General features: G+C 71.8%; 58 protein-coding genes, 1 tRNA gene, 1 pseudogene and 1 riboswitch (2 of these 61 cut by a window edge). Of the genes and pseudogenes, 16 read left to right on the forward strand and 44 right to left on the reverse strand.

The genetic code is table 11. From position 1 onward, the window contains the following. On the reverse strand, positions 1–193 hold the 5' portion of the coding sequence (locus LADH09A_RS21315; RefSeq protein WP_238647243.1) for a TetR/AcrR family transcriptional regulator. Its footprint begins 383 nt before the window's first position; the window shows 193 of its 576 coding nt (coding positions 1–193); its start codon is at positions 191–193; the stop codon falls past the left edge of the window. A 54-nt stretch (positions 194–247) separates the two neighbouring features. Further along, a complete protein-coding gene (locus LADH09A_RS21320; protein WP_238647244.1) occupies positions 248–1021 on the reverse strand; it encodes a lysophospholipid acyltransferase family protein in 774 nt (257 codons plus the stop codon). 151 nt (positions 1022–1172) lie between these two features. Between LADH09A_RS21320 and LADH09A_RS21325 the strand changes: the two genes are divergently transcribed. From LADH09A_RS21325 to LADH09A_RS21345, 5 genes are all read left to right on the forward strand, one after another. Further along, positions 1173–2588: a cytochrome ubiquinol oxidase subunit I gene (locus tag LADH09A_RS21325; RefSeq protein WP_238647245.1), complete on the forward strand. Its 1416-nt coding sequence runs from the start codon at positions 1173–1175 to the stop codon at positions 2586–2588. A gap of 14 nt (positions 2589–2602) precedes the next feature. Beyond that, complete coding sequence (gene cydB / locus LADH09A_RS21330) at positions 2603–3601, forward strand: cytochrome d ubiquinol oxidase subunit II (RefSeq protein ID WP_238647246.1); 999 nt, start codon at positions 2603–2605, stop codon at positions 3599–3601. 106 nt (positions 3602–3707) lie between these two features. After that, complete coding sequence (locus LADH09A_RS21335; RefSeq protein WP_238647247.1) at positions 3708–4901, forward strand: GNAT family N-acetyltransferase; 1194 nt, start codon at positions 3708–3710, stop codon at positions 4899–4901. A 56-nt stretch (positions 4902–4957) separates the two neighbouring features. Beyond that, positions 4958–5542 (forward strand): RNA polymerase sigma factor, encoded by a 585-nt coding sequence (locus LADH09A_RS21340; RefSeq protein WP_238647248.1) that lies wholly within the window; start codon positions 4958–4960, stop codon positions 5540–5542. Next, the gene (locus LADH09A_RS21345) at positions 5539–6471 is read left to right on the forward strand and encodes a CU044_5270 family protein (RefSeq protein WP_238647249.1); all 933 of its coding nucleotides are present in this window, start codon (positions 5539–5541) and stop codon (positions 6469–6471) included. Before LADH09A_RS21340 ends, LADH09A_RS21345 begins: the two co-directional genes overlap by 4 nt. A gap of 245 nt (positions 6472–6716) precedes the next feature. On the opposite strand, the gene LADH09A_RS21350 is transcribed toward LADH09A_RS21345, so the two are convergent. Next, entirely contained in the window at positions 6717–7178 is a 462-nt protein-coding gene (locus LADH09A_RS21350) for a MarR family winged helix-turn-helix transcriptional regulator (RefSeq protein ID WP_238647250.1), read from the reverse strand. A 96-nt stretch (positions 7179–7274) separates the two neighbouring features. On the opposite strand from LADH09A_RS21350, the gene LADH09A_RS21355 reads away from it, so the two are divergent. After that, positions 7275–7727, forward strand: a complete 453-nt coding sequence (locus tag LADH09A_RS21355) for a MarR family winged helix-turn-helix transcriptional regulator (RefSeq protein ID WP_238647251.1) — start codon at positions 7275–7277, stop codon at positions 7725–7727. A gap of 6 nt (positions 7728–7733) precedes the next feature. On the opposite strand, the gene LADH09A_RS21360 is transcribed toward LADH09A_RS21355, so the two are convergent. From LADH09A_RS21360 to LADH09A_RS21370, 3 genes are all read right to left on the reverse strand, one after another. Further along, positions 7734–8420, reverse strand: a complete 687-nt coding sequence (locus LADH09A_RS21360) for a hypothetical protein (protein WP_238647252.1) — start codon at positions 8418–8420, stop codon at positions 7734–7736. Between the two features lie 83 nt (positions 8421–8503). Further along, positions 8504–8965: a peroxiredoxin gene (locus LADH09A_RS21365; protein ID WP_308194648.1), complete on the reverse strand. Its 462-nt coding sequence runs from the start codon at positions 8963–8965 to the stop codon at positions 8504–8506. A 45-nt stretch (positions 8966–9010) separates the two neighbouring features. Then, on the reverse strand, positions 9011–9844 hold the full coding sequence (locus tag LADH09A_RS21370; protein WP_238647253.1) for a patatin-like phospholipase family protein: 834 nt from the start codon (positions 9842–9844) through the stop codon (positions 9011–9013). 87 nt (positions 9845–9931) lie between these two features. On the opposite strand from LADH09A_RS21370, the gene LADH09A_RS21375 reads away from it, so the two are divergent. Then, the gene (locus tag LADH09A_RS21375) at positions 9932–10660 is read left to right on the forward strand and encodes an SDR family NAD(P)-dependent oxidoreductase (protein ID WP_238647254.1); all 729 of its coding nucleotides are present in this window, start codon (positions 9932–9934) and stop codon (positions 10658–10660) included. 37 nt (positions 10661–10697) lie between these two features. On the opposite strand, the gene LADH09A_RS31760 is transcribed toward LADH09A_RS21375, so the two are convergent. The 4 genes from LADH09A_RS31760 to LADH09A_RS21390 form a co-directional block, all read right to left on the reverse strand. Further along, positions 10698–10823, reverse strand: coding sequence for an MFS transporter small subunit (locus tag LADH09A_RS31760; protein WP_274529894.1), 126 nt, complete (start codon positions 10821–10823; stop codon positions 10698–10700). Continuing rightward, complete coding sequence (locus LADH09A_RS21380) at positions 10820–12232, reverse strand: OFA family MFS transporter (protein WP_238647255.1); 1413 nt, start codon at positions 12230–12232, stop codon at positions 10820–10822. Before LADH09A_RS21380 ends, LADH09A_RS31760 begins: the two co-directional genes overlap by 4 nt. A gap of 132 nt (positions 12233–12364) precedes the next feature. Continuing rightward, the gene (gene zwf, locus LADH09A_RS21385; protein ID WP_238647256.1) at positions 12365–13744 is read right to left on the reverse strand and encodes a glucose-6-phosphate dehydrogenase; all 1380 of its coding nucleotides are present in this window, start codon (positions 13742–13744) and stop codon (positions 12365–12367) included. Between the two features lie 538 nt (positions 13745–14282). Then, complete coding sequence (locus LADH09A_RS21390; protein ID WP_238647257.1) at positions 14283–15038, reverse strand: hypothetical protein; 756 nt, start codon at positions 15036–15038, stop codon at positions 14283–14285. A gap of 283 nt (positions 15039–15321) precedes the next feature. Between LADH09A_RS21390 and LADH09A_RS21395 the strand changes: the two genes are divergently transcribed. Then, complete coding sequence (locus LADH09A_RS21395) at positions 15322–16323, forward strand: tyrosine-type recombinase/integrase (RefSeq protein ID WP_238647258.1); 1002 nt, start codon at positions 15322–15324, stop codon at positions 16321–16323. A gap of 6 nt (positions 16324–16329) precedes the next feature. On the opposite strand, the gene LADH09A_RS21400 is transcribed toward LADH09A_RS21395, so the two are convergent. The 3 genes from LADH09A_RS21400 to LADH09A_RS21410 all read right to left on the reverse strand — a co-directional run bounded on the left by LADH09A_RS21400 (position 16330) and on the right by LADH09A_RS21410 (position 20227). After that, the gene (locus LADH09A_RS21400) at positions 16330–16986 is read right to left on the reverse strand and encodes a fasciclin domain-containing protein (protein ID WP_238647259.1); all 657 of its coding nucleotides are present in this window, start codon (positions 16984–16986) and stop codon (positions 16330–16332) included. Between the two features lie 97 nt (positions 16987–17083). Continuing rightward, positions 17084–19192, reverse strand: coding sequence for a M14 family zinc carboxypeptidase (locus tag LADH09A_RS21405; protein WP_238647260.1), 2109 nt, complete (start codon positions 19190–19192; stop codon positions 17084–17086). A gap of 255 nt (positions 19193–19447) precedes the next feature. Then, a complete protein-coding gene (locus LADH09A_RS21410; protein WP_238647261.1) occupies positions 19448–20227 on the reverse strand; it encodes an endonuclease/exonuclease/phosphatase family protein in 780 nt (259 codons plus the stop codon). Positions 20228–20410: 183 nt separating this feature from the next. On the opposite strand from LADH09A_RS21410, the gene LADH09A_RS21415 reads away from it, so the two are divergent. Then, the gene (locus LADH09A_RS21415; protein WP_308194650.1) at positions 20411–21184 is read left to right on the forward strand and encodes a sulfite exporter TauE/SafE family protein; all 774 of its coding nucleotides are present in this window, start codon (positions 20411–20413) and stop codon (positions 21182–21184) included. A 52-nt stretch (positions 21185–21236) separates the two neighbouring features. Here LADH09A_RS21415 and LADH09A_RS21420 read toward each other — a convergent pair whose 3' ends face one another. Both LADH09A_RS21420 and LADH09A_RS21425 read right to left on the reverse strand, forming a co-directional pair. Then, positions 21237–21746: a peptide deformylase gene (locus LADH09A_RS21420; RefSeq protein WP_238647262.1), complete on the reverse strand. Its 510-nt coding sequence runs from the start codon at positions 21744–21746 to the stop codon at positions 21237–21239. A gap of 31 nt (positions 21747–21777) precedes the next feature. Then, the gene (locus LADH09A_RS21425) at positions 21778–23055 is read right to left on the reverse strand and encodes a chorismate-binding protein (protein WP_238647263.1); all 1278 of its coding nucleotides are present in this window, start codon (positions 23053–23055) and stop codon (positions 21778–21780) included. Between the two features lie 123 nt (positions 23056–23178). Here LADH09A_RS21425 and LADH09A_RS21430 point away from each other — a divergent pair, with 123 nt between their 5' ends. Beyond that, the gene (locus LADH09A_RS21430; RefSeq protein WP_007460326.1) at positions 23179–23379 is read left to right on the forward strand and encodes a DUF5999 family protein; all 201 of its coding nucleotides are present in this window, start codon (positions 23179–23181) and stop codon (positions 23377–23379) included. A gap of 176 nt (positions 23380–23555) precedes the next feature. Here LADH09A_RS21430 and gcvP read toward each other — a convergent pair whose 3' ends face one another. The 3 genes from gcvP to LADH09A_RS21445 all read right to left on the reverse strand — a co-directional run bounded on the left by gcvP (position 23556) and on the right by LADH09A_RS21445 (position 28617). Beyond that, positions 23556–26378: an aminomethyl-transferring glycine dehydrogenase gene (gene gcvP / locus LADH09A_RS21435; protein ID WP_238647264.1), complete on the reverse strand. Its 2823-nt coding sequence runs from the start codon at positions 26376–26378 to the stop codon at positions 23556–23558. Between the two features lie 73 nt (positions 26379–26451). Beyond that, positions 26452–26550: riboswitch (glycine riboswitch) on the reverse strand. 71 nt (positions 26551–26621) lie between these two features. After that, a complete protein-coding gene (locus tag LADH09A_RS21440) occupies positions 26622–27470 on the reverse strand; it encodes an NAD-dependent protein deacetylase (RefSeq protein ID WP_238647265.1) in 849 nt (282 codons plus the stop codon). 76 nt (positions 27471–27546) lie between these two features. Then, positions 27547–28617 (reverse strand): MerR family transcriptional regulator, encoded by a 1071-nt coding sequence (locus LADH09A_RS21445; protein ID WP_238647266.1) that lies wholly within the window; start codon positions 28615–28617, stop codon positions 27547–27549. A gap of 159 nt (positions 28618–28776) precedes the next feature. Here LADH09A_RS21445 and LADH09A_RS21450 point away from each other — a divergent pair, with 159 nt between their 5' ends. Beyond that, entirely contained in the window at positions 28777–29430 is a 654-nt protein-coding gene (locus tag LADH09A_RS21450) for an NAD(P)H-binding protein (protein WP_238647267.1), read from the forward strand. Between the two features lie 24 nt (positions 29431–29454). After that, positions 29455–29733, forward strand: a complete 279-nt coding sequence (locus LADH09A_RS21455) for a DUF1905 domain-containing protein (protein WP_238647268.1) — start codon at positions 29455–29457, stop codon at positions 29731–29733. Between the two features lie 47 nt (positions 29734–29780). Here LADH09A_RS21455 and LADH09A_RS31765 read toward each other — a convergent pair whose 3' ends face one another. The 15 genes from LADH09A_RS31765 to LADH09A_RS21535 all read right to left on the reverse strand — a co-directional run bounded on the left by LADH09A_RS31765 (position 29781) and on the right by LADH09A_RS21535 (position 41405). Then, positions 29781–30473: a DivIVA domain-containing protein gene (locus LADH09A_RS31765; protein WP_308194651.1), complete on the reverse strand. Its 693-nt coding sequence runs from the start codon at positions 30471–30473 to the stop codon at positions 29781–29783. A gap of 52 nt (positions 30474–30525) precedes the next feature. Further along, positions 30526–31707, reverse strand: a complete 1182-nt coding sequence (locus tag LADH09A_RS31770; protein ID WP_308194652.1) for a globin domain-containing protein — start codon at positions 31705–31707, stop codon at positions 30526–30528. A 2-nt stretch (positions 31708–31709) separates the two neighbouring features. Beyond that, positions 31710–32108: a group I truncated hemoglobin gene (locus LADH09A_RS21475; RefSeq protein ID WP_238647269.1), complete on the reverse strand. Its 399-nt coding sequence runs from the start codon at positions 32106–32108 to the stop codon at positions 31710–31712. A 269-nt stretch (positions 32109–32377) separates the two neighbouring features. Then, positions 32378–32974: a MerR family transcriptional regulator gene (locus tag LADH09A_RS21480; RefSeq protein WP_238647270.1), complete on the reverse strand. Its 597-nt coding sequence runs from the start codon at positions 32972–32974 to the stop codon at positions 32378–32380. Between the two features lie 197 nt (positions 32975–33171). After that, positions 33172–33636, reverse strand: a complete 465-nt coding sequence (locus tag LADH09A_RS21485) for a bifunctional nuclease family protein (RefSeq protein WP_238647271.1) — start codon at positions 33634–33636, stop codon at positions 33172–33174. 182 nt (positions 33637–33818) lie between these two features. Beyond that, positions 33819–34520 (reverse strand): transcriptional regulator FtsR, encoded by a 702-nt coding sequence (gene ftsR / locus LADH09A_RS21490; protein ID WP_238647315.1) that lies wholly within the window; start codon positions 34518–34520, stop codon positions 33819–33821. Positions 34521–34570: 50 nt separating this feature from the next. Then, positions 34571–35023, reverse strand: a complete 453-nt coding sequence (odhI, locus tag LADH09A_RS21495; RefSeq protein ID WP_007071101.1) for an oxoglutarate dehydrogenase inhibitor Odhl — start codon at positions 35021–35023, stop codon at positions 34571–34573. Positions 35024–35237: 214 nt separating this feature from the next. Further along, entirely contained in the window at positions 35238–35618 is a 381-nt protein-coding gene (gene gcvH, locus LADH09A_RS21500) for a glycine cleavage system protein GcvH (protein WP_088948243.1), read from the reverse strand. 60 nt (positions 35619–35678) lie between these two features. Next, positions 35679–36686: a DUF881 domain-containing protein gene (locus LADH09A_RS21505; protein ID WP_238647272.1), complete on the reverse strand. Its 1008-nt coding sequence runs from the start codon at positions 36684–36686 to the stop codon at positions 35679–35681. An 11-nt stretch (positions 36687–36697) separates the two neighbouring features. After that, positions 36698–37030: a small basic family protein gene (locus LADH09A_RS21510; protein WP_030327710.1), complete on the reverse strand. Its 333-nt coding sequence runs from the start codon at positions 37028–37030 to the stop codon at positions 36698–36700. Then, on the reverse strand, positions 37027–37971 hold the full coding sequence (locus LADH09A_RS21515; protein ID WP_238647273.1) for a DUF881 domain-containing protein: 945 nt from the start codon (positions 37969–37971) through the stop codon (positions 37027–37029). The genes LADH09A_RS21510 and LADH09A_RS21515 overlap by 4 nt, the downstream gene beginning before the upstream one ends. After that, positions 37968–38600 (reverse strand): cardiolipin synthase ClsA, encoded by a 633-nt coding sequence (clsA, locus tag LADH09A_RS21520; RefSeq protein WP_238647274.1) that lies wholly within the window; start codon positions 38598–38600, stop codon positions 37968–37970. The genes LADH09A_RS21515 and clsA overlap by 4 nt, the downstream gene beginning before the upstream one ends. Positions 38601–38892: 292 nt before the next feature. Next, positions 38893–39357 carry a MarR family winged helix-turn-helix transcriptional regulator gene (locus LADH09A_RS21525; protein WP_238647275.1) on the reverse strand — a complete coding sequence of 155 codons (465 nt, stop codon included), beginning with the start codon at positions 39355–39357 and terminating at the stop codon, positions 38893–38895. Between the two features lie 56 nt (positions 39358–39413). After that, the gene (locus LADH09A_RS21530; RefSeq protein WP_238647276.1) at positions 39414–40586 is read right to left on the reverse strand and encodes a PP2C family protein-serine/threonine phosphatase; all 1173 of its coding nucleotides are present in this window, start codon (positions 40584–40586) and stop codon (positions 39414–39416) included. Between the two features lie 72 nt (positions 40587–40658). Then, the gene (locus LADH09A_RS21535; protein ID WP_238647277.1) at positions 40659–41405 is read right to left on the reverse strand and encodes an SAM-dependent methyltransferase; all 747 of its coding nucleotides are present in this window, start codon (positions 41403–41405) and stop codon (positions 40659–40661) included. 116 nt (positions 41406–41521) lie between these two features. On the opposite strand from LADH09A_RS21535, the gene LADH09A_RS21540 reads away from it, so the two are divergent. From LADH09A_RS21540 to LADH09A_RS21550, 3 genes are read left to right on the forward strand one after another with little or no spacing between them, the layout of a single operon-like run. Then, the gene (locus LADH09A_RS21540) at positions 41522–42403 is read left to right on the forward strand and encodes a universal stress protein (RefSeq protein ID WP_238647278.1); all 882 of its coding nucleotides are present in this window, start codon (positions 41522–41524) and stop codon (positions 42401–42403) included. Between the two features lie 60 nt (positions 42404–42463). Continuing rightward, a complete protein-coding gene (locus LADH09A_RS21545) occupies positions 42464–42676 on the forward strand; it encodes a phosphatidylethanolamine-binding protein (protein ID WP_088948250.1) in 213 nt (70 codons plus the stop codon). Beyond that, positions 42673–43149 carry a hypothetical protein gene (locus tag LADH09A_RS21550; protein WP_238647279.1) on the forward strand — a complete coding sequence of 159 codons (477 nt, stop codon included), beginning with the start codon at positions 42673–42675 and terminating at the stop codon, positions 43147–43149. Before LADH09A_RS21545 ends, LADH09A_RS21550 begins: the two co-directional genes overlap by 4 nt. Before the next feature lie 8 nt (positions 43150–43157). On the opposite strand, the gene LADH09A_RS21555 is transcribed toward LADH09A_RS21550, so the two are convergent. After that, a complete protein-coding gene (locus tag LADH09A_RS21555; RefSeq protein ID WP_238647280.1) occupies positions 43158–43502 on the reverse strand; it encodes a hypothetical protein in 345 nt (114 codons plus the stop codon). Here LADH09A_RS21555 and LADH09A_RS21560 point away from each other — a divergent pair. Further along, positions 43495–44145: a hypothetical protein gene (locus tag LADH09A_RS21560; protein WP_238647281.1), complete on the forward strand. Its 651-nt coding sequence runs from the start codon at positions 43495–43497 to the stop codon at positions 44143–44145. The two genes, LADH09A_RS21555 and LADH09A_RS21560, sit on opposite strands and share 8 nt — an antisense overlap. Before the next feature lie 6 nt (positions 44146–44151). On the opposite strand, the gene LADH09A_RS21565 is transcribed toward LADH09A_RS21560, so the two are convergent. The 10 genes and pseudogenes from LADH09A_RS21565 to fdh all read right to left on the reverse strand — a co-directional run. Then, a complete protein-coding gene (locus LADH09A_RS21565; RefSeq protein WP_036410487.1) occupies positions 44152–44337 on the reverse strand; it encodes a hypothetical protein in 186 nt (61 codons plus the stop codon). A gap of 38 nt (positions 44338–44375) precedes the next feature. Continuing rightward, positions 44376–45683 (reverse strand): hemolysin family protein, encoded by a 1308-nt coding sequence (locus LADH09A_RS21570; RefSeq protein ID WP_238647282.1) that lies wholly within the window; start codon positions 45681–45683, stop codon positions 44376–44378. A 79-nt stretch (positions 45684–45762) separates the two neighbouring features. Next, positions 45763–45960 (reverse strand): hypothetical protein, encoded by a 198-nt coding sequence (locus LADH09A_RS21575; RefSeq protein ID WP_030327722.1) that lies wholly within the window; start codon positions 45958–45960, stop codon positions 45763–45765. Positions 45961–46014: 54 nt separating this feature from the next. Further along, positions 46015–46755, reverse strand: coding sequence for a hypothetical protein (locus LADH09A_RS21580; RefSeq protein ID WP_238647283.1), 741 nt, complete (start codon positions 46753–46755; stop codon positions 46015–46017). A gap of 92 nt (positions 46756–46847) precedes the next feature. Beyond that, complete coding sequence (selB, locus tag LADH09A_RS21585; protein ID WP_238647284.1) at positions 46848–48602, reverse strand: selenocysteine-specific translation elongation factor; 1755 nt, start codon at positions 48600–48602, stop codon at positions 46848–46850. Positions 48603–48604: 2 nt separating this feature from the next. Further along, positions 48605–49909, reverse strand: coding sequence for an L-seryl-tRNA(Sec) selenium transferase (gene selA, locus LADH09A_RS21590; RefSeq protein WP_238647285.1), 1305 nt, complete (start codon positions 49907–49909; stop codon positions 48605–48607). Between the two features lie 21 nt (positions 49910–49930). Further along, positions 49931–50026 (reverse strand) — tRNA-Sec (locus tag LADH09A_RS21595). A gap of 13 nt (positions 50027–50039) precedes the next feature. Continuing rightward, entirely contained in the window at positions 50040–51017 is a 978-nt protein-coding gene (gene nrfD, locus LADH09A_RS21600) for an NrfD/PsrC family molybdoenzyme membrane anchor subunit (RefSeq protein ID WP_274529927.1), read from the reverse strand. Between the two features lie 230 nt (positions 51018–51247). Further along, the gene (locus LADH09A_RS21605; protein WP_238647316.1) at positions 51248–52387 is read right to left on the reverse strand and encodes a 4Fe-4S dicluster domain-containing protein; all 1140 of its coding nucleotides are present in this window, start codon (positions 52385–52387) and stop codon (positions 51248–51250) included. Between the two features lie 13 nt (positions 52388–52400). Further along, positions 52401–55523, reverse strand: a pseudogene (gene fdh, locus LADH09A_RS21610) (formate dehydrogenase) (its annotated part continues 129 nt past the right edge of the window); the annotation flags it as partial.

A 55523-nucleotide genomic window follows, 5' to 3' on the forward strand; every position in this document is an offset into this window, starting at 1 on the left:
CCCGCATGGTGGCGCGGTACAGCTGTTCCTTGTTGGGGAACAGCAGGTAGAGGCCAGGACGGGAGATGCCGGCGGCCTTGGCGACCGCCTCCATCGACGTCTTCGGGAAGCCGTAGCGCCCGAACACCCCGGCCGCCGCCGCGAGGACGGCGGTGCGCTTCGGGTCGTCGGCGTCCTGCTCCACGATGCTCACCTAGACAGCTTAGACAGATTTTCGAAAGTTGTCTAACGCGTCTACGGGGGCAGGTCAGCCGAGGGGGCGGCGGTGGGCGCGGCTGGGGTCGCTGGGGCGCCCGGGGTCGACGTGGCGGGGCAGGTTGGGCTCGTCGGGCCGCAGCGGCGCGAGGCCGTCGGTGAGCGCGTCGATGATCCGGACGGTGGCCCGGCGGGCGGCGCCGGGGCTCGCGGCGCTCGACTCGCCGAGGTCGACGGGCGCGCCGAAGTGCACCCGGATCACCGGGCGGCGCCACAGCGAGCGGGCGATGCCGCGCAGCATACCCCGGGGCGCCCGGTAGGGCAGCACCTCATGCGAACCCCACTGGGCGACCGGGATGACCGGGGCGCCGCAGGCCAGGGCGAGTCGGGCCGTGCCGGTCTTGCCGCGTTCGGGCCACATGCCGGGGTCCAGGCCGATGCGTCCCTCCGGGTAGATGAGGATCACCGACCCTCGGGCGACGGCGGTGGCGGCGTCGTCGAGGGCCCGGTGCACGGCGCTGGTGCCCCGGTCGACGCGGATGTGCCCGGCGTGGCGCATGGCGGCGCCGAGCACCGGGGCGCGGAACAGGCCGGCGGTCGCCATGATCCGGGGGGCGATGCCCCGGGTGTGGCAGGCGGCGGCCATCACGACCGGGTCGAACGGGCTGATGTGGTTGGCGGCCAGCACCAGCGGGCCGCGACGCAGGTGCGCCGGGACGTCGCCGGTGACCTCGAGGCGGGCCAGCAGGCCGACCAGGGCCCGGGCCAGCAGGAGAGCGCCGCGCCAGATCAGCGGCGGTTGCCAGGGGGAGTGCGCGGTGTCCATCAGCGCGACATCGTCGCACGCGCCGGTGGCCTCGCGGGGGCGGGTCGGGTGATCAGGGTCATGGCGCCCGGGTGGGGTCGGGCCGCCCGCCCCTCTACGACAAGCAGTAGTATTTACTACGTCTCGTAGTACGGATGGCTGGGGGTTTCAGGTGGACGCGTTGGACGTTGCCCGCTGGCAGTTCGGTGTCACCACCGTCTACCACTTTCTCTTCGTGCCGCTGACCATCGGCCTGTCCGTGCTGGTGGCCATCCTGCAGACGATGTGGCACCGCACCGGCAACGAGCGCTACCTGAAACTCACCAAGTTCTACGGCAAGCTGTTCCTGATCAACTTCGCGATGGGCGTGGTCACCGGCATCGTGCAGGAGTTTCAGTTCGGCATGAACTGGAGCGACTACTCCCGCTTCGTCGGCGACGTCTTCGGCGCGCCCCTGGCCATCGAGGCGCTGGTCGCGTTCTTCCTCGAATCCACCTTCATCGGTCTGTGGATCTTCGGTTGGGACCGGTTGCCCAAGCGGGCGCACCTGGCCAGCATCTGGGCCGCCGCGATCGGCACCAACCTGTCCGCGTACTTCATCCTCGCGGCGAACTCGTTCATGCAGAACCCCGTCGGCTACCGCATCAACCCCGACAGCGGACGCGCCGAGCTGACCGACTTCCCCGCCGTGCTGACCAACAAGGTCGCCCTGATCACCTTCCCGCACACCCTGGCCGGCTCGTTCCTGGTCGCCGGGTCGCTGATCGTCGCGGTCGGCCTCTGGCACGTGATCCGCAACCGCGACTCCGCCGACACCGGCGCCTACCGCTTCGCCACGAAGTTCGGCTCCTGGGTGGTCCTGGTCGCCTCCGCGGCCGTGCTGTTCACCGGCGACATCCAGGGCAAGATCATGACGGATGTGCAGCCGATGAAGATGGCCGCCGCCGAAGGCCTCTACACCACCGAGAGCCCCGCCTCGTTCTCCGTGCTCACCATCGGCAGCCTCGACGGCACCCGCGAGGTGTTCGCCCTCAAGATCCCGTACCTGCTGTCGTACCTGGGCACCGGCGACCCGCACGGCACCGTGCACGGCATCAACGACCTCCAGGCCCAGTACGCCACCCAGTACGGCGCGGGCAGCTACACCCCGATCATCCCGGTCACCTACTGGAGCTTCCGCTTCATGATCGCCTTCGGGATGGCCGCCGGGGCCATCGCCCTGCTGGTGCTCTGGAGCCAGCGCAAGGGCCGCAGCCCGAGCAGCAGGTGGCTGCTGCGCGCCGGGCTGGCCATGCCGGTGCTGCCCCTGCTGGCCAACTCCTTCGGCTGGATCTTCACCGAGATGGGCCGCCAGCCGTGGATCGTCTTCGGCGAGATGCTCACCCGCAACGGGGTGTCGCGCAGCGTCTCGCTGGCCGAGGTGCTCACCTCGTTCGCCGCCTTCACGCTCATCTACGCCACCCTCGCCGTGATCGAGGTCAAGCTGCTGCTGCGCTACGCCAGGGCCGGCGTGCCCGACGTCAGCGAGGAGCACCCCATCGACGACACCACTGACGACGCCGAGCGCCCGCTCGCCTTCGCCTACTGATCCCGGAGCCCATCGTGGAACTGACCACCATCTGGTTTCTCCTCGTCGCCGTGCTGTTCACCGGGTACTTCATCCTGGAGGGATTCGACTTCGGCGTCGGCATGCTGCTGCCCGTCCTGGGTCGCGACGACCGGGAGCGCCGCGTCCTGATCAACACCATCGGCCCGGTCTGGGACGGCAACGAGGTCTGGCTGATCACCGCCGCCGGCGCGATGTTCGCCGCGTTCCCCGAGTGGTACGCCACCCTCTTCTCCGGCTTCTACCTGCCGCTGCTGCTGATCCTGCTGGCCCTGATCGCGCGGGGGGTCGCGTTCGAATACCGGCACAAGCGCCCGGAGGCGTCCTGGAAGCGCCGCTGGGACACCGCGATCGTGGTCGGCTCGCTGCTGCCGGCGATCCTGTGGGGCGTCGTCTTCGCCAACATCCTGCGCGGGGTGCCGCTCGACGCCGACCACGAGTACGTCGGCGGCCTGGTGGACCTGCTCAACCCGTACGCCCTGCTCGGTGGCGCGACCACCCTCGCGCTGTTCGCGACCCACGGCGCGGTGTTCCTCGCGCTGAAGACCACCGGCGACATCCGCGAGCGCGCGGGAGCGCTCGCGGTGCGCCTGGGCGCCGGCGCCGCCGTGCTCGCGGTCGGGTTCCTGACGTGGACGCTGAGCATCCGCTCCAGCGCGGCGGCCGTGGTGCTCGCCGTCGGCGCGGCCCTCGCCCTGCTCGGCGCTCTGGCCGCCGCCCGGGTACGCCGGGAGGGCTGGGCGTTCACCGGCACCGCCGTGGCGATCGGCCTGGCCGTGGCGACCCTGTTCGCGGCGTTGTTCCCGAACGTGCTGCCGTCCACGCTGGACGCGGCCGGCACGTTGACGGCCACCAACGCCGCCTCCACCCCGTACACCCTGAAGATCATGACCTGGGTGGCGGTCATCTTCACCCCGATCGTGCTGGCCTACCAGGGCTGGACGTACTGGGTGTTCCGCAAGCGCATTGGAGTGGGCAACATCCCGCAGCACTAACCCCAGCCCCAGCCCCCGACCCGGCCCCGTCGATCATGGAGTTGTGGTGGGGTATCCCGGCGGTAAATCTGCGCGGCGCGGGAGCCTGCGCCGCTAGGGTGTGCCGATGTCCGAGCCTGTGCACGTTCGTGAACTCGGCGTCGACGACCTCGACGCCGCCTGGGAGTTGGGCCGGTTCGCGTTCGGCTCCGCCTCGGAGCGATCCGCCAGCACCACCGTCGCGGTGCCCGGCCTGACCCGCTACGGCGCGTTCGACGACAGCGGTCGGCTCGTCGGCAAGGCCGTCGACCTGCACCATGACCAGTGGTGGTCGGGCCGGGCGGTGCCGGCCGCCGACGTCGCCGGGGTGGCCGTCGCCCCCGAGGCCCGGGGTCGGGGCGTGGCCCGTGCCATGCTCACCGCCCTGCTGCGTGGCGCCCGCGAGCGGGGGGCGGCGGTCAGCGCGCTCTACCCGACCGTCGCCGCCCCGTACCGGGCCTGCGGGTGGGAGACCGCCGGGGTGCTGCGTACCGTCGACCTGGCCACCGCCGCGCTGCCCCGGCACCGGCCCTCCCCGGACCTGACCGTGCGGGCGGGCGCGGTGGCCGACCTGCCCGCCGTCGCCGACCTGTACGAGCGGGTCGCCCGGCACCGCAACGGCATGCTGACCCGCCGGGGTGAGCTGTTCGACTTCTTCGCCGCCGACCGGGGCCTGCCCGGCGACGGCCTCACCCTCGTCGAGCGCGACGGCGACCTGGTCGGCTACGCCACCTGGCAGCGGGGCCGCGGCTACGGCGCCGACTCGGTGCTCACCGTCGACGAGGCCCTGGCCGTCACCCCCGAGGCCGCCCGGGAGATCGTCGGGGTGCTCGGCAGCTGGGCCAGCGTCGCACCGACCCTGCGGCTGTGCCCCCTCGACGGCGACGCCGTCAGCCCTCACCTGCCACTGGAGTCGGCCCGCGACCACGAGCGGGACCTGTGGATGCACCGACCGGTCGACGTCGCCCGCGCGGTGGGCGCGCGGGGGTGGCCCGCCCACGCCCGGGGCGTCGTCGACTTCGGCCTCACCGACACCCTCGCAGAGTGGAACACCGGCACCTGGCGGTTGACGGTCGCCGACGGGGCCGCCGAGCTGACCCAGGTCGGCGGCGAGACCGACCTGCGGCTGGACGTACGCGGCTTCGCCCTGCTCTACGCCGGTGCCGCGCACGCCCGCGCGGTTGCGCAGGCCGGGCTGCTGCACCACCGCCCGGGTGTCGACCCGGCCGCGCTCGACCTCCTCGGCGCCGGAGGGCCCGCGCAGCTGCTCGACTACTTCTGACCGACGTTTCTGCCCCCGAAGTGGGAACTCGCCGGCGGCAGCGGACAGGTACAGGTGTGACAGCCGAGATGCGGGCCCGGATCCGGGCCGGAGACTCCGAGGCGTTGGGTGAGCTCTTCGACGAGCACGCCGACGCCGTTCACCGACATGCGCTGTGGAGCGCAGGCGATCCGGCACACGCCGAGGACGTGGTGTCGCTGACCTTCCTCGAAGCGTGGCGGATCCGCGAAACCCTGCACCCGGACGGGGACAGTCTGCGACCGTGGCTGCTCGGGATCGCGACCAACGTGCTGCGCAACCGCCGCCGGGCGGCGCGCCGGCACCGGGAGGCGTTGCGGCGGCTGCCGGTGCGCGACACCGTCCCGGACTTCGCCGACGCCGTGGTCGACCGGATGTACGACGCCGAGCAGGTGGCCGCCGCACTGGCGGGGCTGCGCGCGTTGCGCCGCGCCGACCGGGAGGTGTTCCTGCTCTGCGTCTGGTCGCACCTGGACTACGCGGCGGCGGCCGAGGCGCTGGGAGTACCCGTCGGGACCGTGCGCTCCCGGCTGTCGCGGGCCCGGACCCGCCTGCGAGCACTGGCGGAGCAGGAACTGGCCGGCAGCCGAATGATCCCCGTCGAGCAGGGAGAGTACCGATGAGAGAGCCCTTGGCCCCGCCCGTGCCGGCCCTGCCGGCGATGCGCCGACAGGCGCTGCGGCATCATCTGCTGAGCGAGGTCCGGCGGCCGTCGCGGCGGCCACGACGGGCGCGGGTGCTCGTGCCGGTGGCGGGCGTGCTGACCGTCGCGGTCGCGGCCGGGATGGTCGCCCAGCCGTGGGCACCGGACAGCGCGCCACTGATCGTCCCGGTCGAGCAGGGGGAACGCGTCGGCGCGTCGCTGCTGCTGAACCGGATGGCCGTGGCGGCCACCGACAAGCCGGGGCCAGCGTCCGACCAGGGCGGGTACGTCTACATCCGCAGCCGGGGCGCCTTCGCCGAGCTCGGTGACGGCCCGGCGCGGCTGCAACCGGTGCACGAGCGGGAGATGTGGATCCCCCGGGACGAGCGAGGTGACGGCCTGCTGCGGCAGCCGTACTTCCACGTGCCGATCGTCGGTGGAATCCCGCAGAGCGAGACAATCCCGGACGTGACGCCCAACGCCGCGCTGGTCGATCTGCCCGCTGACCCGGACGCCCTGCTGGCGAAGCTGTACCAGGAACGCGAGCAGCGCGGTCGGGGCAACAGCCGCGACGGCGCGGCGTTCACCGCGATCGGTGACATCCTGCGCGAGTCGTTGGTGCCCCCGGCCACGAGCGCGGCGCTCTACCGGGCCGCGGCGAAGATCCCCGGGGTCGAGGTGGTGCGCGGGGTCACCGACGCGGCCGGGCGGCGGGGGATAGCCGTCGCGCACACCGAACGCAACCGCCGCGATGAGTGGATCTTCGATGAGCAGACGTTCGACTACCTCGGTGAGCGCAGCTATCTCGTGGCGGACACCGACGACGGGCCGGCCGGGACGGTGCTGGGCACGACCGCGGTACTGCAACGGGCCGTGGTGTCGCAGCTCGGGCAGCGCCCGCAGCGGTAGGTCGTCCCGGCGGCCGGCACCCAGGGAGACTGGGCGCCGGCCGCCGGAGTCCTGACCGCCCGGCGCCGGCCGTGCGGTCAGGCCGTGCGGTCAGGCCGTGCGGTCAGGCCGTGCGGCCAGGCCGTGCGGCCAGGCCGTGCGATCAGGCCGGGATCGCCGCTCAGCTCGGCGTTCGCCGGGGTTGCCGCCAGCTCCGCGTTCGTGCGGTCAGGCGGGGATCGCCTCTCAGCTCCGCGTTCCTGCGGTCAGGCCGGGACCGCGGCCAGCTCGGCGTTCGCGCGTCGGGTGACGAGAGTGAGCACCCGCGCCGCCGTGCTGGCCTCGTCGGTGGGAATGTCGGCGTACAGCCGGGCGCTGAGGTCGGCGACGGCGGCGACGACGCGGCGTTGTGTGGTGCGACCGGTGTCGGTGAGCGCCAGCCGCGGCTCGTCACCGCCGACTGTGGAGGACGGGGCGTCGACCTGGGCGAGGCCGGCGTCGACGAGCTGGTCGACCACCTGGTGCACGGCCGGCTCGTCGATCTTGAGGGTGCTGGTGACCCGGTGCGTCAGGTGCGCGCGTTCGGCCGGACCCTCGGCGAGGACGTGCAGCGCGAGGAGCTGGTTGAACGTGACGCCGAGGGGGCCGATGGCCCGTTCGAGCAGGGCCCGGGTGGCGTAGTGGGCGTGGCCGATGACCTGCCCGTTGAGGGTGGGGACGGTGGACATGGAACCTCCTTCAAAACGTTGGCATCGCCAACGTTGGAGCCGCCAACGTAACATCCGATCGTGGGTCGCACCAACGATTACTGGTAGGCTGCGCCCATGGATTCCGCGGCCCCGCAGTCACCCGCCGGGCTGCGCACCACCCCGACCTGGCTGCTCAACCAGACCGCCACCCACGCCAGCCGCCTGCTCAGCGAAGGCTTCGCCGCACACGACCTGCGCGGCTACCACTACCGGCTGCTCACCGCGCTCGCCGAGGACGGCCCGGCGAGTCAGGCCGACCTGGGACGCCGCTGCGGCATTGACCGCAGCGACGTCGTCGCGGCCATCAACGACCTGGCCGGCCGAGGGCTCGTGGTGCGCGCCCCCGACCCGGCCGATCGCCGCCGCAACGTCATCAGCATCACCGACGACGGCACCGCCGAGGCCCGCCGGCTGGGCCACACCCTCGACCGCGTCCAACGTGACCTGCTCGCCCCGCTGTCCGCCACCGAACGCGACCAGCTGACCCGCCTGCTCACCCGACTGCTGGCGCACCACAGCCGGCAGTGACCCGCCTCAGCGGGCCTCGCGCAACTCCGCCAGCCGGGCCTCGATCTCGGCCAGCTCGGCGCGCAGCTTCTCCGCCTGCTGCTCCGCCTCGGCCCGCTCGGTGCCGAGGATCTGCTCCACCGCCTCCTGCACACCGGGCACGTCGACCAGCCCCACCATCTTCAACGCCTCCGCCGGCTTCACCACGTACGGCTTCGCGAGGGCCTTGCTGCCCTGCTGCGCCGCGACGGTCCACTCACCGTCGGCGTACGCCAGCGTCACCGTCAGACCCGCGGGACCCTTCGGCTTGACGGCCTTGACCGCCCGCCGCGCCGGCGGCTTCTCCGTCTGCTCCACCTTCGGCTCCTCCTGTCGCTGCGCGGGCACCCGCGGCGTGTCCAACACGAACTCCGGCGCCGCCACCGTGGGCGACTCCTGCGCCTCCGGCTCCGGTTTCGGCTCCACCACCCGCCGCGTCACACCCTTGGGTGCCACGGCCAGGTCGGCGGGGGAGAACGGCAACTCGTCGCGGCCGAAGCGCACCACCACGAACTCGTCGGACACCTCAGGGTCGGTCAGCTCGATCACCTGACCGACCTGACCGGCGATCTGCCCCGCCGACGCGGTGAACACCACCCGCGGCTTACGCCCGGCAGCCAACGCCTCCCGGATGCTCTGCACCTCGCTAGTGGACAAACCCTGGCCGGCATCCATCACAACCCTCTTCCGTACACCTGTTTGATTGCTGTCTTGATACCAGCCGACTGCGACACCCGTCGCACAGGGCCCACGCCCACTCAGCCGCCCAACGCCCGCAGCGCCCGGTCCGCGTGGTCGTTCATGCTGACCTCGCTGTGGATCACCTCGACCACCCGGCGGTCGACGCCGATGACGAACGTCATCCGCTTCATGCTCAACGGCCCCAACGGCACCCGCCGCTTCACCCCGAACTGCTGCGCCACCGTCCCGTCCTCATCCGAGAGCAGCGGATAGTCGAAACCGTGCAGCTTCGAGAACTCCGCCTGCTTCGCCACCGGGTCGCGGCTGATGCCCACCCGCGACGCGCCCAGCGCCGTGAACTCCGCCCCGAGGTCACGGAAGTGACAGCTCTCCGCCGTGCACCCCCGGGTCATCGCCGCCGGGTAGAAGAACAGCACCACCGGACCGGCCGCCAAAAACTCCGACAGCCGCCGCGGCGTGCCCGTCTCATCCGGCAGCTCGAAATCCTGCACCACGTCGCCGACACCCACACCCGCCACCGCGCACCTCCGTTGTCCGATCGAACGCGCGGTGAGCGTAAGCGATCACGCCCAGAGCGCCGCCACCTCGTCGGCCACCTCGTCGGCCTGGGCCCACCCGGCCCGCGCCGCACCCGCCCGCCGCGCCGGGTCCAGCACGTTGCGGCCGATCGCCGTACGCGCCGCCGCGTCCGGCGTCACCACCACCACCCGCGACCCGGCCACCCGCAACGCGTCCACCTGCGCCGACAGCCGCGGCATCGGCCCGAACGCCGCCGACGTCGGCGCGAACACCAGCACCCTGCTCGCACCGGCCGCCAGGTCCGCATTCACTGACGAGCGCATCCCACCGTCGACGAACCGCCGCGCACCGATCGTCACCGGCGGCCACACCCCCGGCACCGCGCAACTGGCACCCACCGCATCCACCAGGGACACCCCACTGTCCCGGTCGAACACCACGAACTCACCGGACGACGCGTCCACCGCCGTCACCAGCAGCCGCCGCTGCGGCCACTCCCGGTCCGGCAGACGGGCCTCGATCACCACGCGCCGCGACGCCTCCGACTCGGTACGCGCCGCCACCGCCATCGCCCCGATCCGCGCCCGAGAACGCGCCGCGTCGCGGCTGCGGCCACCGGCCCACGCCAACCTCGCCAGCACCGCGAAGCCCAGCCGCGCCGGCGTCGCATTCGACGGTGGCGCCAGCTGCTCCTCGTAGAACCGCCGCACCGGCAACCCCGAGCACACCTGCGCGCCGACCACCGACCCCGCCGACGTGCCCACCACCAGGTCCGCCTCGGTGACCGGCACCCCCTGCTCGACCAGACCCGCCAGCAACCCCAACTCCCAGGCCACCCCGGTCACCCCGCCACCACCGAGCACCAACGCCCGCCGCATGTGACCCTCCTCTCGACGACCGACCCGCGCCGGCCACGGTAGCGTCGGCCACACATCCGCGCAGCCGTCAGCACCCCGGGAGGCACCGTGGCACCCGTCACCGTCATCACCGGCGGTGGCCGCGGCATCGGCGCGGCCACCGCCCGCCGCCTCGCCCACGCCGGTCACCACGTCGCCCTGTGCTACCGCCGCGACGAAGCCGCCGCCACCGCCGTCCTGACCGACCTGCGCGCCGCCGGCGCACAGGCCGTCGCGGTACGCGCCGACACCACCGACCCCGACCAGGTCGCCGCGCTGTTCGACGCGGCCGCCCACCTCGGCCCGCTCACCGGCCTGGTCAACAACGCCGGCGTCACCAGCCCGATCGGGCCCTTCACCGAGCTGCGCGTCGACGACCTGCGCCGCGTCGTCGACGTCAACCTCGTCGGCTACGTCCTCTGCGCCCAGCAGGCCGCCCGCCGGCTGACCGACGGTGGCGCGATCGTCAACGTCTCGTCGGCCGCCGCGACCCTCGGAAGCCCGGGGGAGTACGTGCACTACGCCGCCGTGAAGGCCGCCACCGACACCCTCACCGTCGGCCTGGCCAAGGAACTCGCCCCGAAGGGCATCCGGGTCAACGCCGTCGCACCCGGCATCGTGCGCACCGACATCCACGCCGACTCCGGCGTACCCGACCGCGCCGACACCGCCGTCGGTCGCATCCCGCTGGGCCGCGCCGGCGAACCCGACGAGATCGCCGCCGCCATCGCCTGGCTGCTCAGCCCGGACGCCTCGTACGCCACCGGCACGGTCCTGCGGGTCTCCGGCGGTCTCTGACCCCGCGTTCACAGAGTCAGAGACCGCCGGACCCAGGTCAGTGGGTGAACAGCTTCGCCGCCGTGATGACCGTCTGCGTCACCCCGTAACCCAGCAGCGCCGCCACCACCAACCAGGAAATCCACAACCGGGCCTGCTGCCCGGATCGACTGTCGTCGCTCATCGCGTACCACTCCTCTGCGCGGTCCTGTCCTCGTCAACGCCCTGATCCGCCGACGGCTCGTGGTAGCGCTGCGGCACCGGCCGCACCAGCAGGTTCGCCACGAAGCCCACGGCCAGCACCCCCACCATCGTGAACAACGCCGGCCGGTACGCCGCCGCCGTCAACGAACCCGGCTCACCCTGCGCGTCGAGGAAACCGTTGACGATCAGCGGACCCGCGATCCCCGCCGCCGACCAGGCGGTCAACAACCGGCCGTGGATCGCGCCGACCTGGAACGTGCCGAACAGGTCCCGCAGGTACGCCGGCACGGTCGCGAAACCGCCGCCGTAGAACGACAGGATCACGCACGCCAACAACACGAACAACGCCGTCGCGGTCTGCCCCACCAGGGCCAGCAACGTGTACAGCACCATCCCGACACCCAGATACACCATGTAGATCGGCTTGCGGCCGATCACGTCCGAGGTGGACGACCACACGAACCGGCCCGCCATGTTGAACAGCGACAACAGACCCACGAACCCGCCGGCCGCGGCGACGCTCACCGCCGACGTGCCGTTGTCCCGGAAGAAGTCCTGGATCATCGGGCTGGCCTGCTCCAGGATGCCGATGCCCGCGGTGACGTTGCAGAACAACACCACCCACAGCAGCCAGAACGAGCGCGTCTTCACCGCGTTCGCCGCCGACACGTTCGCCGTGGTGACCAGCGGTTTCGCCGCCACGCTCGCGGGGTCGAACCCGGCCGGGCGCCAGCCCTCCGCCGGCACCCGCACGTTCGCCACCCCGAACATCATGATCACGAAATAGCCCAGGCCGAGCGTCACGAACAACCACACCAGCGCGCTGCCCGACGCCGTCGAGCCCGCGTTGGACGGGTCGTAACCGGCGTCGAAGAACGACAACAACTGTCGGGACAGGGGAGAGGCGACCATCGCCCCACCACCGAACCCCATGATCGCCAACCCGGTCGCCAGACCCGGCCGGTCCGGGAACCACTTGATCAGCGTCGAGACGGGGGAGATGTACCCGATGCCCAGACCGATGCCACCGAGCAACCCGTAGCCCAGATACAGCAACCACAGCTGCTTCGTGGCGATGCCCAGCGAGCCCACCAAGAAGCCCGCCGCCCAGAAACAGGCCGAGACGAACATGGCCTTACGCGGACCGTTCGCCTCCACCCAGGTCCCCGCCACCGCGGCGGACAACCCGAGCATCACGATCGCGATACTGAAGATCACCCCGATCGCCGTCTGACTGGCGTCGAAGTGGGCGATCAGCGAGTTCTTGTAGACGCTGGTCGCGTAGACCTGACCGATGCAGAGGTGGATGGCCAACGCCGCCGGGGGGATGAGCCACCTGCTGTAACCGGGCGGCGCGACGGTGTGCCGACGATCGAGTGCGGAAAGCATGCGGTGCTTCCTCTCCGAGGACGAAGGACGTCCCGGACAACGTGCCCACACCACACGCACACGGCAAACCTCACCGTCGCCGGACGGTCATCCCGGTGAGCTGAGCGGTCAGTCAGCGACCACGCCGACCCACTAGCGCAGGTCCGGGGTGTGCCAGCCGCCGGCCAACGCATCGGCGTCCGCCGGACCCCAACTGCCCTTCTCGTACGACTGCACCGCCGCCGGCAGATCCAGGATCGGCTCCACGACACGCCACTCCTGCTCGATCGTCTCCTCACGAGCGAAGCGCAGGTGCTGCCCATCCATCGCGTCGTCGAGCAACCGCTCGTACGCCTCCTGACGCCGACCCAGAGCCGAACCGAAGTCAACCGACAGATCCACCGGACGACTCGTCACCTCCGCGCCCGGGCTCTTCGCCTGGATCGACATCGTGATGCCGTCACCACGCCCGAGGCGGAACCGCAACAGGTTCGCAGCCGGCACCATGCCCCGCTCCGCCGGGATGAGGGCCCGCTGCGGCTGCTTGAACTCGACCACGACCTCCGTCGCCGTCCCCGGAAGAGACTTACCGGTACGCAGGTAGAAGGGCACACCCGCCCAGCGAGGCGAGGCGATCGTCAACCGGGTGGCGACGAACGTCTCCGTGTTCGACTCCGCAGCGACACCCGGCTCGTCCCGGTACCCCGCGTACTGCCCCCGCACGGTCGACTGCGGCGACAGCGCCTCGATCTGCCGCAGCACCGCGACCTCCGCCTCCCGGAACGCGGCCGCGTCGTCAGCGGCGGGCGCCTCCATCGCGATCAGCGCGACGACCTGCAGGATGTGGTTCTGCAACACGTCACGGGTCGCGCCGACGGTGTCGTAGAACCCGGCCCGCCCCTGCGTGCCGAACCCCTCCGCCAGCGTGACCTGAATGTTGTCGATGTGCTCGTTGTTCCACAGCGGCTCGAACAGCCGGTTGGCGAACCGGAAGGCGTAGAGGCCCTCGACGGCTTCCTTACCGAGGTAGTGGTCGATGCGGAACACCCGCTCCGGGTCGAAGGCCGCCCGCAGCGTGCGGTCCAGCTCACGGGAGGACTCCACGTCCCGCCCGAACGGCTTCTCCACGATCACCCGGCCCCGGTCGGCCAGGCCGACCGCCGCGAGACCGTCCACGACGGCACCGAACACCGCCGGAGGGATCGCCAGGTAGAACAGCGGTCGCTCGGCACCTCGCAGACGCTCCGCCAACCGTTGGTAGGTGACCGGGTCCGCGTAGTTGCCGGAGATCATCGACAGGTTGGCCGCCAGCTGGTCGAAAACCTCGTCGTCAACCTCGTCGTTGGCCTCGGCGACCGCCTTGCGGGCCATCGTGACGAGCTGTTGATCATCCCAGGGGGAGCGGGCCACACCGATCACCGGGACGTCCAGGCGGTCGCGCCGGGTCAACTCGTACAGCGCCGGGAACAGCTTCTTCGAAACGAGGTCTCCCGTGACGCCGAACAGCACGACCGCGTCTGAGCGCATGCGCATGGCACTTCCATTCGATCATGTAATTCTGATCTTCCGAACGGACAACGGCGCGGCCCAGCGCGAGAATTCCCCTGCGAGGGGCGCACGTGAGGTCGGCGACAGCGACGGCGCTTACCCTGAAGAAGGTTCGCAGCTCAGGTGTGATGCGGGCAACGGCCCACCCTGATCGACGAAGTTCGATCATCATAACGCCTGCACAGACCCGTCGGTAGGGCAGAGAGACGGCCGACACCAGTCCACCCTTCGGGACCATGGACAGCACCGGCGACCAACGCCCGTCGTGACCGTGGTCGCGGCCCTCAACTCCGGCGGTCCGGGTGACGCGACCTTCCAGGAGACGCTGTCCGCGCGGCACCTTCACCCTGATCGACGCGGTCGGGCACTACCTGCCGTACGAACGACCCGCGTTGCTGCGGTCACTCACGCAGGACTGGTTGTGCCGTACACGCGCGTAGACGCACGACGAGTACGATTCGATAATGTACATTATGTAAAGCTGCGTTATCTGGCGGTCCCCTCCGCCGCCGCTGAGCAGTGGTCAGTCGCGTGTCAGTCCCGGCGGACACGCGTCCTCGTCGGGTCGGACCGGACGGGCACCGACCAGTGGGTTGCTCCGCAGGCCGGCGATGACAGCGTCGCTGCCGCCGACGTCGGTCCAGGTGTCGTCCCAGAGGGCCGAGACGAGCCAGGAGCGATCCGCCGGAAAGAACAGGTCGGGCAGCGGGCCGTCACCGCGCATGTGACCGGTCCGCCAGGTCAGGGCCTGCCCGGGTCCCGCCTCGATGAGGACGTAGGACCAGCCCCAGTAGAGCGACACCCTCGGGGCGCGCGGAAAGACGACGTCGTGGGCGCCGGTGTCGAGATAACCCAACCACCAGGGCTGCTCCGGGGTACGTGCCACCAGCTCGTGGACCACGGCCTGTTCGTGGGCGTCGACGCCGACACCGTCGGGCGGGTGGAAGGTCGCGTACGCGTCGAACACCTCCGGGATCGCGGCGGTGATCGCAAGACCCTGTGTGGTGTGGCCGGCGAGCCAGGCGACGTCGCTGGCCGTGCCGATCCGCCAGCTCCGTCCGTCCTTGTGGACGTCCAGGGGCTGCGCCGAGGCGTTGTCCCCGTCGTGGCGTCCGGCCAGGGCGGTGGGCGATGCGGAGGGGGCCAACCCGGGTCGGCCGTCCGCTTCCCACTGGTGCCCCTGGGGGCAGGCCACGTCGATGGGGTGGGCCGGGTCCCGGTAGACGATGGGCATGCCGGGTCGACCGCAGACGGGGCAGGCGGCGGCGGGCGACGTCATGCCGCGCACGATACGGCCTTCGGAGGCTGCAACGGACTCCTAACCGCCGCTGCGGGGCTCCGACAACCGCTGCTCTTCGGGGCTGCGGCGCTCCATAAGACTGCGGGCTGCGGCGTTCGAGGAACGACAACGACTGCCCGCGCAGCCGGGATCACCTGCCCCACCGGTGGGGCAGCTCGACAGGCACCTGAGGAGTTAGCAACGCCTTCTCCCGCGCGGGTTCGGTCCGCTCCCCCTCTCCCCACGCTTCCCGGCAACGCGAAAATGCTGCATAATATCCCTTATGCATGACAAACGGGACGAATCGCTCATGGTGTTGATTGAGGAGTTCCTGACCGCCCGCGCGACCCGCAAGCCCTCCCCCCACACCCTGGCCGCGTACCGCCGGGATCTGCACGCGGTGGCGGCCCTGGTCGCCGAACATGCCGCCACTCCCCTCCCCCTGGGTGCGCTGTCGATCACCGATCTCTCCCCCAGGGTGATGCGGGCGGCCTTCGCCCGGTTCGCGGCGCCTCGCGCGCCCGCGTCGGTGCACCGGGCCTGGTCCACCTGGAACAGTTTCTTCACGTTCCTGGTGGCCGACGGGATCGTGGCCGGCAACCCGATGCCGGCGGTCGGGCGACCTCGGGCGCTACTCCCCCAGCCGAAGCCGTTACGCGGTGCGGACACTCCCGAGGTGCTGCTGGCGTCCGCGGCGCGCGACGAGGGTCGGCAACGGGACCCGTGGCCGGAGCGGGACGTGGCGGTGTTGGCGGTGGCGCTCTGTGCGGGGCTGCGCCTGTCGGAGTTGCTGGCGCTGCGGGTCGGGTCGCTGGGTGGTCGGCCTGGTGAGCGGCGCATCGAGGTGCTCGGAAAGGGCGGGCGGCCCCGGGTGGTGCCGATCGAGGCGGATCTGGACCGGGTGCTGGTGGACTACCTGGACAGCCGGGCGCGGCGCTTCGGTTCGCGGTCGGTACGCCCCGACTCGGCGTTGCTGGTGGATCGACGTGGTGAGCCGTTGCGCAGGGGTGGTCTGCAGTATCTCGTCGAGTCGTGTTTTCGGCGGGCGGGCATCGGTGACCGGGTGCCGCGGGGTGCGCGGTTGCACGCGTTGCGGCACACGTTCGCGACCCGGTTGGCCGAGGACGGGGCGAGCGCCGCGGAGATCATGCGGTTGTTGGGGCACGCGTCGTTGACGTCGTCGCAGACGTACATCGAGGTGACGGCCGGGCAGCAGCGCGACGCGGTGCGCGCGAACCGCACCAACCGGGCGCTGGCGGCTCTGCTGCCTGCGTCGGCGGAGTGAGGGCGGTCAGTGGGCGCGGTGGCCGGTGCCGTCGGCGGTGACGGGCAGTGGGCCGAGGACCGCGTTGATGATGTGGATGCGGGCGTTGGTGGCCTGGTAGTCGGCGCAGACCGTGTCGGCGCGGTCGGCCAGGCGGGTGGTGGGTCCGGTGCGGGTGACGGTGACGGTGGTGCCGTCGAGGGTGGTGGTCCGGCCGGCGGTGCTGAGGTCGCCGATCGGGTGGGTTCCGGTGATGAGGTGGGCCTTCAGCAGGGTGCGCAGCTGGTCGGTGTGGTGGGTCATGAGGTCGTCCCAGTTGTCCTCGGAGAACGTGGCGGCGAACGCGTCGTCGGAGGGGGCCAGGATGGTGACGCCGGTGCCGGCGGGTAGGTCGGTGAGGACGCCGCTGGTGCGCAGGGCCGCTTCGAACGTGGTGAGGGTGGGGATCCAGCGCAGTGCCTGGTCGACGGATTGGCCGGCGAGGAAGGTGGGGTTGCCGGGTTCGGTGCCGGTGGGCAGGGCGGCGCAGAGGGGCCCGGTGACCTGGGGTGCGTTGGCCGGTGGTGCGGCGTCGGCGCGGGGCGTCGCGGGGCTGCTGGTGCAGGCGGCGAGCAGCAGTGTCGGCGCGAGGAGGCCGAGGGCCCTGAGTCGGGGGTGTCGTGGTGGGGTGGCGGGTTGCGACACGGCGGCCTCCACGGTTTCGGGTTGGTGGGTGGGGATGTGCCGGCGGCGCGGGTGTCGACACCCGCGCCGCCGGCAGTTCGGTTCGGTCAGGTGGCGGTCACAGGGCCGCGCACTGGTTGGTGCGGGGGCCGTGGACGGTGTTGGCGATGCCGAGGTTGCTCGGGGTGGGGTTGTTGCCGGTGCAGCTGAGCGGACCGCGGATGGTGGTGCCGGCCAGTAGCGGGGTGTCGGTGCCGGTGGTGTTGGCGGTCAGGCTGACCGGGCCCGCGACGGTGACGTCGATGAGGGACACCGCGTCGGTGGTCGCCGCGATCTGGACGGGGCCGTTGACGGTGCTGTCGGCGATGAGGATGCCGGCGGCGCGGGTGGCGGTGACCGGGCCGCTGATGGTCGTGCCGGTGGCGACGAGTGCCGCGCCGGCCCGGACGGTGACCGGCCCGTTGATGGTGGCGTCGGCGGCGCAGGTGAAGCCGGTGACGGTCAGTGGTCCGTTGCGGCGGCCGGTGATGGTCGGGTGGACGCGTTCGCCGTCGGTCAGCTTCTCCACGCCCATGGGGTCGAGGAGCAGTGGGATGAGGCCGCGTTCGGGTTGGTTGAGGGGGACGTAGTAGCCGTCGCCGGTCTTGATGACCTTCCAGCCGTGGGCGGCGATGCGTTGCGCGACGGTGGTGCCGACGCCGCCGGGTCCGTCGGTGCGGGCGCCGTTGTACTGGGCGTCGGTGAGTTTGTAGGCGCAGGGCGCGTTGTCGAGGATGAGGTTGGCGGGGGGCGCGTCCAGCGGCGGCGGGCTGTCGCCGGGGTGTGGTGCCGGGTGGGCGGGGATGGGTCGGGAGCCGCGGAAGACCAGCCGGCCGGTGTTGGCGGCCTGGAATTCGATGGCGTCGGTGCGGGCGGTGAGGATCTCGCTGCGGTCGGTGCGGTGGTAGTCGAGGAACTGCTGGAACGTCCAGAGGGCGGAGTAGGTCTTGCGGCGCCGGTTGTTGGCGGTGTTGCCCTCGTCGGGTCGGGTCTGGCCGCCGGAGCTGCGCAGTTCCAGGAGCGAGTTGGTGACGTTCTTGAGGCCGAGGGTGTTGCGCAGGATGGTTTCCTCGCTGAGGCCGACGTTGCCGCCGCCTTCGCAGCCGTAGGGGCAGGCCCACCAGCCGGCTTCGGCGCCCTTGGCGTACATGTGGCCTTCGATCATGTCCTGGGACTGGTCGAAGATGGGTTGGGCGACGTTCTGGTGCCGTGGGGGCAGCATCGGCAGGTCGCCGGCGCGGGAGTTGCCGAACTCGTGGCCGTCGTAGCCGGCGACGGGTCGGTAGTCGCGGACCATCTTGATGTACGCGGTGGTTTCCGGCTGGCGGATGAGTGAGTAGTCGCGGTTGAGGTCCTGGCCGGTGGAGTTGCCGCGGGTGTTGTTGGCCCGGCCGTCGCCGTTGATGGTGGGGACGATCAGGACGGTGGTTCGGCTGAGCAGGTCCGTGATTCGGGCGTCGGTGCTGAAGGCGAGTTGCCGGGCCATGATGAGGCAGGCTTCGCGGTCGCCTGGTTCGTTGCCGTGCACGTTGCAGTTGATGGCCACGGGTGCGGTGGCGGCGACGGCTTCGGGGGTGGCCGCCGGGGTGGGGTGGCCGATGACCATCATGTTGATGGGTCGGTTCTGCACGGTGCGGCCGAGTTCGACGACGCGGACGCGGTCGCTGAGGGCGTCGATCGCGGCGGTGTAGGCGTACTCGTCGGTGTCGCTGGTGTACTGCGCGGCGTGGGTGGTCTCCCAGCCGGTGCGCAGTTGTTCACCGGGGGTCGTGGGGTTGCCCCAGGGCGCGGTGGTGGTGGCGGTGACCGGGTCGGAGTAGGGCTGTTCGGTGGTGTCGGTGCGGGCGCGTACGCGCCACTGGAAGGTGTCGCCGGGGTTGAAGCCTGCGTCGGCGAAGGTGGGTGCCTGTTGGTTGATCTGGCGGTTGGGTCGCCAGATTCCGACGATGGTCGGTGCGCCGGTGGGGGTGCCGGAGGTGTCGACGGCGGTGCGTTCGATCTGGTAGTCGGTGGCGCCGTCGACGGGTTGCCAGGCGAGGGTGGCGTATCCGTCGGCCTGGCGGACGGTGAGGGCGGTGACCTGGTGGGGTTGCGCGGCGCTCTGGGCGTTGGCGGGGGTGGGTGCGGTGGTGAGGGTGAGTGCGATGAGGGTGGACACGGCGATGAGGGTGGGTCGCTGACGTCTCATGTGGCCTCCGACGAGTTGATCGTGGCGCGTGTCGACCAGCATGATCGTCGAAGTGCGTCGATGCAATGATCTTGAGGGAATCTTGCGTCTCGGGGCGGCGCTCCCCCGGGCGCGGCTGCGCGCCACGGCCAGCCTTGGTCGACTCGGGTTCCTGAAGGTCGGGGCGTCCCCGTCGCGGCGACAGCGCGGTTTCCCGAAATCCGAGTTGATCAGGGTGGGCAGCGCACGCCGTGTCGCTCAGCGAGGTCGACCAGCTCAGCCGAGGTCGACCAGCAGGGGGCGGTGGTCGGAGATGGTGGACGCCGGCGCGGTGACGGCGCGTACCGGTGGGAGCTGGTCGAGGGCGTGTCGGTCGGCGAGGATGTGGTCGAGTTGGACGCGGGGCTGCCCGGAGGGGTAGGTGGGGCGTCGGCCCAGGGGCCGCCAGCCGGAGACGAGCCGGGCCGCGCCGGCGGGCAGGTTGAGGTCGCCGAGCAGGACGCGGGGGGCGGGCAGCGCGCGGAGGGCGCGGACGGTCTGGCGCAGTTGGCGGGCGTTCCAGCCGGGCACGAAGGACAGGTGGGTCGCGGCCACGGTGAGTGGGCCGTGTGGGGTGTCCAGGATGGCGGCGAGCACGACGCGGGGTTCGTCGTGCAGCAGGATCAGGCCGCCGCGGGGGCCGGGCACGTAGACCGGTGAGCGTACGGGGGCGGGTTTGAGTCGGGTGATGTGCCAGCTGCGTACGGGGTACCGGCTGATGAGTCCGATGCCGTAGCAGGGTTCTCCGTGTCCGTCGTCGTCGTGGCGCAGGGGGCGGAACTGTTCGCCGGGGGTGCCGACGACGGCGGCGGCGAAGCGGTGCTGCGGGGCGTCGAGGGCGCGGGCGGCGATGGCGGTGAGGTCGAGTTTGCCGCTGCGGCGTTGGTCGCGGTCGACCTCCTGCAGGGCGAGCACGTCGGCGTCAAGGGCGCGTACGGCGTCGGTGAGGCGGTCGGAGTCGACGAGCCCGTCGGTGAGGGATCGTCCGTGCAGCAGGTTGAAGGTGGCCAGGCGCACTCCTGCACCTTACGTGCCCGTGGCATGGTTGCCGGGTGGTGAAGGTGCTGCTGTGTTCCGTGCTGGTGTTCGTGGCGGTTGGCGCGTTGGGGGTGTGGTTGCGGCGTGCGCGGGGTCGGTGACCGGGTGAGGCTGGCCACCCAGGTGTCGGTCGGGCGCGTCGGGTAGGCAGAATTGCCGCCCGTGGACGCCGTGACGCTGAGTACTCTGCTGGCCGCTGCCGCGATGGCCGGGTGGGTCGATGCCGTGGTCGGTGGTGGTGGGTTGTTGCTGCTGCCGGCGTTGTTGGTGGCTGCTCCGGGGTTGCCGGTGGCCACCGCGTTGGGCACGAACAAGCTGGCCGCGATCTTCGGTACGGCCACGGCGGCGGCGACGTACGCCCGCAGGACCAAGGTCGACTGGCGGGTGGCGGCGCCGGCGGCGGGGTTCGCGGTGTTGAGTGCGGGGGTGGGTGCGGCGCTGGCCGGGGCGGTACCGGCGTCGGCGTACCGGCCGGTCGTGCTGGTGGTGCTGGTGTCGGTGGCGGTGTTCGTGCTGTTGCGTCCCCGGATGGGGGTGGTGGCGGTGCCGGCGAAGCGGACTCCGGTGCGGGTGGCGGCGGTGATCGCGGTGGCCGGGGTGGGAATCGCCCTGTACGACGGTCTGATCGGCCCGGGGACCGGCACGTTCCTGGTGTTGGCGTTCACCGCTGTCGTGGGGGCGGACTTCGTGCACGGCTCGGCGATGGCGAAGGTCGTCAACGCGGGCACGAACCTGGGTGCGTTGGTGGTGTTCGGGGTGACCGGGCACGTGTGGTGGTTGCTGGGTGCGGGGATGGCGGTGTGCAACATCGCCGGTGCGGTGCTGGGGGCGCGGATGGCGTTGCGCCGTGGGTCGGGGTTCGTGCGGGTGGTGCTGCTGGTGGTGGTCGTGGCGTTGGTGGCGAAGCTCGGCCACGACCAGTGGGTGGCTCGCTGACGGTGACCCGGGGCGCCGGCCCTGCCGGGTGGCGCGGACGGGTCAGCGCGGGTCAGCGGCGGCGGCTGGGTGAGTCGAAGCGCCCGGCGCGGATCTCGCGCAGGGCCCGGCGGCGGATGTCACCGCGCAGGGTGTCGACGTAGAGCGTGCCGGCCAGGTGGTCGGCCTCGTGTTGCAGGGCGCGGGCGAGGAACCCGCTGCCGGCGATGGTCAACGGTTCGCCGTGCTGGTCGACGCCGTGGGCGGTGGCGTGCAGGGCCCGGGCGGTCGGGAAGTACAGCCCGGGGATGGACAGGCAGCCCTCCTCGTCGTCCTGGAGCTCGTCGGACAGGTCGAGGGTGGGGTTGATCAGGTGGCCGCGGTGCCCGTCGGCGTCGTAGACGAACACCTGGGCGCTGACGCCGATCTGGGGTGCGGCGACGCCGGCGCGTCCGGGGGCGCCGAGCAGGGTGTCCATCAGGTCGGTGACCAGGGCCCGCAGCTCGGCGTCGAAGGTGGTGACCGGTTCGCATCCGGTGCGCAGGACGGGGTCGCCGATGATCCGGATGGGCCGCATGGTCATGTCGGTCAGCGTATCGCCGGTGGCGAAGGGGTCACCGGCCGGCCAGGGTGGCGCGGATCGGGGCGGTCTTCGCGGCGGCTTCGGCGACCTCGGCGTGCGCGTCGCTGTCCCAGGTGATGCCGCCGCCGGCCCAGGTGTGCAGGTGCTGGCCGTCGGCGGCGGCGGTGCGGATGGTCAGGCCGAGGTCGACGTGGCCGGGGGCAACCCAGCCCAGCGCGCCCATGCTGGCGCCGCGACCGACGGGTTCCAGGGCGGCGATCTGGGTGAGGGCGGCGTGTTTGGGCGCGCCGGTGACGGACCCGCCGGGGCAGGTGGCGCGCAGCAGGTCGGCGAGGCCGAGGCCGTCGGCGGCGGCGGCGCGGACGGTCGACTCGGCCTGCCACAGGTCGCACCAGCGGCGGACGGTGAACAGGTCGTCGACGGTGACGGTGCCGGTGCGGGCGATGCGGGCGAGGTCGTTGCGTTCCAGGTCGACGATCATGATGTGTTCGGCGCGTTCCTTGGCGCTGGCGAGGAGTTCGGCGCGGCCGGTGGCGGTGGCCGGGCGGGTGCCCTTGATGGGTCGGGTGATCAGGTGTCCGTCGGTGACCTCGATGAGGGTTTCCGGGGAGGCGCAGCCGATCGCCCAGCCGTCGCCGGTGAGGACGCCGCCGTAGCGGGCGCCGGGGAGCGCGCCGAGGCGGCTCAGGGCGGGCAGGGGGTCGCCGGTGTAGCGGGCGGCGGCGTGTCCGACGAGGTTGGTCTGGTAGACGTCGCCGCGGCCGATGGCGGCGCGGACCTGGTCGACGGCGTCGGCGTGTTGACGCGGTGTCCAGCTCTCGGTCCACTCGCCGAGCCACCACGGTGACGCCGGTGGGTGTGGCGCGGTGGCGCGGGCGGGGCGGTGGCCGTAGACGACGACGGTGAGGTCGGGCAGGGTCGGCGCGGGCTCGGGGGCCGCGCCGGGCGCGCCGCCCAGGTGGGCCCCGGCGGCGGCGGACAGGTAGAGCGCCGCACCACAGGCTCCGGTGTCGTGCTGGCGGGTGGCGGGTCGGCTGAGGTCGTGCAGTGGCAGACCGTGCGCGGCGAGGAACTCCTCGGCGAGGGCGGCGGGGTCGCCGCCGTCAGCGAGGCGCCATTGCAGTCGGGCGCGTTCGGTCAGCGCGCCCCGGCACGCGGCGGGCGCCGCCGGTACGTCGATCAATGTGGCTGGGCCGTTACCGGCGGTCAGTGAAGCTGGCCCGCTGTTCGCGGCCAGTGAAGCCGGGCCGCTGCTCACGGCACCTACCCCTGGGAGCGTTTCCACGCCGTACGGTCCGACCTTCCTCATCCGTTCAGTGGATTTCCGGTGCGCCAGGCGGGTGCCTGCTCGATGCTGGACACTTTCGCTTGGTACTGTGCGTCACTGGTCATGTGAACCATGACACAGTGCCCCCACAGTCCGGAGAACCCGATGTGCCAGCACCAACCGACCTGCCCCTCCGCTGAAGCCACCGATCGGGAAGCCGCGCGAGTCCTCGCCTGCTTCCGTGAGCAGGGCTGGAGCCTGCTCTGCAATGGTGTCATCGTCTTCGAGGACACCGGCGAGCTGCTCCCCGACGGCAGCAGCATCGCCCCGCACCGCGGTCCCGCCCGTCACGCCCTCGTGGCCTGATCGACCACTCAGCGTCACCGTCTAGCCGCCGTCGACCCAGGTTGGTCCCCCGGTAAGGGACACCGAGCCCAGGTCGCAGCGGCTGCCGGGGCGGCCAACACCGCCCGCCCCGGCTCGCCGCCGTTCATCGTCGAACGCCTGCGGCATCCCTGAGCCCTCGAACGCCTGCGGCGTCGTCAGTCCTCGAACGCCTCCGGCGACGGGCACGAGCAGACCAGGTTCCGGTCGCCGTACGCGCCGTCGATGCGCCGCACCGGCGGCCAGTACTTCCCGGCCCGGTCCACCCCGACCGGGTACGCGCCCACCGACCGCGGGTACGGGTGCGACCACTCGTCACCGCTGACCATCGCCGCGGTGTGCGGCGCGTTGGCCAGGGGGTTGTCCCCCGCCGGCCACTGCCCCGACCCCACCTGCTCGATCTCCGCCCGGATGGCGATCATCGCGTCGCAGAACCGGTCCAGCTCGGCCAGGTCCTCGCTCTCGGTCGGCTCCACCATCAGCGTCCCCGCCACCGGGAACGACATCGTCGGCGCGTGGAAGCCGTAGTCGATCAGCCGCTTCGCCACGTCGTCCACGCTCACCCCGGTCGCCTTCGTCAACGGCCGCAGGTCGAGGATGCACTCGTGCGCCACCAGGCCCTTGTTGCCGGCGTACAGCACCGGGAAGTGCCCCCGCAGGCGCGCCGCCACGTAGTTCGCCGCCAGCACCGCCACGCCGGTCGCCCGGGTCAGCCCCTCGGCGCCCATCATCCGCAGGTACGCCCACGGGATCGGCAGGATCCCCGCCGACCCGTACTTCGCCGCCGAGATCGCCGGCGTGGAGTCCACGTGCGCGCCCAGCGGGTCACCGGGCAGGAACGGCGCCAGGTGCGCGCGCACCGCGACCGGGCCCACGCCGGGGCCACCGCCGCCGTGCGGGATGCAGAACGTCTTGTGCAGGTTCAGGTGTGACACGTCCGCACCGAACTTGCCCGGCTTCGCGAAACCGACCAGGGCGTTGAGGTTGGCCCCGTCGACGTACACCTGACCGCCGGCGTCGTGGACCTTCGCGCACAGCGACGCGATGCCCGTCTCGTACACGCCGTGCGTCGACGGGTACGTCACCATGATCGCGGCGAGGGCGTCCCGATGCTTGTCGATCTTCGCGTCGAGGTCGACCAGGTCGACGTTGCCGTCCTCGTCGCAGGCCACCACGACGACCCGCATACCGGCCATCACGGCCGACGCCGCGTTGGTGCCGTGCGCCGACGACGGGATCAGGCACACGTCGCGGTGCGACTCACCCCGCGAGGCGTGGTACGAACGGATCGCCAGCAGCCCGGCCAACTCACCCTGCGAACCGGCGTTGGGCTGCACACTGACCGCGTCGTAGCCGGTCACCTCGGCCAGCCACGACTCCAGCTGACCGATCATCTCCCGGTACCCGGCGGTCTGCGCGTCCGGCGCGAACGGGTGGATGTGCGCGAACTCCGCCCAGCTGACCGGCTCCATTTCGGTGGTCGCGTTCAGCTTCATCGTGCACGACCCGAGCGGGATCATGCCCCGGTCCAGCGCGTAGTCGAAGTCCGACAGCCGCCGCAGGTAGCGCAGCATCGCCGTCTCCGAGTGGTGGCTGCGGAACACCGGGTGGGTGAGGAAGTCACTGCCCCGGGCCAGGTCGACCGGCAGGGCCGCGTCCACGGTCCCGTCGAACGCGGGCACCCCGAACGCCGCCCACACCTGCGTCAGGTGCGCGACGGTGCTCGTCTCGTCGCAGGACACACCCACCCGGTCGGCGTCGACCAGCCGCAGGTTCACGCCCCGCTCGGCGGCCGCCGCGACGACCTGCGCCGCCCGGCCCGGCACGCTCGCGGTGACGGTGTCGAAGAACGCGACGTCGGTGACGTCCACGCCGCCGGCGCGCAGCCCGGCCGCGAGCCGCGCCGCCATCTCGTGGGTACGCGCCGCGATGTCCCGCAGCCCGTCCGGGCCGTGGTAGACGGCGTACATGCCGGCCATCACCGCGAGGAGCACCTGCGCGGTGCAGATGTTGCTGGTCGCCTTCTCCCGCCGGATGTGCTGCTCGCGGGTCTGCAATGCCAACCGGTAGGCCGGGTTGCCGTCCGCGTCGCGCGACACCCCGACCAGACGCCCGGGCAGCATCCGCTCCAGGCCCGCGCGCACCGCCAGGTAACCGGCGTGCGGCCCACCGAAGCCCATCGGTACGCCGAAGCGCTGGGTGGTGCCGGCGGCGATGTCCGCCCCGATCTCCCCCGGTGCGCGCAGCAGCGTCAACGCCAACAGGTCCGCGGCGACCGTGACGAGGGCCCCGGCGGCGTGTGCGGCCTCCACGAGGCCGGTGTGGTCACGGACCGCCCCGGACGCCCCCGGGTACTGCAGGTGCAGGCCGAAGAACTCCGCCGGCAGCTCGTCGCGCTCGACGTCGACGATCCGCACGTCGATGCCGAGCGGCTCGGCCCGGCTGGTGATGACCGCGATGGTCTGCGGCAACGCGTCGGCGTCGACCACGTACACCCGGCTCTTGCTCTTGGAGGCCCGCCGCGCGAGGGTCATGGCCTCGGCGGCGGCGGTGCCCTCGTCGAGCATGGACGCGTTCGCGGTGGCCAGGCCGGTCAGGTCGGTGACCATCGTCTGGAAGTTCAGCAGCGCCTCCAGGCGGCCCTGGCTGATCTCCGGCTGGTACGGCGTGTACGCCGTGTACCAGGCCGGGTCCTCCAGCACGTTGCGGCGGATCACCGCCGGGGTGTGCGTGCCGTGGTACCCCAGCCCGATCATGGAGACGGCGACGGTGTTGCGCGCCGCCAGGGCCCGCAGCTCGGCGATCGTCTCGGCCTCGGTGGCCGGGTCCGGCAGGTCGAGGGTGCCGTGCCAGCGGATCACCTCGGGGATCGCGGCGTCCATCAGCTCGTCGATCGAGCCGTGCCCGACGATTTCCAACATCCGACGCTCGTCGTCGGGGCCGGGACCGATGTGACGGGTGGCGAACTGCTCAACGGTCATAGGGGGCACTCCCGGGGCGAGGTCGACGTGTCGGCCTCCCCCTCTGTCACACCCCGTGAGGCGCTCCACAGTGCCTGCCCACGAGGTCCTTTTGCCTGAGAGGTTCCGGGGAGGATTTGCCCCTTCGGCGCCGCCCTGAGTGTTGTCGGGCGGTCTCTCCCACGTGGGTGTTACCGGCGCTGTCAACGCTACCAGCGCCGGTGTTTCGGGCAGATGTCCTCCCCCGGGTGCGGTGCCGGCGGTTCAGACGCCGACCGTCGCCGCGGTGCCGCCGACCCGCGCGGCCAGCTCCGGCAGCAGCGCGCCCAACGGGGCGTCGACGCACACGCTGGCGTGGGCGTCACCCCGGGTGGGGCCCTGGTTGACGATCGCCACAGGGATGCCCCGTTTCGCCGCCCGAATCACGAAACGTCGCCCCGACATGACCGTCAACGACGACCCCAGCACCAGCAACGACCGGGCCTGCTCCACGGCCGCGAAGCAGCGCGAGACCCGCTGCGGCGGCACCGTCTCCCCGAAGAACACCACGTCGGGCTTCAACATGCCGGTGCCGCAGATCCCGCAGTCCACCGGCCGGAACGCCGCCACCTGCTCGTCGGGGAGATCCACATCACCGTCCGGGTTGACCGCGGCGACCCGGGCCACGAAGTCCGGGTTGGCCTCGCGTAACCGCCGGTCCAGCTCCTCCCGGGAGGTCAGGTTGCCGCAGTCCAGGCAGGTCACCTCATCGAGGCGACCATGCAACTCGATCACCGACGTGCTGCCGGCCGCACCGTGCAGACCGTCGACGTTCTGGGTGATCACCGCGCCGACCAGCCCGGCCCGTTGCAGCCCGGCGACCGCCCGGTGCCCGGCGTTGGGCGCCGCGCCCGCGATCAACCGCCACCCCAGGTGGCTGCGCGCCCAGTAGCGCCGCCGGGCGAGGGGGTCGCGGGTGAACGCCTGGAACGTCATCGGGGTGTGCCGCCGGGCAACCCCGCTGGGCCCCCGGTAGTCGGGGATGCCCGACTCCGTGGACAGGCCCGCGCCGCTGAGCACCACCACCCCGCCACCGGCCACCAGCGAGGTCAACGCGTCGAAGCTCTCCGTCACCCCTCCATGCTGCCTCAGCCCGGCCGGTGGCGGCGAACGGTGCGCCGCCACCGGCCGCACTGAAGCGCCGCGGCGTCTACACCGCCACGACGTCGGCGACGACGCAGGAGATGTTGTCCGGCGCACCCGCGGCCCGCGCCAGCTCCATCAACTCCCGCACCGTCTGCTCGGGGTCGGCGCCCGCACCGAGCGCCGCGCACAGCGCGGCCCGGTCGACCACGGCGGACAACCCGTCGGAGCACAACAGGTACCGGTCACCGGGCAGCGCGCTCCGAAGCGCGAGATCCGCCTCCACCGGCCCGCCGGCGCCGAGGGCCCGCACCAGCACCGCCCGCTGCGGGTGCGCGGCGGCCTGGGCCGGGTCGAGGCGGCCCTGGTCCACCTGGGCCCGCACCCACGTGTGATCCTGCGTCAACAGCGACACCTCACCGTCGCGCACCAGGTACGCCCGGGTGTCACCGATGTGCACGAGGGCCAGTTGGGAGCCGCTGCGCAGCAACGCGGTCAGTGTGGTGACCGGCTGATGATCATCGGTCGCCAACCCGCGCACCGTGCGGTCGGCGTCGGCGACCGCCCCGGCGAGCATCGTCAGCAGCAGCTCGACGGCCGGCGCGTCCGTGAGCTCCAGCTCCCTGAGGGCGTCGATGGCGGCGGCGCTCGCGGCCGCGCCACCGGTCCCTCGCATGCCGTCGGCGACGGCGAGTAACCGCTGACTGGCGTACGCGGCGTCCTCGTTGCTGTCGCGCACGGCCCCGGTCTGACAGTCGGAGGCGTAGCGGACGGCGAGAGTGGGTGGGGGTGATGACACGGTGGTGCTCCCTCCGGACAGGTGGTCCACGAGGACGGTGGCGAGCCGGGCGCGCACCGCGGTGTCGGCGCTGACCTGCCGCCAGTACGCGGTGATCGCCTCAGCCGCCGCCGCGGGCGCCAACCCACACACGGTGCGGATCATGGCCAGTGGCATGCCGAGGCGACGCAGCTGGGCGACCAGCCGGGCCAGCGGCACCTGCTCCGGGTCGTAGAGCCGGTACCCGGACTCGGGATCGACCGCGGCCGGCAGCAGCACCCCCACCTGGTCGTACAGGCGCAGCGCCTTCGGTGTCAGTCCCACCGCCCGGGCGAACGCCCCGATGGTCAGCAGCCCCACGTCGGCTTCCTCCTCGTGCCGGTCACGGCGACCGACAGGCACCAGACTGGGCCCTGACCAAAGGTCAAGGTCAAGGCCGCACCGGCAGCGGGTGACGCGCAAGCGGGTCGGAGGGGCCGGTGTCGCACGTGCCGCCGGCGTCGCCGGTAGGTTGGTCGCATGCGAGTCGTCATCGCCGGAGGTCACGGCAAGATCGCCCTGCTGCTGCAACGCCACCTCGCCGGGCGCGGGGACACCCCGGTCGGTCTGATCCGCAACCCCGAGCAGGCCGCGACGCTGCGCGCCGCCGGCGCCACCCCCGTCGTCTGCGACCTGGAACACGCCGACGTCACGGAGGTCGCCGCGCACCTCGACCGCGCCGACGCGGTCGTCTTCGCCGCGGGCGCCGGCCCCGGCAGCGGCGCCGCCCGCAAGGACACCGTCGACCGGGGAGCCGCCGCGCTGCTCGCCGACGCCGCCACCCGCGCCGGTGTGCACCGCTACCTGCTGGTGTCCTCCATGGGCGTGGACGACCCACCCGCCGCCGGCACCGACGACGTGTGGGCGGCGTACCTGACAGCGAAACGCGCCGCCGAGGACGACCTACGCGGCCGCGACCTGGCCTGGACGGTGCTGCGACCCGGCCGGCTCACCGACGACCCACCCACCGGGCGGGTCACCCTCACCCGCCACGCCGGCCGCGGCGCGGTCAGCCGCACCGACGTCGCCCACGTCCTCGTCGCGCTGCTCGACGAACCCCGCACCACCGGCAAGACCCTGGAACTCGTCGACGGGCCCACCCCGATCGCCGACGCCGTCCACGCCGCCACCTGACCCCACCTGCACTCCGGGAGAGCCATGGACCCGCAACCACTCGACCACCGCTTCACCGCGCCCATCGAAAAGGACGGCGCGTTCGCCACCTACGTGACAGTGCCCGACTCCGCGAACCTGCTCGGCACCCGCCGCGCCGTGAAGGTCACCGGCACCATCGACGGTCACCCGTTCAACGCGACCCTCATGCCCTCCGGCGCCGGCCCACACTGGCTGCCCATCCGCGCCGCCCTGTGCAAGGCCATCGGCAAGAGCCAAGCCGGCGAGCAGGTCACCTTCCACCTCGAACAACGCCTCAGCTGACCCGCCGCGGGTGGGGTCCACCAACGGTGCCCCCACCCGCGCGACGGTCAGCGCTGCTGGTGCCGCGGCAACGCCGACTGGCCCGCACCGCCCGCGAACGGCGCACCCGGCGTCTCCGCCGCGATCCGGTCCATCGTGCGGGCCAGATGCTCACTGCCGTCGTCGAGATGCCGCGCCGCCGCCTGCATGTGCGACACCATCATCTCGCCGAAGATCCGCAACGCCTCCCGGGTGGCGACCGTGTCGTCGAAGCTCGGCCCCGCCGCGCTGCGGTACTCCGCCACCGCCCGCTCCGCCTCCTGCTTCGCCTCCGCCTCCGCCGCGTGCAGGTAGCTCTCGTACTGCACCCGGGCGTACTCGGCGACCCGCCGCGCGTAGTCATGCGCCTGAGCGATGATCTGCTCCGCCTCCCGCTGCGCCGCGGACAGCAGATTCACCTCCCGCGCCGCCGGGACCTTCGCCGCCGCCCCCGTACTCGGAATCACCCCGTGCCGGTGCAACTCCACCCGGTCGGTCAGCCGCTCGTTCTCCGCCCGCAACGTCGCGATCTGCGTCGCCAACAGGTCCAACTCGTCAGCCACCTGCACCCGGAACCGGTCCACGTCGGCGTTGTCGTAACCACGCCGCGCGAACGACGCGGCACCGAACTCCCACCGCCGAACCCGGTCGGCGGTCATCCGCACCTGCACACCGCCGGAAACCTGCATCCCGTCGTACCGACTGATCGGGGTCGCGCTCACCTGACTGCGCCTCCGATCGCGACTGCGGGACCCGCAAGCTCACCTTTCCCGCTCACCTGAGCCCACCTCCCGAAGTGTCACCGGCGGTCGTCTCCTGCACCGCCGTGCGCCAGGCCGGGCCGTACCACTGCGCGCCCAGGCCCTCGTGGTGCACCTGACCCGCGTGGAAACCCGCCTGGACCAACGTCTGCACCGCATGAGAAACCATCTCGTCGGACCCGCACACGTAGACGTGCCGGGAACGCCAGTCACCGTCGGCCAACGCCCGATCCACCGCGTGCACGAACTCCCCCGGCCGGTTGAGGTCGGCACCCACCACGTACGTCACCGTCAACCACGGGTACGACGACGCCAACTTGTCGATCGCCTCGCTGTCGTAGAGCTCACTGCGGGAACGCGCCCCCACGTAGAGATCCACCCGTCGGCGGGAACCCTCCGCCGCGACCTGCTCCACCAACGCCTTCACCGGCGCCCAACCCGTCCCCGCGACCACCAACAACAGGTCACTGGAGCCCGCCGACCACAACCCCAGCCGATCCCCCACCGGCGCCGCCAGGTGGACCCGGTCCCCCACCGCCGACCCGTACACCAACCGCGACGACACCGCGCCACCCGGCGCGGCCCGCACATGCAACTCCAACGTGCCGTCCGCCCGCGGCGCGTTCGCCGGCGAGTAGTACCGCCACGACCGCACCGCCGGATGCGACACCCCGATCGACTGACCCGGGGTGAACGGCAACAGGTACTGCGGGCGCACCGTCAACACCGCCACGTCGAACGCCCGCCGCTCGTGGGCCACGATCTCCGCCACCCACCACGGCGGGTTCACCGCCTCGGCGGCCTGCGCCGCCTCCGTCATCACCTGAGCCACCAACCCGTACGCGGCCGCCCAGTCCGACGCCAACTCGTCGGTCCACTGCTCGGCGAGGAAATGCTGCAACGTCGCCAACAGCGCCTCACCGACCGCCGGATAGTGTTCCGCGCGGACCGCGAACTTACGGTGGTCCGCGCCGAGATCCTGCAGGAAACCCACCAGGTGCTCCACCTGGTCCACGTTGGACACGATGTGACCCAACGCGGTCACCAGACGGTCCCGCTGACCGGCCATGTTCGTGGGGAACATCTGCCGCGTCTCGGGATGAGCGAGGAACAACGTCGAATAGAAATAGAGCGGCACCTGGTCACCGTGCTCGGCGACCACCGACCAGCTCCGCTTGAGTCGGGCCGCGTCCACGCTCAGACGCCCGACCGGTTTCCGCGGGACACCACCTGGTCCTGCACCTGCCCCAGCACCGTCTGCACGTCCGCCAGGATGTCCGCCGGCACACCCAGCTCGGTCAGCGTCACCACCAGGTGCCCACCCACCATCGCGTAGTGCTCCACCGGGATGTCCAACGGCTGGTGTGCCTCCGCCAACCCACGACCGGTGTACTCGTTCGGGCCACCCAGCACCGTGGTCAACATCAACGTCAGGTGCCGCCGCTGACCCACCATGTCCACATCGGAGAAGTAACCCGCCAACACCGGGTCGACGAGCACCCTGTCGTAGAACAGGTCAACGGCCGCCTTCACCGCGCTGGCACCGCCAATGCGGTCGTAGTGCGAGGCGGGAGCGGTCTCTTCCGTAACCGTCACGGTCGTTCCTTCCGGGGGGTGAAGGGTCCAGAACCGTGTCGGACCATAGCGTGTCAACCGCCTCCGGTCAGCGCCCCCTTATCGGGTTCCCGACAACACGACGACACGCTGCGTCACCACTACCGATGGGTATCTCCACAACGAGCCACCACAACGACACCCAAAGTGTCCACAGTGGACATGACAGGCCCGACGAACCTGCCCACCGTCACCGACGGTCGCCAGAAAACCAACCGAAAAAAAGCGGAACCCGGCAACGCCCCCGGCGCTCAGCCAGCCCGCCGCCGCGCCCGCCGCGCCGCCAACTCGTCACCGACCGGATCCGACTCGGACACCACCGCCGGCTCCACCGGGCCGCTCGTCGCCGGCTCCGCCGGCAGATGCGACAACGACCCCTGGATCTCCTTGAAAGCCCCACCGATCGCGATCCCGAAGACACCCTGGCCACCCTGCAACAGGTCGACCACCTCCTCCGGGGACCGACACTCGTACACCGTCGTCCCATCGGAGATCAGCGTGATCCCGGCCAGATCCTCCACACCACGCGACCGCAACGCCTCGATCGCCTTACGGATGTTCTGCAGGGACACCCCCGCGTCCAACAACCGCTTCACGACCTTCAACACCACCAGGTCCCGGAACGAGTACAACCGCTGCGTCCCCGAACCCGAGGCGTCCCGCACGCTCGGCACCACCAGCGTCGTCCGCGCCCAGTAATCCAACTGCCGGTAACTGATGCCCACCGCGTGGCAGGCCGTCACACCCCGGTAGCCAACCGAACCCTCACCCTCAGCCGCCCCATGAGGCGACGAGGCACCAGGCTCGTCGAACTGTGCACCCGGATCGGAATCCCGCGGCTCGTGCATCCGGACAACCTCCCCGTCAGTGTGGCGACGCGTCGTTTCCGGGACGCGCACCCCTCGACACGGCAACCCTAACGCCACCCTCAGGGGTTACCAGGGAGGAACCGACGCGACACGCCGCGCAGCCACCGAGAAAGATCACCAACCCACCCGGAGCATCACCCACAGTGACACCGGCAGGGGCAGAGCAAACCCCAACCTCAGCCCGCGAAATCCTCCGGACGCACCTGCTCCAGGAACTCGCGGAACTTCTCCACCTCGTCCTCCTGCTCGTCAGGGATAACGATCCCCGCCTCGCTGAGGACCTGCTCCGAACAACGAATCGGCGCACCGACACGCAACGCCAACGCGATCGAATCGCTAGGCCGCGCCGACACCCGCACCCCGTCACCGATCAACAGATCCGCGTAGAACACGTTCTCCTTGAGCTCGGTGATCTCCACCGCCTCCAGGGGCGCCTTCAACGCCGCCAACACATCCCGCAGAAGATCGTGAGTCAACGGCCGGGCCGGCTTGACCCCCTGCTGCTCGTAAGCGATAGCCGTCGCCTCGACCGCGCCGATCCAGATCGGCAGATAGCGGTCACCCTCGACCTCCCTGAGCAGGACGATCGGCTGGTTGCTGGGCAGCTCCACCCGAACTCCGACCACGCTCAGCTCGCGCACCGCCGCCTCCGTGTCGTCGTCACCTACGCACCGCGCCCTTCCCTGCACGGTACACGGACCGCGACACGGCCGTCCCATGCGCTACAGCACCACGCCCGCGCCGAAAAGGGGTTACCCCGGCAAGCCTACGGCACGCTTCCCGGAAGAGATCTTTCCGCTCAGCCACCACCCACCGGGCACCATCACCGACCCAACGTCGACCGCAGACCCACCCGCACCAACGCCGCGTGCAACTGCTCCGACAACGCCACCAACTCCCGCGCCGTCTCCGCCGCACGCGCCCGCGCCGCCGGATCACTCTGCCGAGCCAACGGCGCCACCAACTGCGCGAACAAACCAACCTCACGGTCAGCCGCAGTCCGATAACCCCGCAGATGCCGCGGCTCCAACCCGTACGACGCCAACCCCGCCACCGCAGACGCAATGATCAACGCGTCCGCGTCATACCACCCCGGCGGATCCGACACCAGCACACCGAGCCGCTCCAACTCCACCAACGTCGACTCGTCGATCCCACTGCGCGCCACCAGATCCGACCGGCCGAGCCGCACCTGCGACGACTCGGCCGGCTCCACCGACTCACGGCCCGGCACCGCACCATCAGGACCAACCGCCACCAAAGCCGGCCGCGACCGCCCCGGCTGCTCACCGGACGAATCCCACTGCGCCAACTGCTCACGGATCACCCGCAACGGCAGGTACTTGTCCCGCTGCGCGGTCAACACGAACCGCAACCGCGCCACATCGTCCCAGCTGTACTTCCGGTAACCCGCCGCCGTCCGCTGCGGCTCGACCAGACCCTCGGCCTCAAGAAACCGCAACTTCGAAATCGTGGTGTCCGGGAAATCCACCCGCAACTGCCCGAGCACCTCACCGATGCTCATCAGCGGCTGAGACCGGGCCGCACCGGGTGACGAGGAGGCCGCAGGCTCGTTCACCCCCGGCCGGCCTCCTCCTCCGGGCGCGGACCGGCGATGAACACGACCCGGAACTTACCGATCTGAACCTCATCACCATTACTCAACGTGGCCGCCTCGACGCGCTCACGATTCACGTACGTGCCATTCAAACTACCCACGTCCCGCACCGTGAACGTCCCACCATCCCGGTGGAACTCCGCGTGCCGACGCGACACCGTCACGTCATCGAGGAAGATGTCACTGTCCGGATGCCGGCCACTGGTCGTCACATCGTGGTCCAACAAGAACCGGGCACCCGCATTCGGACCTCGACGAACCACCAGCAGCGCCATACCCGGCGGCAACGAACCGGACATCCGGCTCGGCACCACATCGGTGTCCGGTCCCTCCAGCACTTCGTCGAGCGAACCGAGATTGAGCGTCGAAGTGACGTCGAGCGGGGGGAACTCGTCGTCTGGCCGCGTCATGGGACCACCTCACGGATCTGTTCGGTCGGCGTCGGGTAATGGCGGGTCTGGCCGCCGGGCACTTGAACACCCGGCGGCTGGCTCCCCGTGCCCGGGAAGGCAATTCCGCAACGCTCAACTATTGGGTTCTCGGTCGACTGGGCGAGCCTAGCCAGCGCCGAAATGCAGGGCAACCGGACGCGCGCAGACAACCCACGCGCCGGAACAAGCACACTCAGCCTTCGGTGATCTTCTGATACGCGCCCGCCGTGAGCAACCCGTCCGTCGCGGTCGGATCATTCGGCGTGATCTCCACCAACCAACCCTCACCGTACGGATCAGTGTTGATCAGCTCCGGCGTGTCACCCAACGCCTCGTTGCGGGAAGCGACCGTACCGGCAACCGGTGCGTAGATCTCCGACACGCTCTTGGTCGACTCGATCTCACCCAACGAGTCACCGGCCGCGACCACCGCACCCGCCTCGGGCAACTGCACGTACACGATGTCACCCAGCGCGTCCTGCGCGAAGTGCGTGATGCCGACCCGGATCGAACCCGTGCCGTCACCCGCCACCCACTCATGCTCGGCGGTGTATCGCAGATCCTCAGGAATCACCAGACGCGTCCTTCATCCATCGGTGCCCCGGACCACCCGGGTCCGGCGCGGCCGCGCCGGTCAGGAGACCGGACGGGCGTGTTCCAACTTGATCGGCACGTGCAGCGCCGAAACCTCGGCAACCTCACGCTCCCCAAACGTCACGTTACCGCCGACACCACGGACCGACGCCACCACCCCACCAGGAATGTTCAACGCCGTACGCATCGTCGCCGGATCACCGATCACCGTGATCGTGAACGGCGCCGTCAACCGACGCCCCTCCACCACCAACGACCCGTTGTCCCCATCGAGGAAGTACGTCGACGCGATGATCCGCACCGACGCCCGGTCACCGCCGGAAATCTGCATCGCCTCCGCACCCGCGCCCCGCAGCTCCTGCACCGCGTCCAGCACCCGGTTCGCCGTGATCGGCTTCGCGCCAGCGTCGAACTGCACCGTCAACCCCGGCCCGACCGCCGGCAACGTGCCCGCCAGGATGCCCAACTCGTCCGCCCGCCGCGTCGCCTCGTCCAACGCCGCCTGACGCCCCTGCTCACCCGACCGCAACTGCCGCTGACTGTCCTCCAGCGCCCGGATGTCCTGCTGAAGACGGTTCTCCCGCGCATCCAGATCCGACAGGATCCGCACCAGGTCCTCCTGACGCGTCGCCCCCAACGTCGGATCCGTCGACGTCGTCTTCAACTGCACCACCAGGGTGAAACCCAGCAACGCCAACAACGCCACGATCATCACGCCGGCCGTACTCCACCGGGACCGACCCGCCGCCACCGGCGCCGACCCACCGACCGGCTCCCCCAACCCGTCGGAAGCCGCCACCGGCTCCCCCGACCGAGGCACCGCGCTCAGATCCACCGTCGCGCCGTCGTCGCCCGGCTCCACGTCCGGCTCCACCGCTGGCGCATCGCCCGGCTCGCGCTCCGCCGGCCCCTGCGGCGCCAACGGGCTCAACTCGTCCGGATCCGGCGCGTCCGGACGCGGATCCGGCTCACCCGCCGGCCCAGCCGGCCGCCCCGGGCCCGCCGGCTGCGGCCACCCCGTCCCCGTGTCGGTCTGCTCGTCACTCATCGCAACCCAACCTACGCCCGGAACAGGTGCCGGCGGATCGCCGCCACGTTGCCGAAGATACGCACACCCAGCACCACGACCACACCGGTGGACAACTGCCCGCCCACCCCCAACTGGTCACCCAGATACACGATCAGACCAGCGACCAGCACGTTCGAGATGAACGACACCACGAACTGCTTGTCGTCGAAGATGCGGTCCAACCTCGCCCGCACCCCACCGAACACCGCGTCCAACGCGGCCACCACCGCGATCGGCAGGTACGGCTGTAACGCCGCCGGCACCGTGGGATCAAGCCACACACCCAGCACCACACCGGCCAGCAACGCCAGCACCGCGATCATCGGCCACCTCCGGAGGGGCTAACGGTCGTCGTCGGACCAGACGACCCAGGACTGCCGGAACGGACACCCGACGCGGAAGGGCTCGGACTGACCGACGGCTTGGCGTAGCGTAGCTGCGGCTCCGGAGCCGCCGGCAGGGTGAGGTCATCCGCCTCCCGCACACCGAACGACAACCCGGTCTTCTGCGCGACCTCCCGCATCAACGCCGCGTTGCGGCTGTCCTCGAACTTGCGCCGCATCGAACCCGGCCCGATCGCCGACACCTCGTACGGCCCGGTCACCGGCCGGAAATCCACCAGCATCGCCTCACCCGCCGACCGGATCGTCGACGTCGACGTCAACCGCTGCCCGTTGATGGCGACCGCCTCCGCACCAGCACTCCACAACGCGTTCGCCACCCCCTGCAGATCGCTGTAGAGCACCCGCGACGGCCCAGCACCGGCACCGGTCACCGCGTCCGCCTTGTCCGGAGCATCCGCCAACCGCACCACGACACCGTCACCACGCACCCGACCCAGCCCCGTGCTCGCCTCCATGTCCCGCAACCGGGCGGCGGCCGACCCGCTCAACGCCGCGTCACGCTGCCGACTGACCTCCTCGCGCAGCTGATCCGCCCGCGTGGACAACCGGTCGGTCTGACTCTCCCGTTCCTTGATCTGCGCCACCAGGCCGGAACGGGCCTGACTGCGCCCCGGCTCGTCCGCCATCGTCTGCCGGTACGCGACCGCGAACAGGAAACCGAGCATCACCAGCACGACCAGACTGACCGACCGCGTCGGCAAGGCCCGCCAGCCCGCGGCCCGCCCGGTGGACGCCGACCGCCGACGGGCAGCCGCCGCGTCCGCGTAGCCCGGATCCAGCGGATTGCGGAACAGCTCGGTGAGGAAGTCCGGCGCGTACACCCGGTCCTGGCGGGGCTTGCCCGACTCCGGCGCGCTCACGCCGTCGCTCCCGGGCCGCGTGCCGCGCGCACCAGCCGAGCAGCCTGTACGACGTACATCCCGCCGGCCACCCAGTAGAGCACCAGCCCCCACCAGGCCAGCCCCCAGCCGATCGCCGCCATCGCCGTCGCCGCCGCGCTCCACTCGGTGGCCAACAGCAGCACCGGGAACGCCGCGAGCAGCAGGAACGTGGCGGTCTTGCCCACGTAGTGCACCGGCGGCGGCCCGTAGCCGTAGCGGCGCAGCACCGCCAGCGAGGCGAGCAGGAGCAGCTCACGGGCCAACAGTGCCGCCGTGAACTGCCACGGCACCACCTCCCGCGCGGTGAAGGCGACCAGGGTGGCGAGGATGTAGAGCCGGTCGGCCAGGGGGTCGAGCAGCTCACCGAGCCTGCTCACCTGACGCAGTCGGCGGGCGATCCAACCGTCGACCCAGTCGGTGGTGCCGCCGATGGCCAGCACGATGATCGCCGCCACGTCGGCCCGCGTGACCAGGAACAGGTAGAGGAAGAGCGGCACGCCCAGCAGCCGCCCGAAGCTGATCAGGTTGGGCAGGGTGAGCACCTGGTTGCCGGGAGTCTGGTCACCGGTGTCCGGCGGTTGCTCTGCCCGAGCCGGCCGACGCGACACCGATCCTCCTCCACGGCACGCGGGCCCCGAGCCGACGTCGAGCGTGGCTGAGGGTCGTACGCGCTGTCGGGCCGGCCACCGCCGGCTCCCCCTGCGGCCCCGGGCGGGGCCCTCCCCTGATGCGGCCCGCGATCTTGGTGATCGCGGGCCGGGTAAGTGCGCTGTCACTATATCGGGCTTCCCCCGGGCTCCCGGGTGCCGCCGTGCGGCGTCTGGATGCGGCTCTGCCGCTCTGTGGCGTGGATCACCACGCGCAGAGCGTCCTAGGATACTAGTGGAAGGCGGGACGTCCTCATGCCGTCTGCGCCGCGGTGTCGGTCTGCTGCTCCGGCACCGACTGCGTCGCCGCCCGGCCGAACGCCAGCAACGTCAGCAACAGGTCGTGCTGCATCCGCGTCGGCATCCGATCCAACACCGCCTGCACCGCCCGCTGCCGCCGCTCGGCCAACTCCCCCAGCAGGGTCAACGCGGCCGCGGTCGGCACCAGTCGCACCTCGCGCCGGTCGCGCGGGTCCGCCACCCGACGTAGCAGCCCGGTCGCCTCCAGCCGGTCGCAGAGGCGACTCGCCGACGACGGCACCACGTCCAGCAGCTCCGCCAGCCCGTTGACGTTGGTCTCCTGCCGGCCACAGATCAGCGCCAGCACCCGCAACTGGGTGGGCGGCACCTGGTGCCGCGACGAGGCCGAGTCGAGCACGGCGATCAGTGTCTCGGCAGCCGCGTCGATCGACGCGGCGAGATCCGCAGGTCGCTCCACCCGATGTCCCCTGCCGTCGTCGCGCTGCTGACCGCCCGGCCGAGCGGCGGCCACCCTCACCCGCTGCTCCGCTCACGCGGACCACGCCAGTCCAGACAGACCACGACGGCGTCGTCGCGCAGATCGGAATCCGCGTGATAGGCGTGCAGTTCGCGCATCACCGTACCAACCGCCTCGGCCGCTGGCTGCAACCGCGTGGCACGCAGGGAACGAGCCATCACCCGGTCCCCGTACGGCTCCCGACCCGCCGGCTCCGCGGCCCACACGCCGTCGCTGACCACGAAGAGGCGGTCACCGGGCGCGAGTGGCAACTCCTGAAGCTCGTAACGGGTCTCCGCGAACATGCCCAGCGGCAGTTGCTGATCCAGTTTCAGCCGCTCCACCACGGACCCCCGCATCCGCAGCAGGTGCGGGGAACCGGCATCGACCGCCCGTACCTGACCCGTGCGGGTGTCCACCTCCAGCAGCAGGGTGGCCACGTACCGGCGACCCCGGTGTTGGTAGAAGACGGTGTCCGAGGCCAGCTCGGCCTGCTCCACCAGGCTCCCGCCGGAGCGACGCGCGTTGCGCATCGCGTTGACCGTGACCGAGGTCAGCATCGACGCGGTCAGGCCACTGCCCTCGCCGTTGAGCACGGTCACGGTCAGGCGGTCGCCGTCCAGGGACCAGTCGAAGTGGTCCCCACCCACCGTGTAGGCAGGTTCGAGCTGACCGGCCAGATCGAACGCGTGGTGCGCCACACTGCGACCGGGCAACAGATCCCACTGCATCTCGGCAGCCAGTGTCAGTCGCTCCCGACGGCGCGCCCGGCGGTAACGGTCGGTCCCCCGGTCCGCCGCACGCATCGCCATCGCCAGGGCGCCGGCGACGTCCGTCGCGCGGCCGGTGACAGCCGGATTGGGTACGGCGGGAAGCTCGATCAGCAGCACACCCAGCCGTTCCCCCCACACCGTCAACGGCAGGTAGAGCCGGCAGGGGCCGTCGCCGTCGCGCACCGGTTGCTGGCTGCTGAAACACCGCTGAGCCACGGTGTGACAGGCCAGGAAGCCCGCCGCCGGCAGATCCGGGTCCAGCAGGGGCCAGAGCCCGCTGATCCGGTAGTCGGCGACGAACACGTCGGTGCGCAGCGCGCCCATCGTCGACCGGATCACCCGGTCCGCCGCCTCCGCCAGTTGGTCGGGCGGGGCGTCGCGCAGCGCGCACGACACCACGTCCGGCACGTCCACCATGGTCGTCCTCTCCAGAAGCTTGCTCTAGGGCAAGCATCATACGGACGCCCCCGGCCGACGAAACCGGCGCGGTCAGTCGCCGTCGCGGGTCGCCAGCACGCCGTGGAACGCGTCCGGCACCTCGGCCGGCAGACCCTCCGGGCGCCACTGGGCGACCGGGACGATCCCGTCCGCCGTCGGCGTCCAGCGGCCCAGCAGCGGCGCGAACGCCGCCGGTGGGCGCATCCGGAACTGCGGCCCCATCATCGCCAGCGCCTGCGGGTGAGCGGCCAGCTCCTCGGTGTCGAAATCCACGGCGAGCAGGCTGCCCGGCGCCGCGGCGGCGTACAGCTCGTCGAGCGTGTGGGTCAGCGTGGCGTCGTCGAGGAACGCGGCGAGCCCGAGAAAGACCACCCCGACGGGCCGTCGGCCCCAGCCCGGCACGAAGCGGTGCAGCTGGGCCGGGTCGATCGTGCCGATGTCGGTCGCGTCGCCGAAGCCGTAGCCGGCCCGGTCGCTGCCGGCCAGGATGCTCTGCCCCAGCCGGATGGTGACCGGGTCGACGTCGGTGTAGAGCACTGTCGCGTCGGTGGCGACCTCGTGCACGTTGCCCATCGTGGGCACCCCGGCGCCGAACACCAGAAACCCGTCCACGCCCTGCTCGGCCATCGCCCGCACCGCCCGACCCAGGAATGCCCGCAGCTCCCGGAACACCGGCGCGCACGGCCCGTACGCCTGCTCGAACGCGCTCGCGGCGGCCACGTCGACCGGGAAGTGGTGCTCCCCGCCGAGCCAAAAGTCGATCATGCGTGCGGTGCTCGGCTGGTCCGGTTCACCCATCGACGACGCTCCCTCCCCGACCGCTCGTCGCCAGCGTACCGACCGGGACGTGCTCTGCGGTATCGCGACGCGGAGGCGCCCGGGCCCGCGATACTGGCGCGAGCAGGAGGTGGGCGGTGAACTCGGCGAACAGCGCGGCGGTCGTGGTCGGCGTGGACGGCTCGGAGCCGGCGCTGCGCGCCGTTCGCCTCGCCGCCACCGAGGCGGCGCGCCGGCAGCGGCCACTGCGGGTCGTGCACGGGTTCATCTGGCCGCTGTTGCACGTCCCGGTCTCCCCCGCGCCGGACGCTCCGCCCGGCGGTGGGCTGCGCCACCGGGCCGAGGAACTCGTCGACGCCGCGGTGGCCGAGGCCGAGGCGACCGTACCCGGGCTGTCGATCTCCGGGGAGATCATCGACGGCGAGGCCGCGGCGGTGCTGGTGGGTGAGTCTCCCACCGCCGCGCTCGTCGTGCTCGGCGACCGCGGGTTGGGCGGCTTCTCCGCGCTGGTGGTCGGCTCGGTCGCGGTGCAGGTCGCCGCGTACGCCGACTGCCCGGTGCTGGTGGCCCGCGGCGAGCAACGACCCGACGAACCGGTGCTGGTCGCGGTGGACGGCTCGGCGGCCTCCCGGCTGGCGGCCGACTTCGCCGCCGAGACCGCCGTGTCGCGCGACGTGCCGCTGGTGGCGATGCACGCCTACCGGCACCCGGGCAGCAGCGGCCCGGGCGACATGCAACCCCTGGTGTACGACGAGGCGACACTGCACGGCGAGCAGGAGCGGATGCTCGCCGAGTGGCTGACCGGGCTGACCGAACAGCACCCGACGGTGCGACTCACCTGCCGGGCGGTACACGGCCGGCCGGGCGCCGTGCTCGCCGAGGCGTCCCGCTCCGCCCAACTCGTGGTCGCCGGTGGGCAGGGGCGGGGCGAGGTGTCCGGGTTGCTGCTGGGGTCGGTGAGCCAGTCGTTGCTGCACCACGCGCAGTGCCCGGTCGCGGTGGTCCGCGCGCCACGTTAGGCGCCGGGGTTGGCCCGTCGCGAGACGGGTAGACGTCCGGACCGACGAAGGAGGCACCAGATGCCAGGACCACGGCCGGGCAGCAACGCGTACGACAAGCAGCGGGCGCGGTTGCGCAACGCGATCGACGATTCCGGACGCCGGGTACCCGACGGCAAGGCCAACCAGGTCGCGAACCGGATCCTGCAGGAGGATCGCGGCCAGCGGGGCGTGGTGCGTGGTGAGCGCACGTACGGCCCCAAGAGTGAGCGCGAACCGGGCGACCCGAAATGAGGAGGGTCGACCTTGCCGACGGCGCCATCGCTGGCGCCGTCGGCAGCACCGCGCTGAACGTGGTCAGCTACCTGGACATGGCGCTGCGGGCGCGACCGGAGAGCAGCGTCCCCGCGGAGACCGTCGACCGGTTGGCCGACATCGCGCACGTGAGCCTGGGGCCCGGGGCCCGGGCGGCCAACCGCCGCTCGGGCCTCGGCCCGCTGATCGGCTACGGGCTCGGCATCGCCGCCGGCGTCGCGTTCGCGCTCTACGCCGGCGGCCGGCGCCAGCCGCTGCCGATGGCCACGGGAGTTCTCGGGGCCGGCGTGATGACGATGACCGACGGGTCCATCACCGCGCTGGGCATCAGCGACCCGCGCACGTGGCGGCGCTCAGACTGGATCTCCGACATCATTCCGCACCTGGCGTACGGGCTGACGGCCGCCGCCACCTGGAACAGGTTGCGGCGGCCGTCAGGTCGCGACCGTTAGGCGTCCGGTCAGCGGGTGTCGCTGTCGTCCTCGGCCACCGGTTCACCGGCCGGGCCGTACGGCGACACCTGCCCCTTGGGGACCGGTCGACCCTCGTCGCCGCGCGACGAGCCGCGGTTGAGCGGATGCCCGGTCGGCGTGGGCCCCTTGCTGTCCTGACTGGTGGCGCCCTTGGCGTTACGCCGGAACTCCTCCTGCTGCGGGTTGACCATGGGTGTCTCCCTCCGGGTACGGCGGGCGGCATCGACCGCCTCCACCGTCGGCATACCCGCCCGCTGCGGCGCCATTCCGTCCCCGGTCGGCGGCACGACGGCTAGCAGAGCCCGGATCGGGTACCCGGTCGGTGTGGGCAACGATCGAACGGTGGCGCGGGTCCTGCTGGACCGCCGCGGCCGCACGTACGCGGAGGAGGCCGGTATCCGGCTGTCCGACCGCCCCGGGCCGCTGTACCAGCTGCTGGTGCTGACCACCCTGCTGAGCACCCGGATCCGGGCGTGCGTGGCGGTGGACGCGGCACGGGAGCTGTTCGCGGCGGGCTACCGAACGCCGCAGGCGATGGAGGCGGCCAGTTGGCAGGAGCGCGTCGACGCGCTGGGCCGGGGCCACTACCGCCGCTACGACGAGCGCACCGCCACGATGCTCGGCACCGGCGCCCGCCTGTGCCTGGACCGTTGGCACGGTGACCTGCGGCGGTTGCACCGCGAGGCCCAGGGCGACCCCGTCGGGCTGCGTCGGCGGCTCACCGAGTTCCCGGGCATCGGCCCCACCGGGGCGGACATCTACCTGCGCGAGGCGCAGACCGTCTGGTCCGACGTGCGCCCGTACGCCGACCGTCGGGCCCTGGCCGGGGCGAAGCGGCTGGGTCTGCCCGGCAATCCGCACGGGTTGGCCGACCTCGTCGACGAGCCCGACTTCGGCCGCCTCGCCTCCGCGCTGGTCCGGGTGGCGCTCGGCGAGGAGTCCGCGGGCGAGGTCACCCGGGTCGCCGCCCGCTGACGGCGCTCACTTGACCGTCTTGTCTCCCGGCCGGGTCAGGTGCCACACCAGCAGGGCGGCGAGCAGTGCCAGGACCACCACCCCGCCGGAGATGCCACGGCCCTCCTCGGGGCTGCGACCCGCGCTGCCGAAGTAGATCACCGCGAGGCCGGCCAGCACCGTGACGAACGTACGCAACCCTCGGTCCTTCACGTCTCGCACGCTAGGCGGCTGAGTGCCATTTAGGAGGATTACGGGTTTTTGTCCCTCGGCCGGGTGACGTCAGCGTCACTGACGAACCCGCGCAACCGCACCCGACGCACCGCCCGGTCGCGGACCTCCACCACCTCCAGGGTCAGCCCGGGCAGACGCACCGTCTCCCCCGCCTCACCCGGCAGGTGCCGCAGCCGGGCCAGCACCAACCCCGCCACCGTGGTGTAGTCCCGGGACAACGGGAAACTCAGCCGCACCCCGAGGTCGGGCAGGTCGTGCAGCGGGAAGTCACCGGGCACCAGCAGGGACCCGTCGGCCTCCCGGACCACCCCGCGCACGTCACGGTCGGTCTCGTCGTACAGCTCGCCGACCACCTCGGCCAGCAGGTCCTCCATGGTGACCATGCCGTCGATGCCACCGTGCTCGTCGACCACCAGGGCCAGTTGCTGGTGCTCCTGACGCAGCTCCCGCAACGCGTCGGCGACTGGCAGGGTGACCGGCAGCAGCAGCGGCGACCGGACCCGCTCCCCCACCGAGGCGGTGCCGGCCCGCACCAGGTCACGGATGTGCACCACACCGAGCACCTCGTCCAGGCCAGCGGGACCGGTGACGGGAGCGCGGGACCGCCCGGCGGCGGCGAGCCGGCGCACCCCCTCGTCGGCGGTGAGGCTGGCCGGCAGTGTCGTCACCTCCCGCCGGGCGACCAGGATCTCGCGCAACGTCCGGCCGGCGATGTCGAACGCCCCGGTCAGGATCTCCCGCTGCTGGGCGGACAGGCCACGCTGGCTGGCCAGCATCTCCCGCAACTCCTCCTCGGTCATCTCCTCCCGATTGGCCCGCGGGTCACCCCCGGCGAGCCGTACGACCGCGTCGGTGGCCCGGCTGAGCAGCCACACCGCCGGCCGGGACACGCGGGCGAGCAGGTCCAGCGGACCGGCGCTGAGCAACGCCCACCGCTCCGCCCGCTGCATGGCCAGCCGCTTCGGGGCCAGCTCGCCGAGCACCAGCGTGACGAACGTCAGCAGCACCGTCACCAGCAGCACCGCGGCGGGGCGGGCCAGGCCGCCGAGGAAACCCAGCGGGTCGACCAGCGGCTCGGCCAGCGACACCGCGGCAGCCGCCGAGGCGAGGAAGCCGGCCAGTGTGATGCCCAGTTGGATGGTGGCCAGGTAGCGGTTCGGGTCACGCGACAGCTGCACCAACCGGTCGCCGGCGCGCGACCGCCGACCCAACCGCCGCAACTGACCCTCGCGCAGCGTCACCAGCGCCATCTCGCTGCCGGACAGCGCGGCGTTGACCAGCACCAGCACGGCCACCAGCGCCAACTGCCCGAACTGACCGCCCATCGCGCACCCCCGTCCGCCGCCTCAGGTCACTCAACCGCAGCGGAGCCGTCCCCGGGACTGCTTTGCGACCGTGCCCTGCTCAGTCGACCTCCAGGTCGTCCAGCGAGATGGCGTGCGTCATCAGCCACCGGGCCAGCGCCGACATCCCGAACAGCCACAGCGGCACGGACTCGGTGGGCCCGTTGGTGGCGTAGATGGCGAAGCGCAGGTCCGGCGCGCGGTACGCCTCGATCCGCCACCGGTGCTGCCTGTCCCGCCAGACCGCCGAAGGGTCCATGGCGTCACCGTAGGTGACCGCCGTCGGCTCCGGGGGCGGGTTGGCCCGGGACGCTCAGCCCGGAACCACCGTCGTCCCGAACACGACGCGGGCAATGGACACCAGAAGGCTGATGCCCACTCCCGCGAGGATCAGCCAGCCGACGCCACGCCACCCGGAGCCACGGTCGAGCACCGGCGGCGACGGCGGCCTCCACAGCTCCCGGTACGACCAGGCCAGCACACCCACCCCGAACGGCAGCAGCCCCACCCAGAACCAGAACCACCGGGTGCCGACCAGCGGCGGCGCGCCGCCGATCAACCGGCCCAGCCACAGCACGATCAGCACGCCGGCCAGCAGCCCGGCGGCGCCCCCGATCCGGTCCGCGAGGACGTTACTGGCCTGCCACCGACCGGTCAGCTCGGCGAGCAGCGCATCCTGCCGGGAGCCCGTTGACGGGTCCGGTCCCCCCGGGTACGAGCCCGGGGCGGGCGGTGCGTCGAAGGTGTACCGGGTCTGACCGTTCGACAGGGTCCAGGTCAGCATCCCGCCGTTCGACGCGTACTGCGATCGCGGTCGACTGGCCCAGTACGCGCCGTCGTCGGCCCAGCCGTTCGCCCGCTGGGCGCTCACCACCCGGCCGCCCGCGAGATCCCGGTTGAGCTGGGCCTCGGTCGACTCGCGCGGCTCGGCCCACCACGCCAGACCGGCCCACAGCACCCAGAGCACCGGCAGCCCCCAGCGCAACGCCACCGGGACGACCTCGCGCCACCGGCGGCCGGACGGCCGCGACCGGGATGGGGTGACCTCGACCATCAGCCCACCGTCGCACCCCGGCGCCATCCTGTCAGCCCCGGATCGTCGCCCAGGGCAACGGCCGCCGGGTCCGTTGCTCAGGTGACGACTGCTCAGGTGACGACGATCCGGGCGTCGTCGGGCAGTCGTCGGGTCGCGCCCCGACGGTCCAGCAACTCCAGCAGGGGCACCGCCACCCGACGGGTGGTGTCCAACGCCTGCCGGGCCGCGGACAGCGTGAACGGCTGCGGCAGCCCGGCCAGCACCCGGACCGCGTCGTCGAGCGCGTCGGGCAGCAGCACCACGTTGTCGGCCAGCCGCAGCAGCGCGCCGGCCCGCACCGCCGCGCCGATCTCGCGCGGGCCCAGACCGAGGTCGACGAGGCGGTCCGCCTCGGGGGCGCGAAACGGCCGGTCACCGTACTCGACGCGGACCCGCCGCACGGCCCGCGCCACCGGCTCAGGCAGCGCGTCGGCGCCCGCCGCCCCGACCCGCCCGGCGTGGATCCGCAGCGGCGGCCGGACCAACGCCTCGACCAGCACCCGGTCGGGCAGGGCGAGGCGCTGGCGCAGCGCGTCCACCGGCATCCCCGGTTCCAACGGGTGCTCCCTGGCGTAGCGGGCGACCTCCTCGCTCACCTGCTCGCCCAGCCGCTGCCAGTGCGCCGGGTCGGCCAACCAGTCACCGGCCACCGGCGCGGCGTGCACCGGCACACCCATCCGGGTCAACGCGTCGGCGCGGACCAGCCGGCGACGGCGCAGCTCCCCGGCCAGGTCGGGACGACCGTCCAGCTCGGCGAGGACCTGGGCGCGGGCGACGGCGGCACCCCGGCGGGCCAACGGTGGCGGTGCCACGTCCAGCACCCGCACCCCGCCGGTCACGTGGTGCCGACCCGGGTCACGCAGCAGCGCCCGGTCGCCCACCAGCAACGGCAACGGACGGGCCAACCGCAGTCGTACGGTGTCCGGGCCGAGCGGGCGGACCCGTACCGGCACGGCCGCCGACCCGACGTGCAGGGTGAGGGTGGCCGGCAGGTCGGCCGCCGGATCGCCGCTCAGCCGCACGTCGACGAGGTCGGTGCGGTGGAACCGGCCCGGGGTGAGCAGCGCGTCGCCACGGCCGAGCCGGTCACGGGACGTACCGCGCAGGTTGACCGCGACCCGGGACACCGCCGCCACCTCCGGTCGAGCCTCGCCCAGTGAGTGCAGGCCACGTACCCGCACCGGCTCGTCGGCCCCGGCCAGCTCCAACTCGTCGCCCACCCGCAACCGGCCGACGCCGAGGGTGCCGGTGACCACGGTGCCGCTGCCCCGCACGGTGAAACTGCGGTCCACCCACAGTCGGACCGGGTCGTCCGTCACCGGCGCGGGCAGTCCGGCGGCGAGCCGCTCCAGGGCCGCCCGAAGCTCCGGCAGGCCGGCGCCGGTCAGGCCACTGACCGCCACCGCCTCCACCGTGCCGAGGCTGGTCGCCGCGATCTCGGCCCGGGCGCGGGCCATGGCGGGCCCCGGGTCGGCCAGGTCCGCGCGGGTGACGGCCACCAGGCCGTACGCCACACCGAGCGCGTCGAGCGAGGCCAGGTGCTCGGCGGACTGCGGCATCCAGCCCTCGTCGGCGGCCACCACGATCAGCGCCGCCGGCACCGGGCCGACCCCGGCGAGCATGTTCGGCACGAACCGCTCGTGCCCGGGCACGTCGACGAAGGCGACGGTGCCGCCGGACGGCAGCGTCGTCCAGGCGAACCCCAGGTCGATGGTCATCCCCCGACGGCGTTCCTCCGCCCACCGGTCGGGTTCCATCCCGGTCAGCGCCCGGACCAGTGTCGACTTGCCGTGGTCGACGTGCCCGGCGGTGGCGACGACGAACACGGTCAGTCGTCCCCGGGTACGCGCAGCACGGCCGCGCGGACCGTCTCGTCGGCCTCTTCGGGCACGCAGCGCAGGTCGAGCAGGAGCCGACCCCGCACCACCCGCCCGAGCACAGGCTGCTCGCCGGTGCGCAGCGGCTCCGCGTACCGCTCGGGCAGGCTCAGCGCCCACGAGTCCAACTCGACGCCGGGGGCCCCGCCGCCGCCGACCACCGCGGCGGCCGGCACCACCTCCGCCTTGCGGCCGTCCGCGCCGAGCCGGTCGCGCAGCCGCTCCACCCGGCTGCGCAGCGCACCCGCGTCGGCGTGCAGCGCACTGCGGGTCGGCGTGTCCGGCTGGTGCAGGGTGGCGGCCAGCGCGGCCAGGGTCAGCTTGTCCACCCGCAACGCCCGGGCCAGCGGGTGACGGCGCAGCCGGTCGACCAGCGCGACGTCGCCGAGCAGCAGCCCCGCCTGCGGGCCGCCGAGCAGCTTGTCGCCGCTGGCCGTGACCAGCGTGGCACCGGCGCGCAGGGTGCTGGCCGCGTCCGGCTCGTCGGGCAGCAGCGGATCCGCGGTGAGCAGACCGGAGCCGATGTCGGCGACCACCGGCACACCGAGGGTGGCCAGTTGTCGGACCGGCGTTGCCGAGGTGAAGCCGGTGACCTGGAAGTTCGACGGGTGCACCTTGAGCACGAAGCCGGTCTGCGGGCCGAGCGCGGCGGCGTAGTCGGCGAGGGTGGTGCGGTTGGTGGTACCCACCTCCCGCAGTCGCGCGCCGGTGCTCTCCACCAGGTCCGGCAGGCGGAAGCCGTCGCCGATCTCGACCAGCTCGCCCCGGCTGACCACGATCTCCCGGCCGGCGGCCAGCGCGGTGGCGGCCAGCACCAGCGCCGCGGCCCCGTTGTTGACCACGTGCACGGCGCCCGCGTCGGGCACGGCCGCGGCCAGCGCGTCGAGGGCGTCGCGGCCGCGATGGGCCCGCCGGCCGGTGCCCAGGTCCAACTCCACGTCGGTGTGCCCGGCGGCGGCCACCACCGCGGCGACCGCGGCGGAGGACAACGGCGCCCGGCCCAGGTTGGTGTGCAGCACGACGCCGGTGGCGTTGAGCACCACGCGGGGGCCCGGCGCGGGCAACGCGGCGACCGCCGCGTCGCGTACGTCATCGGGGTGCAGCTCGCCTCGGCGGGCCCGCTCCTGGGCCCGGGCGACGACCGCCTTCACCCGGTCGCGGCCCAGCGTCGCGCTGGCCGCGGCCAGCCGAGGGTCGGCCAGCAGCGTGTCGGTGCGGGGCACCCGGCGTCGCGGGTCCACCGGCCCGTCACCCATCGCGTCATCTCCTGCACTGGTTGGCGGAGACGGACGGGAATCGAACCCGCCTGGCCCGGGTCCCGGACCACACCGGTTTTGAAGACCGGGAGGGGCACCAGCCGCCTGAACGCCTCCACCGGACATTCGATCACACTGCGGGCGGGGCCGCCCGATCAGATGGAAGATCCATGCCGCTGCGCCGGGCGTCGACCCGCTCGCGCTGCGGCACCACCGTGTAGCGAGGGTCGCGGGCGGAGGCGACGCCACCGTAGAAGATGCCGAACCGGGTCGCCAGCGAGGCGGCCAGCAGCGAGACGCCGGACAGGCCGCTGACCAACCGGCTGCGCCGACCGAGCAGCGCGCCGGCGACCCCGCCGATCGTCAGCATCCGGCTGGCGCGCAGCAGCCAACCGGGGTTGCCCTGCCGGTAGGGCTCGCTGAGCAGACCGAGTCGGGTCTCCACCCGGTGCGTGCCGTACAGCTCCAGGGCCGCGCCGGCCACCGCCATCCGCCGGGCCGGCCCCGCCTGGGCCGTCGGCGCGGCGAGCAGACCGACGCCGGCGCCGCTGGCCAGCGCGCTGCCCGCGAAGATCACCGGCAACTCGGGGTACGCCTCGTGCCACGACGGCACCGCCGTGCCGGCCAGCAACACCCCGGTGTACGTGGCCAGCGCGGGCGCCGTACCGGCGGCGAGCAGCCCGGCGACGTTCCCGACCGGCGGCAACGCCCGACCGGCCATCCCGAGCAGGCCGTGGCGCGGCAGTACCCCGGCGGCCTCGGCGATCGCGGCGACACCCGCGGCCGGCCCGTACGCGGTGAGGATCCAGGTGCCCATGGACATCGGTGAGGTCGGCTTGGCCACGCGCAGCATGTGGTGGAACCGTGCCGGCCGGCCGAGGTCCTTGACCAGGAAGACCGCGCTGGCGCTGACGGCGGCCAGCGCGGTGACCCGCCCGGCACGGCGCAACGCGGGCCGACCGGTGAGCTGCCCACCGGCGGCGAGCAGCGACGACCCGGCGGCGAGCCCTCCGGTGAACAGGTACGCGGCGATGTCCCACTTCCACACCGGCGCCTTCAGGATGGGCCGACCGTAGTACGACGTGAACTCCGCCTCCGGCACCCGCAGTTCCTCGCCGCCCCCGCGACGCCCGCCCCCACCACGCCTGCCCCGCCGGCCGGTGCTCTCACCGTTCGCGGCCGGAAGCTCGGTGCTCTGGTCGTTCGCGGTCGCCCGGGCGGTGCTGTGGTCGTTCACGGTCGGCCGGTCGGTGCTGTCCGTCGGTTGGTGGCGACCGTCGGCGGCCAACCGGTCGCGGAAGCGGCGGAAGATCTCGCCCACCTCGGGGCGGTGCGGACTCACGAGGAGCCTCCGACGAACGCGGCGACGGTGGCCGCCGCCATGGCGAGGGCCGCGATGCCGGCGCGTTTCCACATCTTCGGCAGGTCGCGGGTGGTCACGATCGGGTCCGGTGGCAGCCCGTACACCTCCGGCTCGTCCAGCAGCAGGAAGAACGCCCCGTCACCACCCACACCGTCGTTGGGGTCGTGCCCGTACAGGCGCGCCTCCGGCACACCGCGCTCGTGCAGCGTCTCGACCCGCGCGGCCGCCCGCTCCCGCAACTCGTCCAGCGGCCCGTACTGGATCGACTCCGTCGGACACGCCTGCGCACACGCCGGCGTCATCCCCGCGCCCAACCGGTCGTAGCACAGCGTGCACTTCCACGCCCGACCATCGTCCTTACGCTGGTCGATGACCCCGTACGGGCAGGCGGAGATGCAGTAACCACAGCCGTTGCAGATGTCCTCCTGCACCACCACCGTGCCGAACTCCGTCCGGAACAACGAACCCGTCGGACAGACATCCAGACACGCCGCATGCGTGCAGTGCTTGCACACGTCCGACATCATCAACCACCGAAAATCCGTCCGCCCCTCCTCGCCCGTCCCGCGCCCCGGCGGCTGCGCACCCGGCATACCCAGGAACTGCGGTCCCGCGCTGCCCAGGCCGGCGGCGGTCGGATCGGCCGCGATCGGATTGGCGGCGGTCGGATCGGCGGCGATCGCGCCGAGCACGTCCACCGGCCCGCCCCCGGCCATCCGGGCGGCGGCGGACGGCGTGCCCGTCGGCACACCCGGGTCCGTGCCGGTGCGTTTGCTGGTGCCAGCCGCCACGGCCGCCGACGCCGCGCTGACCGAAGCGTCGGTCGGCGTCCCCGCGAACGGCGGCGTGCGGTGACCAGCCGGCCGAGGTTGCTCGATGAACGCGACGTGCCGCCAGGAGTTCGCGGTCAGCGCGCCCGTGTTGTCGTACGACATGCCCAGCAGGTCGAGCCCACTCTCCGGGACACCGTTCCACTCCTTGCAGGCCACCTCACAGGCCTTGCAGCCGATGCAGACGCTGGTGTCGGTGAAGAACCCCATCCGTGGCGGCGCCGACGACCAACCGGCGTCCGGCGCCGGGTCCAGTGGACCGTAGAGGCTGTTCGGGTCAGGAATCACTGCGCTCCCTCCCCTCGCTGTCGGTGGTGACCGCCGGGGCGTTGTGACCCGGGCCGATCCCGGCGCGCCGCTGGTAGTCGGCCACCAGGTCCAGCAACGCCGGTCCGGTCGGCCGGCGGCCGGGCCGCACGTCGCAGGTGCCGACCTTGCTCTCCTGGATCAGCACGTTCGGGTCCAGGCTGATGCCGAACAGGTCGTTGGCCGAGTCACCGGTCACCAGACCCTCGAAACCGAAGTGGTACGGCAACCACACCTGGTGGATCAACCGGCCCTCGATGCGCAACGGGGTGAGCCGGTCGGTCACCAGCACTCTCGCCTCGATCACCGCACGACCGCTGACCAGGTGTGCCCATCCCAGGTGGGCGAGACCACGCTCGACGGCCAACTCCGGGGACACCTCCACGAACATCTCCGGCTGCAACTCGGCCAGCGGCGACACCGTCCGACTCATCCCACCGGCGGTGTGGTGCTCGGTGAGCCGGCTGACCGTGAACACGTACGGGAACACCTGACTGTGCCCCTCTGGCGGGCTCGGGTTCACCGAGTTCACCGGGTGCGCGTACATCTTGCGGGTCGGGTTGGCCTGCTGCCCGTAGAGCGGGTTACGCACCGGCGACTCCACCGGCTCGTAGTGCGTCGGCAACGGGCCGTCCAGGACACCGCTGGGCGCGTACAGCCAGCCCTTCCCGTCGCCCTGCATGATGAACGGGTCGTCGCCGGCGATGCCCTCCGTCCCCGACGCGCCGGGTGGCGGCCGGTACGACGGCGGCTTGGTCTTCTCGAAGTCCGGCACGTCGTGACCGGTCCACTCGCCCTTCTCGGCATCCCACCAGATGTAGCGTTTGCGCTCACTCCACGGGTTGCCGTCCGGGTCCGCCGACGCACGGTTGTAGAGGATGCGCCGGTTCGCCGGCCACGCCCACCCCCACTCGGCAGCCACCCAGTCCTGCTCGTGTCGGGACTTGCGCCGGGCCGCCTGGTTGACGCCGTCGGCGTACACCCCGGTGTAGATCCAGCAGCCGATCGCGGTGGAGCCGTCCGCGCGGGCCTCCGCGAAGCTGGACAACGGACGGCCCGTCGCCACGTCGTACCCGTTGATCTCGCGCAGCACCGACTCGGCGCTCGGCTCCGCGCGCGGACCGTGCGTGGGGTAGTCCCAGGTGAGGTCGAGCAGCGCCCGGTCGCGCGGCAGCTTTGAGTCGGCCAGCTTCTCCCGCAGCCTGCGGCCCAGGTGGTAGAAGAACCACAGCTCGGAGCGGGCGTCGCCTGGTGGCTCGACGGCCTTCTCCCGCCACTGCAACAGCCGCTGCGTCTGGGTGAACGTGCCCTCCTTCTCCACATGCGAGGCGGCGGGCAGGAAGAACACCTCCGTACGGCACTCCTCCGGCACGATCTCCCCGGTGGCGACCTCGGGGCCGTTCTTCCAGAACGTGGCGCTCTCGATCTCGAACAGGTCCCGGACCACGAGCCAGTCGAGGTTGGCCATGCCGAGGCGCTGCGCCCGGCCGTGCGCCGAACCGACCGCCGGGTTCTGCCCGAGCAGGAAGTACCCCTTGATCTTCCCGTCGATCATGTTCAGCACCTGCTGATAGGTGCCGTGGTCACCGGTCATCCGCGGCAGGTAGCCGTAGCAGAAATCGTTCTCCGGTGTCGCCGCGTCACCCCAGTACGCCTTCAGCAGGCTCGCGGCGAACGACCCGGCGTTACCCCAGAAACCCTTCTGCCCGGGGTGCCGGATGCTGTCCACCCACTCGTCGAAGGTCGGGTGGTCGGCGTGGTGGGGCATCGGCAGGTAACCCGGCAGCAGGTTGAACAACGTCGGGATGTCCGTGGAGCCCTGGATGCTGGCATGACCACGCAATGCCATGACCCCGCCGCCCGGGCGACCCATGTTGCCCAGCAACAGCTGGATGATCGCGCCGGTGCGGATGTACTGCACACCCACACTGTGCTGCGTCCAGCCCACCGAGTAGATCAGCATCCCGGTGCGTTCCCGGCCGGAGTTCCGCGTCCACGCCTCGGCCAGCTCCAGGAACTTGTCCTGCGGGATGCCACAGACCCGCTCGACCATCTCCGGGGTGTAGCGGGAAAAGTGTCGCTTGAGGATCTGGTAGACGCAGCGTGGGTGCTGCAACGTCTCGTCCCGCGGGGTGTCCCCGTCGACCTGCGCGCCGTGCGACTCGTGCTCCAGCCCCGACGCGCTGTCGCGCTCCTTGGCCGTGTGCCCACTGCCGGAGGAGCCCTCGTTGCCCTCGTACTGCCAGCTGTCCTGCACGTAGGTGCCGGTCTCCGGATCGAACCCGGAGAAGAACCCGTCGCCGTCCTCCGTGTCGCTGAAATCCTCGCTCACGATCGTCGCCGCGTTGGTGTACGACAGCACGTACTCCCGGAAGTCCAGCTCGTTGTCGAGGATGTAACGCACCACCCCACCGAGCAACGCGATGTCCGTGCCCGCGCGGATCGGCAGGTACGAGTCAGCCACCGCGCTGGTCCGGGTGAAACGCGGGTCGACGTGGAAGACCTTCGCGCCTTTGCGCTTCGCCTCCATCACCCACTGGAAACCCACCGGGTGCGCCTCAGCCATGTTCGAACCCTGGATGACGATGACGTCAGCGTTGGCGATGTCCTGCTGGAAATCCGTCGCACCGCCACGACCGAAGCTGGCCCCCAGACCGGGGACGGTGGCGGAGTGTCAAATACGGGCCTGGTTCTCGATCTGGAGCGCCCCCATCGCGGTGAACAACTTCTTGATGAGGTAGTTCTCCTCGTTGTCCAGCGTCGCCCCGCCCAGACTGGAGAAACCCAGCGTCCGGTTGAGCGGCCGGCCCTGCGTGTCGACGTCCTCCCAGGTCTGCTCACGAGCCGCGAGCATCCGGTCGGCGATCATGTCGAGCGCGGTGTCGAGGTCCAGATCCTCCCACTGCGTCGAGTACGGACGCCGGTAGCGAACCTTCGTCTGCCGCAGCGGGCTGGTCACCAGACTCTTGCTGGCCGAACCCTTCGGGCAGAGCCGACCCCGCGAGATCGGGCTGTCCGGGTCGCCCTCGATCTGGCTGACCTGCCCGTCCCTGACGAACACCCGCTGACCGCAACCCACCGCGCAGTACGGGCACACCGAACGGGCAACGCTGTC

Source organism: Micromonospora cabrerizensis (genome assembly GCF_022230955.1).
Taxonomy (GTDB): Bacteria; Actinomycetota; Actinomycetes; order Mycobacteriales; family Micromonosporaceae; genus Micromonospora; species Micromonospora cabrerizensis.

What these genes read in the sequence shown, in the direction of transcription:
- LADH09A_RS21345 (WP_238647249.1), top strand. Translation starts at nt 5,539, where the DNA reads ATGAGAGAGCCCTTGGCCCCGCCCGTGCCGGCCCTGCCGGCGATGCGC.
- LADH09A_RS21505 (WP_238647272.1), bottom strand. Translation starts at nt 36,686, where the DNA reads ATGAGTGACGAGCAGACCGACACGGGGACGGGGTGGCCGCAGCCGGCG.
- gcvP (WP_238647264.1), bottom strand. Translation starts at nt 26,378, where the DNA reads ATGACCGTTGAGCAGTTCGCCACCCGTCACATCGGTCCCGGCCCCGAC.
- LADH09A_RS21335 (WP_238647247.1), top strand. Translation starts at nt 3,708, where the DNA reads ATGTCCGAGCCTGTGCACGTTCGTGAACTCGGCGTCGACGACCTCGAC.
- ftsR (WP_238647315.1), bottom strand. Translation starts at nt 34,520, where the DNA reads ATGAGCATCGGTGAGGTGCTCGGGCAGTTGCGGGTGGATTTCCCGGAC.
- LADH09A_RS21390 (WP_238647257.1), bottom strand. Translation starts at nt 15,038, where the DNA reads ATGACGTCGCCCGCCGCCGCCTGCCCCGTCTGCGGTCGACCCGGCATG.
- LADH09A_RS21420 (WP_238647262.1), bottom strand. Translation starts at nt 21,746, where the DNA reads ATGACCATGCGGCCCATCCGGATCATCGGCGACCCCGTCCTGCGCACC.
- LADH09A_RS21510 (WP_030327710.1), bottom strand. Translation starts at nt 37,030, where the DNA reads ATGATCGCGGTGCTGGCGTTGCTGGCCGGTGTGGTGCTGGGTGTGTGG.
- odhI (WP_007071101.1), bottom strand. Translation starts at nt 35,023, where the DNA reads ATGACGCGGCCAGACGACGAGTTCCCCCCGCTCGACGTCACTTCGACG.
- LADH09A_RS21405 (WP_238647260.1), bottom strand. Translation starts at nt 19,192, where the DNA reads ATGAGACGTCAGCGACCCACCCTCATCGCCGTGTCCACCCTCATCGCA.
- selA (WP_238647285.1), bottom strand. Translation starts at nt 49,909, where the DNA reads ATGGGTGACGGGCCGGTGGACCCGCGACGCCGGGTGCCCCGCACCGAC.
- LADH09A_RS21430 (WP_007460326.1), top strand. Translation starts at nt 23,179, where the DNA reads ATGTGCCAGCACCAACCGACCTGCCCCTCCGCTGAAGCCACCGATCGG.
- zwf (WP_238647256.1), bottom strand. Translation starts at nt 13,744, where the DNA reads ATGCGCATGCGCTCAGACGCGGTCGTGCTGTTCGGCGTCACGGGAGAC.
- LADH09A_RS21350 (WP_238647250.1), bottom strand. Translation starts at nt 7,178, where the DNA reads ATGTCCACCGTCCCCACCCTCAACGGGCAGGTCATCGGCCACGCCCAC.
- LADH09A_RS21545 (WP_088948250.1), top strand. Translation starts at nt 42,464, where the DNA reads ATGCCAGGACCACGGCCGGGCAGCAACGCGTACGACAAGCAGCGGGCG.
- LADH09A_RS21320 (WP_238647244.1), bottom strand. Translation starts at nt 1,021, where the DNA reads ATGGACACCGCGCACTCCCCCTGGCAACCGCCGCTGATCTGGCGCGGC.
- LADH09A_RS21380 (WP_238647255.1), bottom strand. Translation starts at nt 12,232, where the DNA reads ATGCTTTCCGCACTCGATCGTCGGCACACCGTCGCGCCGCCCGGTTAC.
- LADH09A_RS21450 (WP_238647267.1), top strand. Translation starts at nt 28,777, where the DNA reads ATGCGAGTCGTCATCGCCGGAGGTCACGGCAAGATCGCCCTGCTGCTG.
- LADH09A_RS21530 (WP_238647276.1), bottom strand. Translation starts at nt 40,586, where the DNA reads ATGGTGGACGTGCCGGACGTGGTGTCGTGCGCGCTGCGCGACGCCCCG.
- LADH09A_RS21575 (WP_030327722.1), bottom strand. Translation starts at nt 45,960, where the DNA reads ATGGACCCTTCGGCGGTCTGGCGGGACAGGCAGCACCGGTGGCGGATC.
- LADH09A_RS21550 (WP_238647279.1), top strand. Translation starts at nt 42,673, where the DNA reads ATGAGGAGGGTCGACCTTGCCGACGGCGCCATCGCTGGCGCCGTCGGC.
- LADH09A_RS21360 (WP_238647252.1), bottom strand. Translation starts at nt 8,420, where the DNA reads ATGGATGCCGGCCAGGGTTTGTCCACTAGCGAGGTGCAGAGCATCCGG.
- LADH09A_RS21535 (WP_238647277.1), bottom strand. Translation starts at nt 41,405, where the DNA reads ATGGGTGAACCGGACCAGCCGAGCACCGCACGCATGATCGACTTTTGG.
- LADH09A_RS21570 (WP_238647282.1), bottom strand. Translation starts at nt 45,683, where the DNA reads ATGGGCGGTCAGTTCGGGCAGTTGGCGCTGGTGGCCGTGCTGGTGCTG.
- LADH09A_RS21355 (WP_238647251.1), top strand. Translation starts at nt 7,275, where the DNA reads ATGGATTCCGCGGCCCCGCAGTCACCCGCCGGGCTGCGCACCACCCCG.
- LADH09A_RS21370 (WP_238647253.1), bottom strand. Translation starts at nt 9,844, where the DNA reads ATGCGGCGGGCGTTGGTGCTCGGTGGTGGCGGGGTGACCGGGGTGGCC.
- LADH09A_RS21425 (WP_238647263.1), bottom strand. Translation starts at nt 23,055, where the DNA reads ATGAGGAAGGTCGGACCGTACGGCGTGGAAACGCTCCCAGGGGTAGGT.
- LADH09A_RS21580 (WP_238647283.1), bottom strand. Translation starts at nt 46,755, where the DNA reads ATGGTCGAGGTCACCCCATCCCGGTCGCGGCCGTCCGGCCGCCGGTGG.
- LADH09A_RS21455 (WP_238647268.1), top strand. Translation starts at nt 29,455, where the DNA reads ATGGACCCGCAACCACTCGACCACCGCTTCACCGCGCCCATCGAAAAG.
- LADH09A_RS21480 (WP_238647270.1), bottom strand. Translation starts at nt 32,974, where the DNA reads ATGCACGAGCCGCGGGATTCCGATCCGGGTGCACAGTTCGACGAGCCT.
- LADH09A_RS31760 (WP_274529894.1), bottom strand. Translation starts at nt 10,823, where the DNA reads ATGAGCGACGACAGTCGATCCGGGCAGCAGGCCCGGTTGTGGATTTCC.
- LADH09A_RS21395 (WP_238647258.1), top strand. Translation starts at nt 15,322, where the DNA reads ATGCATGACAAACGGGACGAATCGCTCATGGTGTTGATTGAGGAGTTC.